Source organism: Actinomycetota bacterium, from assembly GCA_014360645.1.
Lineage (GTDB): Bacteria > Actinomycetota > Geothermincolia > Geothermincolales > RBG-13-55-18 > Solincola_B.
The window spans coordinates 113,493-171,163 of sequence record JACIXD010000001.1 but is presented as its reverse complement, the minus strand read 5'-3'; the positions used below and the strand labels follow the sequence as shown (position 1 = coordinate 171,163).

The window sequence follows — 57,671 nt, the reverse complement described above, 5'->3', positions numbered from 1 at the left end:
AAGTGGGCGGGAGCGGTGGGAGCCGCGCATAGGTCTCCGCGCTCTGCCAAGCCCGGACGACGCGGCGTCGCAGGCGCGACCTGAGCGCGCCGGCGCTCGCTCCCCCCTTTGCCGGGAGGACAGACGGCGCCTCGAGGAGAAGATAGCACGGAGATGGATGTAAGGGACGCGAGAGCAGAAGCGCCGGCGCCGTCCCGGGAGGCGGGGCCCTTGTATCGGAGCGCCCGCCGCCCTGGAGGGCGCGCGATACGGCCGCGCCCGCGTGCCGCCGGGAGGCGGCTGCCCCTCCTGTTCGCCGCCGCGGCGCTCCTCGCATGCCTCGCCGTTCCGGCCGCGGGGTGCGGCGGAAGGTCTGCCGCGGAGGCGAAGGTGCGCGAGGCGGAGCGCCTCATCGCCTCCTCCAAGCCCCTCCTCGAGGACCTTCTCGACCTGGACGCGCGCTTCAACGAGCTGGGAACGCGCTTCTCCGACGTGGAAGACACCATCGCGGAGGGGAAGTCGCTGGCGGAGATGGCCATGCTGGACGTGGACGAGTTGGAGGCGCGCATCTCGCGCGCCGCCTCGCTGCTGCGCGAGGTAGAGGACATGGACAAGGCGGGCGACTACGCCACCTACGCGGGGATGGCGCTCGATGCCCTGGAACCCACCTCCCGGGCCCTGGAGAAAAACCGCGAGCTCCTGGCCGCGGTGTGGGACATGCTCGACGTGCTTCCCGCGGCGGAGAACGCCGGGCAGCTCTCCTGGTACACGGGCGAGATCGACCGCCTGGCCTCCGAGATAGGCTCGCTGCTGCGCGAGGCCTCGAGCGCCGCGGAAGCGGCCGACCGGTACCGAGAGGAGCACGGCCTGTGAGAGCGCCGCGCGCCGCCGTCCTCGTCGCCTTCCTGCTCGCCCTCGGCGCCACGGTCGCAGCGGCGGGATGCGGCTCCAGGGCCGCGCGTTACGCGCAGGAGGCGCGTTCCAGCTATATCAGCGCCCGGGCGGTGCTGGCGGGGCTGCAGGAATTCCCCTCCCGGATGGAAAAGTTGCTGCGCGAGGGGGACTGGCAGGAGCTGGGAAAGAAGGGCCGGGCGGCCATCTCGGACGCCCGCGATCTGGTATCCGCCTCCTTCGCCGCCTTTCGTACCGTGGGCGAGAAGTGTGAGGCGCTCCAGGCGGAGCGGAGCCGCAAGTATGAACCCTACGCCGAGAAGGTCCTCGAACTCGTGGAGCTCAACGAGCTCATCATCAGCGCATACACGGAGTACCTAGGCCTGTGCTCTTCCGCCCTCGATGGTCTCCCCTACCTCGAAGACCCGCGGGCGCTCATGCCCATCCTCCAGGCCATGGACGCCGTGGCCGCGCGCATCCAGGAACAATTCTCGCAATTGGAGGCCCTGGAGGAGGAGGCGGAGTCCCTTTACCGCGAGTTAACCGCTTGACCCCGCGAGCCGGGCGCGGGGCGGGAACCGAGGCGGGAAGACCCCCTGACGGAGCGGCGCGCCGTTCCACGGTCTCACGGCATCTTTTCCCCCGGGCGGCCGGGGTAACCCTGCGCCGCCATGATATGAGTTGGTGCTCCCCTTCCTCAGGGCATGTTGTCGCCGCCGAAGAGCTCGCTCACCGACTCGTCCTTGAAGACGCTGGCGATGGTGTTGGCGAAGATGGAGGCGATGGAGAGGATCTCCACCTTCTCGCTCAGGCGCTCCTCGGGTATGGGGAGGGTGTTGGTGACCACCACCTTCTTGAGCGGGCTGGCGTCCAGACGCTCGCGGGCGGGGCCGGAGAAGATGCCGTGGGTGGCGCAGGCATAGACCTCCGCCGCCCCGGCGTCGATCAGCGCCTGCGCGGAGGCCGCCATGGTCCCCGCGGTGTCGATCATGTCGTCCACCAGCACCGCCGTCTTGCCCTCGACCTCGCCGATGACGTGCAGCACCTCCGCCCGGTTGTGCCCGGGGCGGCGCTTGTGCAGGATGGCCATGGGCACCCCGAGGTGGTCGGTGTACTTGTTGGCCATCTTCACCCTTCCGGCGTCCGGCGATACGATTACCAGGTCCTGGAAGTTCTGCCGCGAGATATAGGAGGCCAGCAGGGGCACCGCGGTGAGGTGGTCCACGGGCCCGGAGAAGAAACCCTGGATCTGGCCGGCGTGCAGGTCCATGGTGAGGATGCGGTCCGCGCCCGCCGCCGCCAGCAGGTCGCACACCAGCCTGGCGCTGATGGGCTCCCTGGCGAGCGTCTTCTTGTCCTGGCGCGAGTAGCCGTAATAGGGGATGACGGCGGAGATGCGCTTGGCGGAGGCCCTCTCCAGGGCGTCGATCATCAGCAGCAGCTCCATGATGTGGTCGTTGATGGGCTCGCTGCAGGTCTGGATGACGAAGGCGTCGGATCCGCGCACGCTCTCCTCGTAACGCACGTACAGCTCGCCGTTGCTGAAGGTCTTCAGCTCCACCTTCCCGAGGCCGGTGCCCAGGTGGCCGGCGATCTGCCTCCCCAGCTCGGGATAGCTCCTCCCGCTGAAGATCATCAACCTCTTGCGCGTTACCTCCTTCAAGGTCCGCCCTCCTCCTTTTCCTTCGCCTTGCGCCTGTAGCCCTCTATGTTCCTCTGGCGGCTGCGTTCCACCCCCAGGGCCCCGTCGGGGACGTCCACGGTGATGGCCGATCCCGCTCCCGTGACCGCCCCCCTGCCGATGCGCACGGGGGCTATGAACATGGTGTCCGACCCGATGAACGCCCCGTCCTCGATGACCGTGGGGTGCTTCTCCCGGCCGTCGTAATTGCAGGTGATGCTGCCCGCTCCCACGTTGACGTCCTCGCCGATGCGGGCGTCGCCCATGTAGCTCAGGTGGGGTATCTTGCTCCCGCGCCCCACCTCCGTCTTCTTGGTCTCCACGAAGGTGCCCGCCTTCGAGCCGGCGCGGAACACGCTCCCGGGACGCAGGCTGGCGAAGGGGCCCACGCTCACCCCCTCCTCCAGCTCGCATTCCCGCACCGTGGCCTGCTCCACCGTCACCCCGTCCCCCAGGCGCGAGTCCGCGATGCGCACGTTAGGCCCCAGCCGGCACCCGCTCCCCACCGACGTCTTCCCCTCCAGGATGACCATGGGACGGAGCAGGGTGTCCGCGCCGATGGTGACCTCCGCGTCGATGTACACCGTGGAAGGGTCTTCCATGGTAACCCCTTCCTCCATCCAGTGGCGGTTGATGCGTTCGCGCATCACCGCTTGGGCCTCCGCCAGATGCGCGCGGGAGTTGACGCCCAGCGCTTCCCGCGCGTCCGGGGTCACGTACACCGCCGCCTTCCCGCCCTCCCCGATCAGCAGTTCCACGGCGTCGGTGAGGAAGAACTCGCCCTTGGTGTTGTCGTTACCGAGGCGCGGCAGCACCTCGCGCAGGTCGGACCAGCGGAAGACGTAGGTGGAGGTGTTGACCTCCTTTATGCTCTTCTGCCCGGGGTCGGCCTCGCTCTCCTCTACGATCCCCGTCACGGCGCCCGCGGCGTCACGGAGGATCCGGCCGTAGCCCGTGGGGTCTTCCAGGACCGCTCCCAGCATGGTCACCGCGGCCCCCACCTCCCCTTGGACCTCGCAGAGCCCGCGCAAGGTGCGGGCGGTCAGGAGCGGCGAATCGGCGGTGAGCACCAGCACCTCGTCGGCGTCATGGGCGTCCACGACCGGCGCCGCCACCATCACCGCATGCCCGGTGCCCAGCCTCTCCTCCTGCACCACGCAGATGCCCCGCTCCCCCACTTCCTCACGCACCCGGTCGGCACCGTTGCCGATGACCACCGCCACGCCGTCCACGTGGCCGGAGCCCTGAAGGTCCTCCAGGGTGTCGAGCACCCAGGAGAGCATGGAGCGCCCGCACACACGGTGCAGGACCTTGGGTGTCGCGGATCGCATGCGCGTTCCCTCGCCGGCTGCGAGGACCAGGGCCAGTCGTCTCAAAGGGCCTCCTTTTCCGTCGCCGGCTTTATTGTAACGGACGCCGCTCCCCGCATGAAACCCCGTCCGGCTCCCCGCCGCATGTGCCGCAGCGCGGACACATGCGCCCCAACCCACCGTCCCCACCCCCCCGCTCCATGCAGACCGTGACCCCTGCGGGCTCCGGCGCCCGGAGCTCCGGCGGGAGACTGATCGAAGGCTTTTCCGCGTAGTGCCCCGTTCGTCCGCGGGCCGGTCTCGGCTCGCTCCCCCGGCGCCCCGCCCGTCGCCTCCCTCCCCCGTTCGCCGCGTCCTGCCCGGCTTCCGCTACTCCGCCGACCCTTTTTCATGCGCATGCGGGATAACCCCTACGGAGGGCCGGGAACAACACCACCGCCTGCGCCGCGCTGGCGTCATAGGATAAATGCGCGACGGGCCACCAAAAAAGACGAGGGCCGGAAGCCCTCGTGGACCATCCTGGCTGGGGCGGTAGGATTCGAACCTACGATCGCGGCTCCAAAGGCCGCTGCCTTACCGCTTGGCCACGCCCCAGAGCAGGACCGTTTCCCGGCCCTATTGTAATACCGTATGGGCATCCTGGAAACGAGCGCTCGAAAACCCGGCTGGACGACGGGTATGCGTGGGCAATGCTTCTGCGATACCGTGAAAGCACCTGGGATTGAATGCTCCTGGAAATGCGGGGCTCCCGAAATGTCCCTTCCGGCCGGTCCTATTCCCCCTGTGGGCGCTCGCCCTGCTCTTTACGCATCTTGAAGAACTCGCGCAGCACCGCCTCTTGGATCTTCTCGCGCGTCTCGGAGTTCAACGGGTGCGCTATATCCTTGAAGTCCCCGTTGGGGAGCTTGCGGGAGGGCATGGCCACGAAATAACCACGGTCGCCGTCCACCACGCGTAGGTCATGCACCACGAAGCAGTCGTCGAGGATGATGCTCGCGATGCCCTTCACCATGTTCATATCGATCTCGCGTACGGTCACCCTTGTTATCTCCACGGCTTTTGTCCCCCTTAGAGAGTCCACGCTCTACCGACAAGAAACTCATAAACATATTATGCCCCCTACGTCTTGTTTTCAAGGACGTTCTGGGCCATGGAGGTGCGGCGAGAGCAGAGCGAGATGCCCGCGGGCGCCTTCCCCCGGAGGCCTCGGGAAACAGCCGCACGGGGCTCATGCCAGGCTGATGCCGGCGGCGCGGAAGCGGGTACGCACCACCACCGGGGCGTGCCTCCTCAATTCCGCCTCCATCTCCGCCGCCCTCCCCTCGTCCCCGGCGAGCGCGAACACCGTGGGGCCGCTGCCGCTCACCAGGGCTCCCTCCGCTCCCGCCCACAGGGCGTGTTCGAGCAGCGCTCCCACCTGCGGCATCAGCGCGCAGGCGGCCGGCTGCAGGGAGTTGAAGAGCAGGGAGGCCACGCGACGCACCTCTCCGCCGCGCAGCGCCTCCCCCATGGCCTCCACCCCGCCCCGGGGAGGCTCCCCTCCCCCCACCTCGTCGAAACGTCGGTAGACCTCGGGGGTGGGCAGCGGCACGCCGGGGTTCGCGAGCACCAGCGGCAGGGGCGGCGCCTGCACGAGGGGGGTGACGCGCTCTCCCCTCCCCTCGCCCAGAGCGGTCCCGCCCACGAGAAAGAAGGGCACGTCCGTTCCCAGGGAGGCGGCAAGGCGCAGCAGCTCCTCCCCCGCCAGGGCCTCTCCCGCGAGGAAGTTGAGCCCGCGCAGCACCGCCGCGGCGTCCGAGCTCCCCCCTCCCAGGCCGGCCGCAAGCGGGATGCGTTTCTCTAGCCTCATCCTCACGTCCCAGCGCACCCCCGCCGCTTCCAGGAACGCCCGGGCCGCGCGGTGACAGAGGTTGTCCTCGCCCGCCGGCGCCTCCCCCTTAACCTCCAGCGCCACGGTCCCCCTGCCTCCCACGACCTCCACCTCCACCCTGTCGCAGAGGTCCACGGCCTGCATCACCGTGCGCACGCCGTGGTATCCGTCCTCCCGCCTCGCCCCCACCTCCAGGTAGAGGTTGATCTTCGCCGGCGCCTCCAAGGTCACCATATCGCGCATCCCGGCCCTCCCCGCGGCTCGAGCGCCGCGTCCTTCTTACCATCTCCTGCCAACGGCCACCCCTGTGCGGGCGGAAGGGAACCGTGCTCTCTCCGGAAATCTGGAGCGCCGCGCCCCTCTTCCCGTCTTCCGGCACCGGATGGATACCCTGCCGCCATGATACGACAAACCACGGTGGCGTTCACTGTCGCCCACGGGCGTCAAGAACGGACTCGCGGTGCCGAGTTGGGGGCGCAACAGCTGACTTCCCGGGGCGGCGCCGCACCCGGACGCCCTCGCACGAGCGGGATGGGCCGCCGCCGTGCCGGGCGCGAGCGGGCCGGCACCCCCTTTTCCCTCTGGGGTGAAGATCGGGCCCGGGCGGCACCCATGACCTCAAGCGCAGCGTCCCCGCCGCCCGGCATGGAGCTGTGAGCAAGAGGATACGCATGAAGATGCGCATATATATCGCGGATGCCGGGAGGCGCAGCGGTCCTGCCGCCCGGCATGGGGCATAATAAGGATATGGGTGAGCTGGCAAGACCAAGCGTGGTGGCAGAGGTCCTGGGAAGGCACGGCATCCGTCTGGCGCGTTCCCTGGGACAGCATTTCCTGGTGGACGGGAACGTGCTCGCGCGCATCCTGGAGGTCGCGTGCCTCAGCGGCGAGGAGACGGTGCTGGAGATCGGACCGGGCATCGGCACCCTCACCGAGGAGCTCTGCCGCCGCGCCAGGCGCGTGGTGGCGGTGGAGGCCGACCGGCGGCTGGCAGCGGTGCTGGAGGAGACCCTGGGCGCGCCGCGAAACCTGGAGCTGGTCTTGGGGGATGCCATGCGCATGGACCTCGCCTCCTTCTTCCATCCCGGGGAAAGGGTGAAGGTGGTCTCCAACCTCCCCTATAACGTGGCGACCCCGCTGCTGATGCGCCTGCTGCGCGAGATATCCCAGGCGGAGCACCTGGTGGTCATGGTGCAGCGCGAGCTGGCCGATCGCTACACCGCGGGACCGAAACACCCCGCCTACGGCGGAGTATCGGTGAAGATACGCTACCTGGCGGAGGCGCGGCGGGCTTTTTCCGTGCCCCCCACGGTATTTCTCCCGCCCCCTCGCGTGGACTCCGCGGTGTTGAGCATCGAGCGCAAGAGTACTGCCCCGGCAGGGCCCGAGGCGGATTCCTTCTTCCTCTTCCTCAACGCCTGTTTTTCCAGCAGGAGGAAGATGCTGGTAAACACCCTGGGAAGCGGGCGCTCGCCGTACTGCACCCGGGCCGAGGTGGAGAAAGCCCTGCATGCCGCCGGCCTCCCGCCCTCCTCCCGCGCCGAGGAGCTCAGCTGCGAGGAGCTCTTTGCCCTCTTCGGCGCCCTTCGCGCTCCGTGACCAAGCGCGGCGAGGTTGGAAAACACTGGCATTAGGGGGCGCGAGGTCCGGGGCAAGACCTCGTCAGGACCCCGGGGGAGCAGACAGTGAGAGGAGACCGCAGCCCGCTAGCGCGTTGAAGGCCTGCTCCCGCAAAGACCCGGGGTCGCAGGCCTGCCCCCCGGGCGCCGAGAGGGATGTGGTATGGAAGGCTCGACCGCATGTCCAAGTAGCCAACCACGCACGCTCTCGTCCCTGCCCCGGGACCGCGCGTCCGCCGGTCCAATCGCCGAGGGGGGCGATATGGGATGCTCGATCGCGCGTCCCCGTACCCGAACCGGCTCGAGACAGGTTCTCCCGCGATGCAAGCCGACGCGAGAGACCGGGCATGCAGAAGGGCGTGCCATGCGGCACGCCCTCGATATCCTGCGGGTACGGCTCTTACTTGCGCTTGAGCTCGTTGATGCACTTCTGGCAGATGCGGTTGCCCTTGAAGGTGCGCACCTTATCGGTATTGCCGCAGAAGCTGCACCCCGGCTGATATTTCATCAGCACGATCTTCTCGCCGTCGACGAATATCTCGATGGGATCGCGCTCCTTGATGTCCAGCGTGCGCCGCAGCTCCATGGGGATCACGATCCTTCCCAACTCGTCGATCTTCCTGACGATTCCGGTCGCCTTCATGTCTCGCCCACCCTTTCTCTCTCACCTGCCCGGTGCTCTCGAGCCCGGGCGCCGTCCGTTCTCCTTGACAACGTCGGGTATCACCAGGGATATAATTATATGTGCATCCCGGAAGGGGTGTCAATATTTTCTTGTAATATTTTACATGGGAAGGAAAAAATGTACAAGAAGGCATACTACGTGACCACACCCATCTATTACGTCAACGACCACCCCCACATCGGCACCGCCTACACCACGGTGGTCGCCGACGTGCTCGCGCGCTACCACCGACTCAAGGGCGAGGAGGTCTTCTTCCTCACCGGCACCGACGAGCACGGCCAGCACGTGGCGCGCGCCGCCGAGCGCAACGGCGTGACCCCCCAGGAATGGGCCGACCGCATGGTGGTGCACTTCACCGAGGTGTGGGAGCGGCTCAACATCAGCAACGATTTCTTCATCCGCACCACCTCGCCCCGCCACGCGGAGGTGGCGCGCCGCTTCATCCAGAAGCTCTATGAACGGGGCGACATCTACCTCGACACCTACGAGGGATGGTACTGCGTGCCCGACGAGTCCTTCTGGCTGCCCTCCCAGCTGGTGGAGGGGAGATGCCCCCAGTGCGGGCGGGAGGTGGAGATGGTGCAGGAGGAGAACTACTTCTTCCGCCTCTCCGCCTACGCCGACCGCCTCCTGCGACACATCGAGGCCCACCCCGAGTTCGTGCAGCCGGAGATGCGGCGCAATGAGGTGGTGAGCTTCATCCGGCAAGGCCTCACCGACCAGAGCATCAGCCGCAAGACCATCACCTGGGGCATCCCGCTCCCCTTCGACGAGAGCCAGGTGATGTACGTGTGGTTCGACGCCCTCCTCAACTACATCAGCGCCATCGACTACGGCATCGACGAGGAGCGCTTCCGCAGCACCTGGCCCGCCGACGTCCATCTCATCGGCAAGGAGATCCTGCGCTTCCACGCCATCATCTGGCCCGCCATGCTCATGGCCGCGGATCTGCCCCTGCCCCGCCAGGTCTTCGCCCACGGATGGCTCACGGTGGAGGGAGAGAAGATGTCCAAGTCGAAGGGGAACGTCATCAGCCCCCACGAGCTCATCGACGCATACGGTACCGACGCCTACCGCTACTATTTCCTGCGGGAGTTCTCCTTCGGATACGACGGCAATTTCTCCCGCGAGAACATGACCGGGCGCTACAACGCCGACCTCGCCAACGCCCTCGGCAACATGGTCAGCCGCGTGCTGGCCATGGTGGAGCGCTATCGCGGAGGGGCGGTCCCGGAGGCCGGCGGGGAGGAAGAAGCGGCGGACGCCGCCCTCAGGGAGGCCGCGTCCCGCGTCTTCGAGGAGTTGGACGCGGCCATGGACGCCCTGGCCTTCAACGAGGCGCTGCAGGCCGTCTGGAACTACCTGGGAGCCGTCAACCGCTACGTGGACGAGACCGCCGCCTGGGACCTGGCCAAGGACCCCGCCAGAGCGGGACGCCTCGACACCGTGCTCTACAACCAGGTGGAGGCGGTGCGCCTCACCGCCCTCCTCGTCCTGCCCTTCATGCCCTGGACGGGAGAGGGCATCTGGCGCCGCCTGGGATTCACGGACTCCATCCACCTGCACCACCTCCCGGCCGCCGGGGCGTGGGGGCTCTTTCCGCCCGGCCAGAAGGTCTCCAAGGGCGACCCCCTCTTCCCCCGCATGGAAACGGGCCGCTAGGCAGGCATGGTCGCCGCCGGGGGCTGCCTGGAAACGCCATCGATGGGGGGACAGCGCATGCGGCTTGTGGACACCCACGCCCACCTCGACCTCCTGGAGGAGGACGTCGGCGCGGTCCTGGAGCGGGCGCGCAACGCCGGGGTGACCGGGGTGGTCACCGTCGGCATCAACCTGGAGTCGAGCCGCCGCGCCGTTGAGCTGGCCCGCACCTTCCCGGAGGTAAGGGCGGTGGTGGGCATGCACCCCCACGACGCGAAGGACCTGGACGCCGCCGCCCTGAGGGAGCTGCGACGCCTGGCCGGAGACCAGCGGGTGGTGGGCATCGGCGAGACCGGCCTCGACTTCTACCGCAACCTCTCCCCCCGCCCCGACCAGGAACGCGCCTTCCGCTCCCTGGTCGAGCTGGCCCGGGAGCTGGACCTGCCGGTGGTGGTGCATGACCGCGAGGCCCATTCCGACACCCTGCGCATACTGGAGGAGTACGCCCCCTTCGACGGCAGGCTGGTCATGCACTGTTTCTCGGGCGACCTCGCCATGGCGCGCGAGGTCATGTACATGGGCGGGTTTATCTCCGTGGCGGGGCCGGTGACCTTCCAAAACGCCGGGCGCCTGCGGGATATCGTTCGCCAGATTCCCCTCGACCGCCTGCTGGTGGAGACCGACTGTCCCTTCCTCTCCCCCCACCCCTACCGCGGCACCCCCAACTCCCCCGAGCGGGTGGTGCTCGTCGCCGCCAAGGTGGCCGAACTCAAGGGCATCCCCCTGGAGGAACTGATGCTGCCCGACCCTTTTTAATGGGGTCAGCCCCGGACATGGGACATCCGAGCCGTCAACGCCAGCCCACGGGGATCCCCTCGCAGACCTCGTACAGGGCGCCGTCGCGCCCGTCCACGACCAGGATCGCACCCGTCTCTCCGTCGCGCCCGTGATCATATCCTCCCAACAGCAGAAAAGGGCTTCCGTCCATGGCGTCGCAGAACCAAACGTCGAAAGCCTTTCCGGAACCGGGTACTCCCATATCTTCCCTGGCGCCCGCCATGCTCAGGCCCTCGCCACGGAAATCGGCGCTCTCCTCCAGCAGCGAGAGAAAGCCTGTCACTAACATCCACGTCATCCGCTCCGCCCTGGAATACCCCCGCGAGGAGGGGCTCCCCCTCTTCAGAGAGCACCATCTCTCCCTGCTCGGTCATCAGGCACCGGTCATGGATCACGAAGCGCAGAAGAGTCAGGGCGGGAAAGTCGTACTCCTGCACCTCCGTCGCGTTCACGGGAACTTCGGGGTTCATCGCCACCCATAGCCTGTCACTCCGGGATGACAGACGCACGGTGTGCGCCGTCTTCATGCCGATCTCCGCCCGGCGCACCATACCGCTCTCGAGATCCGTGACCTTCAGGTAGCACGTCTGCCAGTCGTCTTCCCGCCGTTGCGTGATACCCCACTCCAACTCCCCATCTCCTTCCAACACGCCTTTCCGCCATTCCAGCTCATGGCCCTCAAAGTCATGAGCGAGCAGGGGTCCGCCCACGGTTCGAGCAGGGAAGAAACCCTGCTCGAGACGCCGGTCACCTCCACCGACCCATCCCGGTGCACCATCTTCGACCACCCCGCTTGCTCGACCAGGATGTTCTCTTCCCAGGGCCAGGGCGTCTCATGCCCCACAGAGCACGGCGGTTTTTCCATCCGCGTCTTTCCCGCTGCCGGTCTTCGCTCATGCCCCCAGGGGGATGAGGTCGGCCGAACCGGCCAGCGCGACGACGGTAACGTAGAGGAGTACTTCGGTCATGCCAGGGTTGAGCGAGGATATACGCAGCGGATATACCGGCTCGGGGGCTTCAAAGGTGAAGCGGAGGGGGTCGATCATCCCTTCGGAGAGCTCGTATTCCTGCCACTCCCCCTCTTCCTCCGCCCTGGAGGGACTCAAGCGCATGGCCGCGATAAACCATCCGCGCCGGACATATTCCTCCAGGACCTCCCCGGCCTCCTCGTCATGTGTAAAGCCCCTTTCCTAGAGCCATGACCCGAGGTCTTCAGCGTCATCCGCGCGCACCACCGTGAGGTCGAGGGCGCCCACGCTGCGCTCCTCGATGACCTCCACGCCCTTGTTCTCGCCTTCCGATTCCCAGCCTGAAAGCCTGTTCACACCACGATCCGTCACCGACGGCGAGAAAGCGCTCAGTGCCAGGAAGAGGACCACGTCCGACCCCTCGATCTCCGGCGGCTCAGGCCTCGGCACCAGCCAGGCGAACTCATCCACCGCGCCACGGTAACTCACGGAGAGGAAGAGCTCCTCCATCCCCTGGTGGAAGAATATGGCCGCTATCTGCTCCGGCTCCGCGATGTCGCGTCCCTCCTTGCCCATGAACCCGCCGTCGGCGCATGCCGTCCCGCTGGAGAGAGCCAGGGAGATCAAAACCACGATCGCCATGCATAAGAAGCCGCCGCGCATTCCGAGCCCACTTCGCCTCGATATTTACAGGACAGTCGCCGTCACAAGTACGTGAAGACGATGATGACCTTGGGCGTGGAGAGTATCTTTGGAGTTCCGTCTCCTCCGAGATATCGATCCGCCCGACCCACGCCGCCCCGAAGGGGATGGAATGCCGGACATGATCGGGGCGACCCGCTATCCGTCTTTGCCTTCCAGCCAGGCTGCATATACCCCGCGCTGTGAGACGCCGTGCCTGGACGCCACCGCGCGCACCGCCTCGCGGGGAGCCATCCCTCCGGCGACCAGCTCCGCCACCTCGCCGGCGAGCTGCGGCAGGGGGGGCGCCTCTCCCTCTCTGCCTGGTGCCACCACGATCACGAACTCGCCGCGCCTGCCACCATCCTCCAGCGTGGCCAGCACCTCCGGCGCCTTCCCCCTCAGCACCTCCTCATTGATCTTGGTCAGCTCACGGGCCACCACCACCTGACGCTCCGGCGCCAGCTCGGCAAGGTCGCCCATGGTCTCGAGCATGCGGTGGGGGGCCTCGTAGAACACCAGCGCGTCTCCATCGCGCAGAAGGGAGGAGAGGAATGTTCGCCGCTCGCTCCGCTTGCGCGGCAGGAACCCAAGGAAGTGGAACCTCGCGAGGGGAAAGCCCGACAGCGCCAGCGCCGACGTGAGTGAGCTGGGTCCCGGCACCACCTCCACCTTGAGTCCCCGCCGGGCGCACTCCTCCACTACGCGGAAGCCGGGGTCCGAGATGCCCGGCATGCCGGCGTCGCTGATTACCGCCACTTTTTTTCCGGCGGCGACTTCGCCCGCCACCCACTCCGCCTTCTCGCGCTCGTTGTGCCCGTGGTAGGAGGTGACCGGGGTGCGGATATCGTGGCGCGCCAGAAGTTTACGCGCCCGCCGCGTGTCCTCAGCGGCGATGAGGTCGGCCTCCCGCAGGATGCGTAGAGCCCGTATGGTAATGTCTTCCATATTGCCGATGGGCGTGCCCACCAGGTAGAGCGTCCCCTCACCCATACCTGGATTATAAGCCCTGGGGTCAGCCCCGGACATGGGACATATTCTTCAATCCGTCCGCAACGCCTTCCGCGCTCCGCCGGCCAACACCTGCGGTTTCACGAACCTGTTTCCTCGCTTCCAGACGCCTTTCCATCATGAACGGGATCCGTCGCGCCTCCTGAGGGAAGAGCGGTTCGTCTTTTGGGGTTATGGTTTGTCCCATGTCCGGGGCTGACCCCATTTCCCTGTTCTAGGGCTTGCGGCGCGCCAGGAGAGTGTTCACCAGCTCCAGTTGGGCGGTGTAGTCGAGGTCGGGGGCCAGCTCGGCGATGCGCCTCAGGATCTGGGCCGAGGCGTAATACATGTAGATGGGCACCGGCCGGGAGGATATACGGTAGCAGATCCCGTGCTCGGCGAGTTCCTCCAGCGCCTTCTCCACCTCCTCGCGGTTGCGGCCGAGGCGCTGGCCGATCTTCTCGGCGCAGTCCACGGTGCCGGGGTTGTCCTTGAAGAAGGTGATAAGTTCCAGCTTTATTCTGTCGATGTCCGCGTCGCGGACGATGAAATTCCCTACGCGCGCCAAATCATCACCTCGTATCCCGACCTTTTTGTCGCCGCCGGCTCCCGCTCACCGGAAAACGGGACCTCAAAACCCACCGACTTCGTCCCTACCGGCGTCCGTGCCGCCGGGAACAGACCCCGCTTCAGGGGGGGCGGGCCCCGACCTGGCATGAAACCCTTTTTCCCTGCCTGTACGTATACGCATGCGACAGTATCTAAATCGGCAGCGACGACCGCCTTCTTAACATGCCCCGACATACCCCGGCGGCGTGGCCATACTGCGCGATACGAGGTTCGTGATCTCGCCCCACGGTCCGGCGGCGGACCCGAGGGGGGTCCCGGCCAGCAACCCCGATGAGCATGATGAGCGCCCTTGCTAAATCCCGGGGCCGACCCCATAATTACCACTGTATCGGGAGGCATCACGCTCCCGGGCTCGGGAAGGAAAGCTCTGCGCGGGCAGCGCGCTTTGCCCTGGATGGGAAGACGAAGGATCGCATGCCATCAAAGAGACCCGCTTTGCACGCGGCAGGCAGGCATAAGGCGCTCCGCCTGCCGGCAGCAGCCCTGTTAATATTCCTGATGCTCTTTTCCGCGAGCGCCGTCGGCGCCTCCGCGGTGGGAGGTCCCCTGCCGCCCTCCGATCCCAGGGCCTGGGACCGCCCGGACGATCCGGGCGGCACCATAGACCTGGGTTGGTCCGAAAGCCCCAGCCCCGGTATCGCGGCGTACCGCGTGTACCGCTCGGAAACCCCGGGGGGGCCTTACCAGCTCGTCGGCCAGAGATCGACGGACGTCTTCATCAACTACCTGGGGTACGTCGACACCGGACTCCGGGACGGCGTCACCTATTATTACGTGATAACCTCCGTCGATGAGAGAGGGCGCGAGAGCGCCCCCACGCCCGAGCTCTCCGCAACCCCGGAAGCGCAGGTCTTCACCGCCGCGGTCACGCCTCGGAAGAGCATCGTCATCTCCCTCGCCGAGCAGAAGATGTACTGCCTGGAGAACGGCCGCCCGGTGTACGATTTCCGGGTCTCCACCGGCAAGAGCAGCACCCCGACGCCCACGGGCGATTTCAAGATCCTCTATAAGGACAGGGAACACCCCGTGCCCAAGTACCCAGGTTGTGTCTGCTACTACTGGATGGGGTTCTACGAGGACTATGCCATCCACGCATGGCCCACCTACTACGGGGTCCAGGCCGATTACTCCAGCCTGGGTCACCCGGTCTCCAACGGCTGCGTGAGGCTGGATCCCACCCAGGCTCACATACCGTACGAGTGGGCGCCGGTAGGGACGCCGGTCTCCATCATCCCGGGACCGTTCCAGGCCCCTCCCGCGCCCATACAGGGAGGACATGTCTCCATGGGCACCGCCGCCCCCCATACCGACTGGTATTTCGCCGAGGGATACACAGGGGGAGGTTTCAACGAATACATCCTGGTGTTCAATCCCGGGGACGCCGCCACGGCCTTCGATTTCCGCATGATGCTGCCGGACGGCAGTTCCCAGACCCACACCTTCACTATCGGCCCCCACACCCGCCTCACCCTCAACGTGGACGACTTCCCCGGCATGTCGGACACCGACGTCTCGGTGCACGTGCGCGCCGAAAGGCCGGTGGTCGCGGAGCGCGCCATGTACTTCGACTACCACGGCAAGACGGGGGGACACGTGTCCCTGGGAGTGAATGAGCCGTCCAGGGAGTGGTTTTTCGCCGAGGGATACACCGGGGGAGGTTTCGACGAGTACATCCTGGTACTCAACCCCGGGGACGCCGCCACGGCCTTCGACGTGGACATGGCGCTTCCCGACGGCAGTTCCCAGACCCACACCTTCAACATCGGCCCCCACACCCGCCTCACCCTGCGCGTGGACGACTTCCCCGGCATGTCGGACACCGACGTCTCGGTGCACGTGCGCGCCAGAGGGCCGGTGGTGGTGGAGCGCGCCATGTACTTCGGGTACAACGGCATCGACGGGGGGACGGTGACCTCGGGCACCAACGAGCCGGCCACGGAATGGTTTTTCGCCGAGGGCTACACCGGGGGAGGTTTCGACGAGTACATCCTGGTGTTCAACCCCAACCGGGAAGACGCGACGGTAACGCTGGATTTCATGAAGCCCGACGGCAGCGTGTCCAGCCATGGCTTCCTCGCCTCCGCCCGCAGCAGGATCACCATCATCGTCGACGCCGTCCCGGAGATGGGAGATACCGACGTCTCGGTAAGACTGGACTCCGACCTCCCGGTGGTGGCGGAGCGCGCCATGTACTTCGGGTACGCGGAATGTCCAGGCGGCCACGCGCAGGTGGGCTGCACCGACCCCGGCATCCTGCATCTCTTCGCCGAGGGCTACACCTCGCAGTTCTTCGACGCCTACCTGCTGGTGATGAACCCCAACGAGAACGAGCTCCCGGTAGTGGTGACCTTCTGCCGCCCCGACGGCACCACCGTGGGCCAGCCCATGATGATCGGGCCCCACAGCCGCGCCACCCTCAAGGTCAACCTGGTCCCGGGTCTGTCGAACGGCGAGTTCTCCATTCGCGTGGACACCGGCGGTCCGGCGGTGGTGGAGCGCGCCATGTACTTCAGCTACCCGCGCTAACGGCGTCCCCGCGGACCGCGGGCAACCGCGGCAGCCCATGCATCGTCTATAATCCAGGTAGGAACGGCGGGCCTGAGGAGCAGGCGAGGTGATGTCTTGATCTGTCCGGAATGCGGCAGCTACCAGCCCGAGAGAGCGAGATACTGCGGCATCTGCGGCGCGGCCCTCTCCCAGGAAAGCCTGGTGGAGAGCTTCCTGGGGGAGGATGCCGAGCACGACATCGTCCTCCCCCGCCGGCGCAGCATAGGGTTCTATCTCCTGCTGGTGCTGGTAGTGGCGCTATCCCTGGCCGTCCTCGCCGGGGGCGGCTACCTTGTCTACCGCATGGCCTGGGGAAGCGGGGGAGAGAGGTCGGAGGAGACGGAAGCGGTGGACAACACCCTTTCCTACAGCGACCCCGAGCTGGGGTACAGCATCTCCTATCCCAACAACTGGATACTGGAGAGAGAGGTCATGGAGGAAGACGAGCTGACATCCCTCACCATCTCCCTCACCAGCAGGAAGAGCCTGTCCCTACGCGCCTACCAGCTGGATCCCCTGGTCTCCATCGGCGGGTTGGAGAGCATCAAGGATTTCCTGGTGGACGACGCCCTGAAGCGCATACGCGCCCTGGGGGGCAACCCCGGCAACGCGGGCTCCACTCCTTCCTGGGGACCCTCCACCCCCGAGGGAGGCGGGTACGGCACCGCTCCCGGGGACGCGGCGCGGGGGGAGAGTACGACCGGGAGCGGCGAGACCCCGGGGCATGACCTTTTCACCGCCAGCAGGGTATCGGGACTGCCCGCCTTCTACACCGAGTTCGACGCCAATATCATGGGCGAGGAGGCCCGCTTCCTGCTCTTCTACATCGTGGCCGGAGACAGCCTCTTCCTCTTCCAGGCCCAGGCGCCCTACGGCGAATACAAGGCCGTGCGGCCTCAGTTCTTCTCCATCACCGGCTCCTTCAAGTGGGAGTCACGCAACGGGGAGGAGGTGCCGCGGGAAACGGGGAGCGCGAATTACTGAACGCGGTACCGGCTGCCCGGCTTACGTCGCGTGTCCATATCCTTTTTCCGCCCATCTCGTCGACGTGCCGCTGCCCGCGTCGTGGAGCGCCTTGCGCATACCGTCCCTTTGCCGCCCGTGCCACAGGGGAAGGAGACCCGGGAAGAGGTGCACGCGTCCGGAGCGTGGAATACTGGACCGGGGGATCGCTCCGTATGGTAGTCTTTTACTGATGCCGCCCGGACGGGCGCCGGAGGCCGTACCCGCGAGGAGCGGGCAGGGAACCCCGGGCTCGCGGAAGAAAGGAAGGTGCGCAGGTGCGGATAGTGGTCACGGGAGGAGCGGGATTCATCGGTTCCAACCTCGTCGATACCCTGCTGCAGGAAGGCCACGCGGTGACGGTGGTGGACAACCTCTCCACCGGGAGGTTCGAGAACCTCTACAACGTCAAGGAGGCGGCGAAGGAGAACCGCTTCAATTTCCTGCACGTGGACATAAGGGACGACGCCCTGGTGGCGGCCTTCAGGGGGAAAGAGCAGGACGCCGTGATCCATCTGGCGGCCCAGCCCGACGTACGGGTCTCGGTGAAGGACCCCGTGCTGGACGCGGAGGTGAACGTCCTCGGCACCCTGAACGTCATCCAACTGGCGGTGGAGAACGGCGTCAAGCGCTTCATCAACACCAGTTCCGGGGGCTGCGTCTACGGCGAACCGGAGGCCATCCCCGTATCCGAGGACGCTCCCAGGCGCCCCGACTCCCCCTACGGGGTGAGCAAGAACGTGGCCGAGGAATACATCCGCTACTACGAGCGCACCCGCGGCATCTCCTGCTGTACCCTGGCCCTGGCCAACGTCTACGGCCCGCGCCAGAACGCCTTCGGGGAGGCGGGCGTGGTGGCCATCTTCATCGGGCGCATCCTCTCCGGCGAGGGGTGCGTCATCTACGGGGACGGCGAGCAGACGCGCGATTTCGTCTACGTGGGAGACGTCATCGACGCCTACCGCGCCGCCCTCACCTCCGGGGACGGCGAGTTCCTGAACATCGGGACCGGCGTGGAGACCTCCGTGAACGCGCTCTACCGGGAGCTCGCCTCCATCCTGGACTGCGATCTGTCTCCCGCGTATGCCGAGGCGCGCGAGGGTGAGCTGGACCATATCGCCCTGGACGCCTCCAAGGCCGCCCGCATCCTGGGGTGGAAACCCTCCACCCCCCTGCGCGAGGGCCTGGAGCGCACCGTGGAGTGGTACCGGCAGAACCTGCGGAGGTAGCCCTTGCCCTTCACCGACATACATTCCCATATATTACCAGGATTTGACGACGGAGCACGCGGCGATGACGACTTCCTGGCCATGGCCCGGGCCGCCGTCGCGGGCGGCACGGCGCGCATGGCCGCCACCCCGCATTGCGACCTCGATACCGACCCGGCGGCGGCGGCGCGAGTGGCGCCGGCGGTGGAGAGCTGCCGCGGGTTGTTGATGAGCGAGGGCGTACACCTCGAGCTGCTGCCGGGGGTGGAGGTGCGCGTCAACGCCGGCCTTTTCCGCGCCGCCGGGGAGGGCGACCTGGGGGAACTGCGCCTGGGCGGTCCGGGGGAGGCGGGTTTCATCCTCACCGACCTCCCTCCCATAGATATGCCCACCGCCACCGCCGAGATCCTCTTCCAGGTGCAGCTGCACGGCTTCACCCCCATCCTGGCACATCCCGAACGCAACCGTCACCTCTCCACGCGCCTCGGCCTGGTGAGGGAGATGGCGGACCGCGGCATCGTGCTGCAGGTCAACGCCGGCAGCCTGGAGGGCATCTACGGGAGGGCGGCAGCGCGCTGCGCCTTCGCGCTCCTGGACGAGGGCCTGGCGGGGCTAGTGGCCTCGGACGCCCACGCTCCATCGGGCCGCGGCCCCGACCTCTCGGAGGCGGCGCGCATCATCGCCGCCCGCCTGGGCGAGGAGGCGGCGCGCGTCCTTCTGGAGGACAACCCCGGCCGCGCGCTGGCGGGAGAGCCCCTGCTGAAGGTGGCGGGGAGGGCGCCGCGCCGGGGCTTGAGGTCGCGCTTCTCGCGCGCCGGCCGCGCCTGAGGATGAGGTCGAAGATTCCTTCCCACGCAGCCCGCGCTCGGTGCCCGGTGTGCGGTGATCCGCGCGGCATGAACGGGCCCCGGCGAGGCGCACCGGCCAGGTTCGGCGATAATCCATGGTTGCATCCCGCCCGGAGGTTTCGAGATATAATCGTTTGCGTATCTCATAAGGCGCCGGCGGCGCCGTAAGGGCGCCCGGCGGCGCGGAGGAGAGGCCCCCGGGTAGGGGCCGCGGAGACACCGGGAGGACAGATGAGCCCGCAGTGGGACTGGATGGAGAGATTCCGCCGGGAACCCCGGCGTTCCGGCATCTTTCTCGACTTCGACGGCACCATCAGTGACGTCGCGCCCTCGCCGGGGGAGGCCAGGCTGCATCCCCGCGCCGCCGAGCTGCTCCCCGGCCTGGCCCGGCGCTATCCCTTGTGCGTGATATCCGGGCGGCGGGCGGCCGACGTCGCATCCCTGGTGGGCATGCCGCATATCAACTACGTGGGAGTGCACGGCATGGAATGGATGGAGGAGGAGGCGCGCCTTGACCCCCTGGTGCTCCCGTACCTCCCGACCCTGGAACGCGCCCGCCGCGAACTGGCAGCGGCGATCATCGACCATCCCGGGGTAGAGCTGGAGGACAAGCTGGCCTCCGTCACCGTGCATTTCCGGCAGGCGCCCTCCGAGGAGGACGAGGTGTTGCGCCTGGCCGAGGGGCTTGCCGACACCCTGGGACTCAAAGCCAGGCGGGGGCGCATGAGCGTGGAGCTTAGGCCCCCGGTGGACATCGACAAGGGCACCGTGGTCATCCGTCTCGCCTCGGGATGGAAGCTGAGCCGCGCCCTTTACGCCGGCGATGACCTCACCGATGTGGGCGGTTTCCGGGGGTTGCGCTATCTCATGAAGGAGGGCGGCTTCGAGGGCATAGCCGTCGCCGTCCTCTCGCCGGAGACGCCCGTGGAGCTGGAGGCGGTGGCAGACCTCACGGTGGAGGGCCCCGACGGCCTGCTTGACCTCCTGGCACGCCTCTGACGGGGGGCGCATTTCAAGAACCCGCTCACACGCGATCTCAGGTGCCGGTTCTCCTTATTCCCATCATGCGGCATGAGAGATTGTTGAGACCGGAGAGGTCCGGAGGCCCGTCCCACCGCCTCAAGGCGCTGAACCCTCCGGCTGTCCTATGTCGCGGACCGCGATCAGGAAGCCGGGGGTCCGGAGGCTCGACCCCTTTCGGGAACCAGAAAACGGGAATATGAAAGCCCGGCCACCTTATCTCTGTCTTCTCATCCCCTGCAGGGAGGTGATGATGCGCTCCGCGTCCGCCTCGATGCCCTCCAGCAGCTCGGCCACGGTGGGTATGCCGTCGATGCGACCCGCCACCTCTCCGCCGAAATAGATGGACCATTCCGGGTCTCCGCCCTCTATGGAGAGGGCGATGCCCCTGGTCTCCAGCATCACGCCCTCGTTGTACCCCTGCTCGAAACCTCCCTTGAGAAGCTCGTGCAGCTTCACCGCCACCTCGTTCTTCAGATAGCGTGCCGGCCCGAATATGGAAATCCCTACCAGGGTATCCATCTCGCTGCTCTGCACCACCTTGTTCTTCCACAGGTCGTGGAAGTCGCTCTCGCGGGTGGCGATGAAACGCGTGCCCATCTGCACCCCGATGGCCCCCAGCGCCAGGGCCGCCACCAGGCTCGCGCCGTCGCAGAAGCCCCCCGCCCCCACCACGGGGATGTCCACCGCCCTGACCACCGCGGGGAGGAGCACCATGGTGTGGATGGGCTCGAAGGCGACGTGTCCCCCTCCCTCGCGCCCCGAGGCGACGACCACGTCCGCTCCCGCGCTCTGCGCCTTGAGGGCGTGATAGACGGAGGGGGCCACGTAGAACCACAGCGCCCCGCTCTCCTTGATGGCCTCCCCCCAGGGGGTGGGGTTGCCCGCCGAGGTGATGATCACCTTGAGGCGCGCGGCCACGTCCGCGTCCTCCCCGCGGGCGTCGGCAGCCGCCCTGATCAGCCCCTGGACCTGCTCCTTGAACTCCATGGCCAGGGGGATGTTGGCACCGAAAACCCCTCTGCGCTCCGCCGTCTCCTCCGCCACCCTGGCGATGATGGCGCGGAGGAAATCGTAGGGGGTCCTGGCGGTGCCCTCCTCCGGCCTGGTCCAGAAGTAGCCGATGCCCACGGTGCTGATGATGCCCAGCGCGCCCGCGTTGGCGGCTGCGATGCACAGCCTGTCGGTGTTCCACGGGCCCATGCCCGCCTGGATAACCGGGTAGCGGATGCCCAACATCTCCGTCAGTGGGGTGCTGATCATGCCCGTACCTCCATGGACGGCGGTTTCCCGCTTGCCGACTGCCACGCCCTATTATGCACCAGGCGAGCGTCCGCGGTCATCCCTGGTCTTGGAACCCGGGCATACCTGGACACGCCGGATGCAAACGACCGGCGTTCGACCTCTTATTCCATGGACCCGGGCGTTGGCCGTACATGGTTCCGGGGCGCCGGCTCGGGACATGCCACGGCACGCGGCGATGTTGTATCATGTGGGGACGAATGCCAGGTGAGGGCACGGCAGCGCCGGTCCGACACGCGGGAGGTAGAGGCGCTTGGTGAAGCGCGGTGACAGCGGAAGAGACCTCATCGTCTTCGAGGACGTATGCAAGACCTATCCCATGGGCGAGCTCGAGGTGAGGGCCCTGCGCAACGTCAACCTGAGCATCAAGGAGGGGGAGTTCATCGTCATCCTCGGGCCCAGCGGGTCGGGCAAGACCACCCTCCTCAACCTCATCGGCGGCATGGATACCATCAGCGGGGGCAGGCTGGTGGTGAACGGGCAGGACATCTCCGACCTCGACCCCGGCGGCCTTACCGATTACCGCCGCACCCAGATCGGCTTCATCTTCCAGTTCTTCAACCTCATCCCCACCCTGACGGCGCTGGAGAACGTGGAATTCGCGCTGGAGCTGGTGGAAAGGGACACCCGGGACAAGTCCATGAAGGCGCTGGAGATGGTGGGCCTGGCGGAGCGCGCCCACCACTTCCCCAGCCAGCTCTCGGGAGGGGAGCAGCAGCGCGTGGCCATCGCCAGGGCCATCGTCAAGAGCCCCCCCATCCTGCTCTGCGACGAACCCACCGGCGAGCTGGACTACGAGACGGGGATAAACGTGCTCAAGGTGATGCAGAGGATCAACCGCGAGAACGGACAGACCATCATCCTGGTGACCCACAACTCGGCTATCGCCGAGATGTCCGACCGCACCATCCGCCTCCACAGCGGCGAGGTGGCGGAGATAATCGAGATGGAGAACCCCAGGGACGCCGGGGAGCTGGTCTGGTGAACGGAGCCTCTCCCGACGTCCTCCCGTTCCCCGGCGCCGTTCCGTTCGCCTGAGCCCTCCCGCGCCCGGGCTCCCGCCGGCGCGAGAAGGCACCGCCCCGCGCAGCACGAGGCACGGAGCCCCGCGAGGCACCGGTGAGCATGATGCGCGGCCCTTTTCCGCACGGGCGTCTCCCCCCCGTAAGCGCCGCAAACCCGGAGCGCCGCGAGCCCGGAGAAAGAGGGCCCGCCGGGGCGGCTCCGGCGGCACCTCCGTCCCCGGTGTCCTTGCGAGTCGCCGCAGAGCCGTAAAAAGAAGGCCCGCCGGGGAGGGATCCCGGACTTCAGGCGCGTTCCAGAAGTCGGAAGAAGCGCAGGTAGTCCCTCAGGTGGCGGGTGCAAAGGAAGTTGCGGCGCACCTTGTCGTGGCCGGCCTCGCCCATGCGCTGCGCGGTGGCGGGGCTTTCCAGGAGCAGCCTCACCTTCTCCGCCGCCTCCTCCGTGCTCTCCACCAGGAAGCCGTTCACCCCGTCGTCCACCTGCAGCAGGATGCCCCCCACTCCCCCCGCCACCACCGGCTTCCTCTTCCACATGGCCTCGGTCACCGTGAGGCCGAACCCCTCCCGCAGCGACTTCTGCAACACCACGTCGGCCATGGCCTGGAAGGCGCTCACCTCCACGTTGCCGATGCCCTGATGGTTGGAGAGGAGGAAGATGTCCGGGTCGCCGGCGCTGTAGTCGGAGGTCTTCTCGTAGTAGTGCCAGCCCTCGGGGTCATCGTCGGCCATGCTCGCCAGGTACACCAGCTGCACCTCGCGGTGTCTCTCCTTGACCAGGCGGTAGCAGTCCACCAACCCCAGGGGGTCCTTCCAGGGGTCGAAACGCGAGACCTGCAGCATGATGGGCCGGTTCTCGTCGACGCCGTAGCGGCGCGCGATGTCCGACTGCACCCTCTTCTCGGGGATGATGTTCTTGGCGCTGAGGGGGTCTATGGAGGGAGGGATGAACGCCAGGTAGCTCACCTCGATTGGAGACTTGATGTAGGAGTCCATGGTGAAGATTGCCCCGTCGTACATGTCTATATACGGCTTGATGAAATCCCAGGCGTCTTCCCGGGCGTAGGTGGTGTCGATATGGCAGCGCCATATCCACTTCGCCCTGCGGTAAGGCGAGTCCTGCAGGGAGGCGATCATGGCGCAGGGCTGGGGGTCGTGGACGATGACGTAATCGAACTCGCGGTCGAAGCGCGCGGCGTTCTCCTCGCACACCGAGAGGTATTTCGCCTTCATCTCCCCGGTGATGGGGAGCTCCATGCCCTGGAGGGCATTATGGAAATATTTAGTGATAGTGAAGAAGTCCGCGTCGCCCTCCACGAGGAACCAGTCCGCCTCCAGCCCCGCGCTCCTCATCAGCGGGACCTGGGTATAGAGGAGCTCCGCCACGCCTCCGCCGTGCGCGGTGCTGTTTATGTGGGCCACGCGGGCCCCGGAGAGCTCCCTGCCGAGAGCGAGGATCTCGTCCACCACCTCGTCCCCGGCTATGGGGCGGTACTGCTCGAGGTTACGGGTCTGCACCGGCACCCTGGCCAACATCTCGCCGTTCCCTCCTCTCCCCTGCCGCCGACGATCCCATACAGGGCCATTTTATAATGCCGCACCGCCACGGCATAGTGTCCGATTCCCGGACTTTCGGTCTCCGGGCTCCTCTTCTCCCCGGTGCCGCCAAGGCGCCCCGGAGCTTCTGGCCCCGCATCCCTGCGCCCGGCGGGCCGTCCCCTGGTTTCGCGGACGGGCCGGGCGCGGCCCGGGGGTCCCGGGGACGCGCGCCCGAGGGCACGGCCGCCCCGGCGCACCCGACGCCTGCCGGGCGCCCCCGGGTTGCGCCCGCCGCGCCGATGGGCTTTTACTGGAGGCAGTAAGACGGCGCGCGGCCACACAGACGGCCGGGGTCGCAGATGTCCGAAAGGAGTGGAGCCCATGGTCATGAAGGTCTTGCGGGAGAGGCGGAGCATCCGCCGTTACGGCGACCGGCCTGTGGAGGAGGAGAAGCTGGAGGCGGTGCTGGAGGCCGCACGCCTCGCTCCTTCCTGGGCCAACATGCAGTGCTGGACCTATATCGTGGTCAGGGACCCGGAGGTGAAGGAGGCCATCGCCGCCACCCTGGAGGGAAACCCCATCCAGAAGGCGGTGACCGGGGCCCCGGTGCTCATCGTCGCCTGCGCGGACCCCGAGAGGTCGGGCAACGTCAACGGACAGCCTTATTACATGCTGGACATCGGCATCAGCATGCAGCAGCTCATGCTGGAGGCCTGGAACCAGGGCTTGGGCACCTGCTGGGTGGGCTGGATAAAGGAGGACGAGATACGCTCCATCCTCGGCGTTCCCGAGAACATCCGCGTGGTGGCCCTCACGCCGCTGGGGTACCCCGCCGTGATCCCCGACGCTCCGCCCCGCAGGCCCCTGGGGGAGATCGTGCGCCCCGACCGCTGGTGAGCGGCCGCCAGCGCGGGACGGACCTCCGCATGGGGCGGGGCCCCGATCGCCCGCGCGGCGGGCGGGCCCTCGGCCTTTCCGCGCGTCGGCCACGCACCGGGGGTCCCATTCCTTAGCCGGCATTTATCCTGGTGCCAGCGCATGGATCGTTTAGGAAAAAATTAACCGGAAGCCACCGACTTATCCCATTTCCTGACATAGATATTGTAAGATTTTGTTATAATATCTATATATTCACTCGCGCTTCAGGGTCGGAAATCGCCGCAGGGCACGCAACCACGTCGGGCAGGGGACGCCGGAGCTCACAAAGGAGGGGTACATGGCGGCTCATCGAGATGGGAGTGGAGCAAGGGAAGGGGACGGTGGTGGGCCGGCCGTAACCGACCGGCTCGTGGGGCGTTGCCGGGATTATTCCTCCAGGTACGGCTCCATGCTCCCTTTTCTGGAGGCCGTGATACAGGACCTGTAGGAGACCTTCGGATACGACGCCCTGGGGATCAGGGTGAAGGACGAGCACGGCAACCTCCCCTTCGTGGCACACCGCGGCTATCCCGAGGGGTTTCTGCGAGAGGAGCGGTGGCTGCGCGTGGACGATGACGAATGTCTGTGTACCCGCATGGCCCGGGAGGACATGTGCGCGTGCGACGCCCCGGGGATGACCCGGGGCGGGTCTTTCCACTCAGACGACCTCCCGGCCTTCCTGGACTCGCGGCGCGGGGAGGGGGCGGTACGCTACCGGGACGCCTGTCGAAACGCGGGCTTCCGGTCACTTTCTATCCTGCCCCTCGCCTTCCGCTCCGAGACCATCGGGGTCATGCACCTGGCGAAGAAAAACGGGCGGGGGGGAGGCGAGGGGGAGCTGGAAGGTCTGGAGGCGCTTGCGCCCGTGGTGGCGGAGTCGCTCTACCACTACCGCCTGGAAGAGCGGCTCCGCTGCAACAACGACCTCCTGCGGACCATGAACTCCCTGCTGGAGCTCTCGCTGAGCGGCGCGAGTTTGGAGGAGATCCTCGCGCGGTCACTCGACCTGGTGCTCTCCATCCCCTGGCTGTCATTCGAATCGCAGGGAACGGTGTTCCTGGCGGATGACAGGGAGGGCGTCCTGGAGATGAAGGCGGAAAGGGGCCTCGGCGAGGAGGTGCGGCGGCGGTGCGCGCTGGTGCCCTTCGGCACATGCCTGTGCGGACGGGCGGCGGCGGAGCGGGAGCCGTCCCGTGTCCGGGAGCCGGGCTGGATGATGTCCGGTTTCCGCGGCGGAGGCCGGGTGGAATGCGGGGCTGATCCAAGAGATGTCCCATGTCCGGGGCTGACCCCATGGTGGTATATACTTTAGGCGCGAGGGTTCACGGCGACGGCTGACGACCGACGGGGTGATGCCGCCATGGAGGAGTTCGACGAGCTGGACCTGGAGACCATCACGCCGCGGCAGGTGCGCCAGTACCTCCGGGACAAGTTCGTCATCGTGGCCTCCAACCGGGGCCCGGTGGAGTTCCGTCGCGCCGCGGACGGCACCATCAAGGCCTTCCGCGGCGCGGGGGGCGTGGTCACCGCCATGTCCACCGCCCTCACGGCTACGGACGCGGTGTGGATCTCCACCGCCCGCACCCGCGAGGACGCCGTCATGGCGCGCGACGCCGCCGGCGGACGTATGGCCATGCCCCCGGACAGGCCCCAGTACTGGGTGAAGTTCATCGTCCCCGAGAAGCGCGATTACGACCAGTACTACAACGTCATCAGCAACTCCATCCTCTGGCCCCTGCAGCACTACCTCTTCGACGTCATCCGGCGCCCGGTCATAGACGAGGCGGTGCACGAGGCCTGGAACAACGGCTACCGCAAGGTCAATCGCCTCTTCGCCGAGGAGATCCTCAGAGAGATCCGCGCCAGCGACAAGAAGCCCCTGGTCTTCCTGCAGGACTACCACCTCTACCTCTGCGCGCATTACCTGCGCCGCAGGGAGCCCGAGGTGCTCATCCACCACTTCACCCACAGCCCCTGGGTGCAGCCGGATTATTTCCGCATGCTCCCCCAGGGCATGCGCCGCGAGCTGTTGCAGGGCATGCTGGCCAACGACGTCCTGGGCTTTCACACCCATCACTACGTGAACAACTTCCTGCAGTGCTGCCGGGAGGGGGAGGCGGTGCGCGCGGCGGTGGACGGCAAGCGCCGCGTGGTGCGCTACGGGCAGAGGGACGTCTTCGTGCGCCACTATCCCATCTCCATCGACCACGAGGCCCTGGAGAGGATGGCCGCGAGGAGAGACGTGGCCTCGCACCGCGAGAGGCTGCGCGCCCTGGCGGGGGAGCGCCGCCTCCTGGTGCGCGTGGACCGGGTGGAGCCCTCCAAGAACATCCTCCGTGGCCTGCTCGCCTACAGGGATTTTCTGGCAGGCCATCCCCGATGGCACGAACGGGTGGTCTTCGCCAACCTCCTCTACCCCTCCCGGGAGAACCTGCGGGAATACCGAGACCTCAGGAGGGAGATCGAGGAGACGGCGGCGGCCATCAACCGGGAGTTCTCCACCCTGGAATGGGACCCCGTCATCCTGGACATCGAGGACAACTACCCCCGCTCCCTGGCCGCGCTCATGGAGTTCGACGTGCTGCTGGTGAACCCGGTCATCGACGGCATGAACCTGGTGTGCAAGGAGGGAGCGGTGCTCAACCGCCGCGACGGGGTCATCGTGCTCTCGGTGGGCGCCGGCGCCTATCACGAGCTGCGCGGCGCGGTCATCCCCGTCAATCCCCTGGACGTGGCGGAGACGGCGCTGGGGATAAGGAGAGGGCTGGAGCTGGGCGACCGGAAACGCAGGGCCATGGCCAGGGCGGCGCGGGAGGTGGTGAAACAGAACACCTCTTTCCTGTGGTTCCTGCAGCAGATGCGCGCCCTGCGCAGGGTGGAACGCCAGCGCGCCGCCGAGAAGGCCTCCTCCGAACCCCTGCTCGAGCTCCCCCGCTATGAGCGCTTCGACTGACGCCCGCGGCCGAGGACCCGTGCGTATCCCCACCTCTCCTCGGCGGTCGTCCTCGGCCTTGATGCTCCCCTTGTTTCCGTGCTCCGATTCTTTTACATGGAATCCCGCGCTTAACTTTCCGCGGGGCAGACGGCCCGGCTTTCTCCACCCCGACTTCGACAGCCCCCGGCCAAGCGCGCCGTGAGGAGGTTTTCCGACATCAAAAGCTAATGGTGGGTAACCTTTTTTCCGATATATTGCTAGGCAACGCGGTTTCGACCATGGACCCGGGAGGGATGACCATGCTGGGCGCCTGCAGGGCATGCGGCCTCCCCCGCGCATTGAGCCTGACCCAGGCTTGGCGGGACGGATGTATCGTGGACATCACCAGCGGCACGGCGAGCCTCTGCGTTTACGAGGCCGCGTACCCCTCGCTGCTGGTGGCGGAGCTCGAGGGAAAGCTGGGGATCCCCCTCGGCCGCATTGTCTATCACGCGGGCACGCACGCCGCCGTCAAGGTGCTGGGGGTGCTCTACGAGTCCCATCCCCATATCGGGAGGGTGCTGTTCAGCGCGCCCCTCCACACCTTCACCGAGCGCATGCTGGTGGGCTTCGGAAAGGCCATCGGAGTCGCGGAGGTGAGGATAGTCGAACGACGGAGGGGGGACGGCGCCACGGTGGACATCAAGGATCCCTTCGACCTCTCCAACTGCCTGGCCATCATCTCCGGCATCCTCCAGATCGCCGACGGATGCCGCATCGCCTATGACATCCTGGAAAAAAACGCCTCCTACCTCGTCGATTTCAGGCGTGCCGAGGGCGAAGACGGGGAGGAGGAGACGTACCGCCGCCTTTTCGCCGAGAACCTCGTCCCCGAGCGCAGGGGCGAGGGGGCGTCCCTGGCGCGGTGCGGAAGGTGCGGGGCGCCCCGCGGCGTGGGCGCGCTGCTGTCCTTCGACCTGGAGAGAGGGCTCATAATCGACCGCTCCGACGGCACGCGGACGATCTTCATGGGCGTGCACGGCCTGAACTCCATCCTCAGGGAGCTGGGCCGCGAGCTGGGAAGCTGCGTGGACGACATACTCATCGCTTTCGAGCGGCGCGGGCTGGCGGAGAGGCTGGCCGCCAACGGGGACGCTTTCCCGCCCTGGGAGGAGGGGGCGCTGCGGGAATATCTCGCCCTGAGGGGCCTCGGGCTGTTGGAGGAGATGCGCGAGCGTGAGGGTGCCTGGGAGGTGGTGGTGAAAAACGCCTTCCTCGCCCCCGTGGTGGCGGGGCGGCTGCTGGCGCTCCGGGATCATCGGAGCGGAGGTCGGGTTTCGCTTGAATACGAGGTCGAGGGCAGCACCCTCCGGCTGGTCCTCTCCTGAAGGTCCGCGGGCGCGCTCGTAGAAGCCGCCTTTGTCCTCATGGTTCTCATCCGGCCAGGGCTCCCTGTCTTAAGATATATGGCGCCGCATGACGGCCTTCTCTCCACCATGCCTCTTCCCATGCCTCTGTGACCGTTTCCGTTCAGGCATATCCGTCACGTTCGGCCACGGCCTTCCTCATGGTTCGATTGCTCCCCTTGCATGGGGAAGGCTGTCTTTTATGCCTCCAGGAGCCTGGACGCAGGTCCTTATACGCTATCTTCCGGCGGCGCGCAGGGCGTTCCTGGTATCCACCACCGGTATTCCGGAGCGTGAGAGCAACCCGTAATCCACGTCCTGGTGGGCGGTCACCACCACCGCGCAATCGAACGACCCCAGGGTATCCTCGTCCAGAGCGACGCCGTGCAGGTTCACGCCCCCCACCTCGAACTCCGGCACGAAGGGGTCGTGGTAGGACACCTCCGCCCCCTCGCGCATGAGCAGCTCCATGAGCTTGGCCGCCGGCGTCTCGCGCGTGTCCCCCACCCCGGGCTTGTAGGCAACCCCCAGCACCAGTACCCGCGAGCCCGCCAGGCTCTTGCCCGCGCGGTTGAGCTCGCGCGTGACCAAGCCCGCCACGAAATAGGGCATGTTCACGTTGACCTTTCCCGCCAGCTCGATGAACTCGGTCTGGAAATCGTATTCCCTCGCCTTCCAGGACAGGTAGAAGGGGTCCACGGGGATGCAGTGGCCTCCCAGCCCCGGCCCCGGCCAGAAGGGCATGAACCCGAAGGGCTTGGTGGCGGCGGCCTCGATGACCTCCCAGACGTCGATGCCCATGCGGTCGCAGAGCATCCACAGCTCGTTCACCAGCGCGATGTTGACGCCGCGGAAGATGTTCTCCAGGAGCTTGGCCATCTCCGCCACCTCAGGGGAGCTCACGCGCACCATCTCGCCCACGAAGGCCCCGTAGAAGGCCTCCGCCAGCTCGGCGCAGCAGTCGCGCATGCCTCCCACCAGTTTGGGGGTGTTGGCTATGTTCCACCTGCGGTTGCCGGGATCGACGCGCTCCGGCGAATAGGCGAGGTGAAAATCGCCGCAGGGCGCCAGGCCGTTCTCCGTCATGATGGGCCCTACCACCTCGCGCGTGGTCCCTGGATAGGAGGTGGATTCCACCGCCACCAGCTTCGGGCGCCCGCCTTCGCGGACGAGCTGCTCGCACTGCCTCGCCGCATCCCTCACGAATCCGAGGTCCGGGTCCCTCGTGGCGGACAGGGGGGTGGGCACGCACACGCAGACGACCCCGCAGTCGAGGAGGTCGGCGGCCTCTCCGCTCACGCGCAGCCTGCCCTCCCCGACAAGGCGCTTTATCCTTCCGCCGTCTAGCCCCTCGTAAATGGCCTCGCCCGCCGCGATGCGCTCTCTCTTTTTCCCGTCTTTTTCCAGGCCCACCACGCAGAAGCCCGCGTCCGCCGCCTCCAGCGCCAGGGGGAGCCCCACGTAACCCAGGCCTATCACTCCCACCAGGGCCTCGCGCTCCCTGATCCTCTCCAGGAGACCCATCACGCACCCCTTTCCGTAATCTCCTTGCCGCTCGCGCCCGTCCATGAATTTACCATGAACCGGGCATCGTGGTCAGGCTACCGGGGCGCGTTGCAGCAGCGGGCACGGAAGAGGGCGCAGCCCCGGCACGAAAAACGGCGTCCCCTTATGGGCAATGCGCGCATCCCCGCGGGGAAGGTATCCCTATACGCGCATCCCTGCGGGGAAGGTATCCCTTTACGCGCATCCCCGTGGGGAAGGTAAAATGATGGGCGGGGTCCATGCAAAAAGGACCCCGCCGTGAACGGCAGGACAACGGTCGGTAGAGCAGAGCGAGCTACATGGCGGCGAGACGAGGGCGGGCCGGGGACCGCCTATCGCGGGCCCGGCTCGCCAGACGGGAGGTGCGTCACGGGTGGACGTTCCCAGGATAGAGCCCGAGGAGACACTGGAAAGGATCGTCGCCTTCATGGGGGAGAGGATGGAGGAGGCGGGCAAGTCGCGCCTGGTGGTCGGGCTTTCGGGCGGCCTGGATTCCGCCACTTCTTCCTACCTGGCCGTGCGTGCCCTGGGCAGGGAGGCGCTCACCGCCTTTCTCCTTCCCTACAGGACCACCAGCCCCTCGAGCATCGAGGACGCGCTCCTGGTCGCGGGCGAGCTGGGCATAGAGCACCGGACCATCGACATCACCCCCATGGTGGACGCCTATTTCGAGCGCTTCCCGGACGCGGACAACAAGAGGCGGGGCAACTTCATGGCGCGCACGCGCATGGCCGTTCTCTACGACCAGTCGGCGGCCCTTGACGCCCTGGTGCTGGGCACCGGCAACCGCACCGAGGCGCTTCTGGGCTACACCACCCTTTGGGGGGACATGGCCTGCGCCTTCACCCCCCTCGGCGGGCTCTACAAGTCCCAGGTGAGGCAGCTCGCCGCCTACCTCGGCGTGCCGGCACGCATCATCGAGAAACCGCCCACCGCGGACCTGTGGCAGGGTCAGACCGACGAGGGGGAGATGGGAATCACCTACGAGGAAGCGGACCGCGTCCTCCACGCCGTCTTCGACCTAGGCCGCAACGACGAGGACCTTGCGGCGGAGGGTTTCGACCCCGAGCTGGTGGCGCGCGTGCGCCGCATGGTGAGGGCCTCCTCCTTCAAAAGACGCCTTCCCGCTGCCTGCCCTCCCTGACCCGCGAGGCGGAGAGCGGTCGCCCCGCCCCGCCCGCATCCTCGCTCTCGCGAGCCCGGCCGGAGGGAGACGCGCCCGTCTCCAGGCCGGTCAGCGGCGGCGGGACGATGCGCGCGCCGTCTCCCAGCGCCCTTAGCGCCGGGCGTCTTCCCCCCTTTCGGCCTACGGCCTCGGTCCCATCCCGCAAAGACGGTCGCGGGAGCATATAATGTACCCATGTCCGACAAGCTGCGCGTGCTCGAGGTTTGCAACCTGGACCGCTTCGCCGCCTCTCCCTACATGTTGCCGTTTTTCCGGGAGCTGGCGGAGCGGGGACATGAGGTGCACGTCGCCTGCCGGGTGACCTCCTTCAGGGAGACGCTGGAGGGCGCGGGGCTTGCCGTGCACGACATCCCCATCACCCGCAGCGTAACCCCCCTGGCGGACCTCGGTGCCTACCGCCGCCTCAAGGCCCTGATACGGGAGGGCGGTTTCGACCTCGTGCATACCCATAACCCCAAGGACGGCGTGCTGGGACGTCTTGCGGCTTGGAAGCTCGGGGTACGGGCGGTGGTCCATACCTGCAACGGCTTCTATTTCTCCCACCGCTCCGGCAGGCTCAGGAAAAACCTGGTGCTCGCGGCGGAGCGCTTCGCCGGAAAGCGCTGCCACCTCATCATCTTCGTCAACGCCGAGGACCTCGCCCTGGCGGCGGCGAAAAAGGTCGTCGCCCCCACCCGGGCCAGGCTCATCCACAACGGCGTGGACCTGGAGCGTTTCCGGCCTGGGGACGACGGCGGGTTGAGGGAAGAGCTGGGGATCCCCGCCGACGCCACCGTCATCGGTTACATAGGGGAGATCCGGCGGGAGAAGAACCTCGATACCCTGGTGGAGGCGGCGGCACGTCTCCTTCCCGCGCATCCCCGCCTCTGGTTGGTGCTGGTGGGAGACCATTTTCTGGAGCCGCGGGAGCACGAACGCCTGGCGGAGCTCGCCGCAGGGACCTCGCCGCCCCTGCCCCTCGTCTTCACCGGTTATCGTTTCGACCCCGAGCGCTTCTACCGCGCCTTCGACATCTACGTCCTCCCCTCCTCGCGCGAGGGCTTCGGGGTCACCCTCATCGAGGCCATGGCCTCGGGAGTGCCGGTGATCGCCTGCGACGTGCGGGGGCCGCGGGAGATCGTGGAGGACGGACGCGACGGCATTCTGGTGAGGGACCGGGATCCCGCAGCCCTGGCCGAGGCCCTGGAGTTCTACCTGCAGGCCCCGCGGGCGGTGGAGAACTACACGCGGCGCGCGCGCCGCAAGGTAGAGCGGGATTTCGACCACGCCCGCATGCGCGCCCGGCTCTTCGAGGAATACCGCCGCCTCACGGGGAACCACGCCCCGCCCCGCTGAGGAAGATCTTGACCGCCGCGGTGCGGGAGTTCACCCCCAGTTTATGGAATATGTTGGAAACCGCCTTCTCCACCGTCTTGGGAGAGATGAACAGCCGGGCGCCGATCTCCTTGTTGCTCATCCCCTCGCTCATGAGCTCCAGCACCTCGCGCTCCCGGGAGGTCAGGGCGTGCAGCGGCGAACTGTCCGGAACCTCCCCTCTCTCCTCCTTGAAGGAGGACACGATCATGTCCAGCACCTGGGGGCTGAAGACCTTCTCCCCCCGCCGCGCCTTGCGGATGGCGTTCACCAGCTCGGCGCTGGCCACCTTCTTCAGCAGGTAGCCATCCGCTCCCACCCGCAGCGCCCGGTTGACGTATTCATAGTCCTCGTACATGGAGAGCATGATCACCTTGACCAGGGGGTAGCTCTCCTTGAGGCGGCGGCACACCTCGATGCCCGACATGTCCGCCAGCTTTATGTCCAGCACCACCACGTCGGGGAGGAGGGTCTCCGCCTTCTGCAGTGAGGCCGCGCCGTCCTCCGCCTCCCCCACCACGGTGATGTCGTCCTGCTTCTCGATGAGGGATGCCAGGCCCTCCCGCAGTATGGCGTGGTCGTCCACCAACAGGACGCGTATCCTCCCCGACCTGTCCTCCATCCTCACCCCTCCAGGTCAACCCCGGCCGCCGGCGCGCTCCCGGCGGAGGCCACAATCTCCGCCCTGACCCGTTCGCGGCCGCCTCACAGCGACGCAGGGGTTGAGGCCGCTCCGGCGTCTCGCTCGCTCCCCCGCGACATCATATCCCTCATCCCCTGCTCTGCTCCCACCGTTCCAGCGGAAAGCTCGCCTTGAAGACTGACCCCCCGCCCTCCCGATGTTCGTGCCACAGCCCGCCCCCATGGGCCTCCGCTATATGGCGGGCGATGTAGAGCCCGATCCCCAGCCCCTGTGAGGAACGGTTGAGGTCCTTCTCTACCTGGAAGAACCGTTCGAATATCTTCTCCCTGAGGGGTTCCGGGATACCCCTGCCGCGGTCCAGCACCTCAAACAACAGGCTGCCCCCCTCGCGGGTGATCCTCAGCTCAATATCGGTATCGGCCTCGGAATATCTGGCGGCGTTGTCCAGGAGGATGATCAGGAGGCGCCGCAATCGCTCGGGGTCCGCCTCTAAAAGGACGGGCTCCGGAGGCGCCTCCAGGATATAACTCCTGCCGGGATAGAGGATGCCCATCTCCTCGATCACCTCCCGTCCCAGCGGTCCCACGGCTACCTTCTCCCTTTCCAGCACCAGCCTGCCCTGCTCGATGCGCGATATGTCCAGGAGTTGCTCCACCAGTTTCATCAACCTGTCGCTGCCCTTCTCGACGGCGGAGGCCGCTTCCTCGACCAAGGCCTGGTCCAGCGACCGCGAGCTCCTCCTCAACAGCGCCGCATACCCCTTGAGCAGGGTGGCGGGGTGGCGCAGCTCGTGCGCGGCGATCTCCAGGAATCCCTTGAGCTGGCCATCTCGCACCTTCAACTCGCCGGCGAGCTCCTCCGCCTCGCGCAGCGCCCTGGCGAGTGCTGTACGGTGGTAGCTGAGGTTCGAGATCATGTTCGCGAGCCGGGCGCAGAAGCGCATGGTCTTCTCCGCCTCCCCGCGGCTTACCCTCGGCACGCGCTCCAGCGCCGCCAGGTACTCCTCCACGTCGAAACCGTAACGGGAAGCCTGCTCGCGGTAGAGCTCCGTGTCGACGGGTTCGTCGTCGAAGAGGAACTGCCCTAGGAAGATATTTCCTACATGTACGTCTCTTACCATTATGGGGGTGGCCATGTCCCAGAGGTTGTTCCTGCACCTGTAGAGCTTGAACGCGCCCGGCTCCAAGCCGGCGGCCATCTCCAGGTCGCTCTCCCGGCAGGCCCTTGCGGACTCCGGATGGGCGCGGTGGAAGCGCATGCACATCTCCTGCCCCGAGGTGGAGATGACCGCCCTGCCCTCGAGATCGAGGATCCCCACCGCCAAGCCGGTCATGGCGCGCAGCTCGTCCAGGAGCGGTTGCAATTGCTCCGCGTCCACGATGCTCCTCAACGGCAGGTCCTTCAACTCGCCCTCCGGCTCCAGCACGGCGTCCAGCCTCTTCCTCAGCCGCTCCCGCGACTCCTCCAGCACCAGCTCCCTGTGCTTCTGCTCCGTGATGTCCAGGAGGTTCCCCACCACCCGCACCACCTTGCCGTCCAAGCGTACGGCCTTCGCCGCGGTCCTGATCCACTTGCGCCGGCCCCGCAGGTCGGTGAAGGGGAATTCCAGGTCATAGGGGACGCCCTGCGAGGCACAGCGCTCGAAGGCCTCCAAGATCACGGGTCGGTCATCGGGGTCGTAGCACTGCAGGCTGAGCCGGATATGCTCCTCGGAGCCCGGGGCGAGGGCGCCCGGCTCCATGCCGTGCAGACGGTAAAGCTCGTCTGTCCAGTACATGCGGCGGTTCAAAACGTCCCAATCCCAGCCCCCCAACCCGGTTAGCCTCTGCGCCTCTTCCAGGAGGGCGTTCCTGGCGCGCAGCGAACAGATCATGCTCTCCACCTCGCGCACCGCCTGCACCCTCCGGGCCAGGACAAGGGAAAGATGATCGCTGCTCGCAGCCTCCTCGGGGGGCAGGAAGAAATGGTTCCTGGTCAACCTCCCGTCCATGAGCAGGAGGGGATGGGTGTCCAGCACGTCGAGGAGGAAGCGGGGCTCGAAGAGTCGCATATCGTACATGCACAACCCAGCGCAGGCCTTGCCGTCAAAGAGTCTTTTCACCTCCGCCTCGTAGCGGAGCAGCTCCTCCAAGGGGGTGTCCTCGGCATGGATAAAGCTCATCTCCCCCGCGACCCACAGGGAGGAAAAGCCCTCCGCGAGGGCGCCGGCCACCTCGTGCTCGAGAAAGGCGACCATCCTATAGGCCTCGAACTTCTCCCCGCCGCGGTAAACGTTCTCCGTAGCATATATGACCAGCGCGTCCATGCTCCCGCCCGCCACACCCCGCGCGAGACCGCGGAGCTCCTTCTCCGCCTTCGACAGGCCCTTACTGTCGAGCAAACAGACGGTCTTCGCCCCTGCTTCCAAGCCCGCGCGCGCGAACTCCAGGAGCGCCTCGTCCCGCTCCTTTTCCTGTGCGTAGAAAAGGCAGATGTGCGCCCCGGCACGGATGTCGCGCGACCAGTCCGATCCCATCTCAACCGTTCCGACCCACTATCTCCGGCCCGGATGCCACGCCTGCCCGGGCCGAGATCGACATCTTCCCTTTATCTGCGAAGCCGCCCGCAGGCGCGTCGCCGCTTCCTCCGTGCCGGATAACAGAACGTCCGTAACACGAAACGACAACCTTCATTATTCCCCACACAGCCTGCCGCGAGAGGAGCGGGGCACTAGTCGCGGTGCGGATCCCGGGCCATTGCCGCAAGCCCCCAACGCGACCCTCACGCGTCTCCGGTGCCGCATTCCTTCCGGCGTGTCAATGATAACAGCTTCCCCCTCCCGCATGGTTGACGGCGCCTGCACCCCGGGCATCCCACATAGCCCCGGGAACAGAAGGAGGCAGGCGCACGCGGCGCGGACGTCATGGCGCCGCCGGTATGCGCACCGCCACCGTCACTCCCCTCTCGCGGGGGGGAAACTCGAGGGTGGCGCCGATGCGCTCCGCCCGCTCGCGCATGTTCACGAGGCCCAGGTGGATGGCGTTCTCGCCCTCGCATGAGGAAGGCCTATCTCTCCCCGCGCGCCCCGCGTCCGCGAAACCGCGGCCGTCATCGCTGATCACCAGCTCCAGGCCTTTCTCGTCGCGCCTGAGCTCCACCCTGGCCCTGCGCGCGCCGGAATGCCTCACCACGTTGTTGAGGGCCTCCTGGGCGATACGGTAGAGGTTTATCTTGACCTCGCCCGACAGCGCGCCCTCCTCTCCCTCCGTGTGCAGGGAGAACTCGATGGGGTAATCGGCGTTCATCCTGCGCACCAGGTTGCGCAGGGCTTCGGCAAGCCCCAGGTCGTCCAGCACGGGTGGGTGGAGAGACGCCGAGAGGTCGTGCACCTGCTTGAGCACCTGGGATATGGAGGAAGAGGCCGACTCGATATGCGCCCGCGTCCCCTCCGGCACCCCCTCCTCGCTCAGTGCCAGCTCCAGGTTGACCAGAGCGTTGCTGAGATCCTGGCCCGTGTGGTCATGGAGATCCCGCGCCACCGACGACCTCTCCCGCTCCTGTATCTCCAGGATGGACTGGAAAAGGGCCTTGAGCTCCATATTGGCGCGCCTCAGCTCCCGCGTCAGCTCCGCGTTCTCCTTCATCTGTCGCGTGAGCAGGTACTGCTTAAAGCTCATCTCCGTCACCACCTGGGCGATGGCGTTGACCACCGAGAGCAAGAACTCCACCTCCTCGATGTTCACGCTCCTCACATGCTCGAGGGAGGCGAGCAGCGGCTCGGGGTCCACGCTCAGCTCCTCCGCCAGCCGGCGGTACTTCTCCAGGTCCGGCGTCTCCATGAGCGAGGCGTCGCCGCTGATCATGCCCACGATCTCCCCGCCCAGGATGAGGGGGGCGTCGAAGCACACGAAGCCCGCGTGGCATATCCGCACCTTCGGTCCCATGCTCTTCTTGAGTTCCGCCAGGGCACCGATGGCGGACCGGTAGCAGCGCATCACGCCCTCGAGGGAGTCGATGATCAGCTTGCAGTGCTCGCCCCCGGTGGCGCTTACCACCACCGGCATGCAGTTCATGTCCAGCACCCATAGCCTGACCCCGGTGATGCGCGCCAGCTCGTCCACCAGCTCCTGGAGATACCTCACATCCAGGATCTCGGTGAAGGCGATGTCCCTGAGCTGAAGGCTCCCGATGAGATCCTGGTAATCGTGGGGCGGGGAGAGGATGCCGATCTCCTCCAGGAAATATCCCACCCCCAGGGACCAGAGGTCGATGAAAGGCCTCAGCATGTCGAGCTTGAGCCTGCCCTCGCGCACCAGGGTCAAGAAGCGGTCGCCGAAGTCGCGCGCGTCCTTCACCTCGCGGAAGGTCTCCAGGTCGCGGGGATCCTCGAAGACGAGCTCGAAGAGGGACCTTTTCTCCGTACTCTCGCCGTAGACGAAGCGCCCCCCCACCTTCTCCACGCATATGGAGCCCCCCGGGGCGTGGACCTTGAGCACCGCGCCGTCTCCAAGGGGGTCGATGGCTTTCTTGATGGGGCTGTCCTCGGAGGTGAAAAGCTCCGCCAACTCTAACAGCAGCTCCCGCACCGACTCCATACCCCGATTATATCCAATGGGGTCAGCCCCGGACATGGGACATTATCTCGACCAGCTCTCCCCTGAACCCCGTTTCGCTCGACCCCCCCTCATCCAGACACCCCTTTATCCTCGAATAGCGTCGAGAAACAGCGTTCGGCGAGACATCACTCAGCATGCCCGCGATCTCTCCATTCGTCGCTGGCGTGTATTCTCTGGCAAGATAGATGAAGGCTTTCCTCGCCCTCTGCAACGCGGACGGCTTTCGTCCATCCTCTCCTTCAAGGTCGCTCAGGCCATAATGCCGGCACACGGCATCATAGAGCTCCCGGAGCGAAAGCTCTCTTACGAGGTATTTCAGTCCCGTGGTCTCGTTAGGTTTTATCTTATCCTTGATCATCACCTTGATCATGTCCACGAACTTCTCGCTCCCCAGTATCGCCTGGGCGACTACCTTCTCCTTCGGGTATTGGGGCGGGTCATCGCACGCGCTCTCCACGAATTCACAGTAGAGACGTCTGGCCTCCCTATCTTCATCGCCAAAATACTCCTTTAGCCAGTCCTGTCTGAGCCATTCCGGAGCATCGCTTCCTCCGGCGTAATGGCGATAGCTCGACCATCGATAATCCTGCGGCTTGACGACCAGCCCTGCCTTGACGGGATTCAGGTGGATGTAACGGCTCACGGTGAGGAAATATTCCTCTTTCTCGATGCAGATGGATTTATAGCGCCCCGCGAAGACATGGCCCTTCCAGCCCATGTAGGCAGCATAGTTCGCATATGAGGAGCCGAGGTAATGCATGAACCCGGAGAGATTCGCCTTCAGGGTCTGGATCAAGAGATGATAATGGGTCCCGAGCACACAGTATGCGTAGACCTCTACCTCATACCTTTCGGCGCCTTTTCCCAGAAGCTCGATGAAGTGCTCTTTCTCCTTATCGGACCTGTAGAGGAAACTCCCGCCGTTCCCTCTGGAGATCACGTGGTAGAAAGCGCCTTCGTACTGTATGCGCAACGGCCTAGCCATGTAACGCATTATATATGACTTTTATATGTTTGTCAACTTATGCGTCGGCAGCTCACGAAATCCATAGAATAAAACGATTGGTCCGTTAGCTCGGGAAGGGATGGCGCCAGCACAACTTGAGGTTGCATCATGGGCTTAAAACACCTAGATTTAGCGTGTTTCTGAGCAGAGGTCATAATCGCTTAGAATAATCAATGGCTGCGCCGGCAGCTCACCTATTTCCGGACCCGGAAAATGTCCCATGTCCGGGGCTGACCCCATTGGTCAGCCGACGCGGCGGGCGGTGGTGGTGCGCTTTCGTTTCAACACCGTGGCCACGAACTCGTCGATCTGCTCGTCCAGCGCGCTCATGGGGGTCATGCGGCGTATCCAGGCGTCGCCCTGCAGCATGAGGGTGGGGAGCTTGGTGCGCTTCATGATCTCCCCCCGCACGAGAGAGAAGACGCTCCAGGTCTGCTTGCAGGAATGGTGGCCGCAGTAGATGCAGGCGTCGGCGTCGAGCTGGGAGGTCCAGTAGGCGATATCGTCCACCCATTGCGCGGACATGGACTCCGCCCCCACCTGGCGGGTCATGGCGTAATCCCAGCAGGTGTCCGCCAGCCCGTCGATCATGGCCTCCCTGGTGGAGGTGTCCACCGGCTGGAAGAAGAAGGACCCCAGCAGGTCGCCGAGGACGGTGATGCCCCGTTCTTCCATGCGGTTGAAGAAACCGTACCAGTCCCAGTAGTAGAAGGTATAGATCCAGAAGCAGCGCGCCACCTCTTCCTCGGCCGGGTACATCCCCTCGGCCATCCTTTCCCTCACCGTGTCGAGCATCGCCTGCAGCACCCTCACCGCGATGTCCGTCCCCCAAAGGGTATAGCGGATGCCGTAGGCGTAGAGGGTGAAGATGTTGGGACATGGGTTGGGCCGCGCCTTGCGCATCTCCCACAGGTCATAGTAGAGGCGCGTGGCCTGGTTGGCACGGTTGAGCACCTCGCGCATCCTCTCCTCCTTGAGCTCCTCGCCCAGGAACTCCTCCAGATCCCTGACCAGGGAGCGGAAATAGGTGCGGTAGGCGCGGCGCCCGCGCGGCGAGTCGTCCACAGGCTTGTCCAGCAGGAACTGGGGCACCCCCAGATAGCGCGCCACGAACTCGTGGATCTTGGAATTGGCGTCGCAGCTCCCCGGGGCCGCGGAGATGATGGCGTCGGGCTCGAAATCCGCCCCCGTGAGGGCGGAGCCGAGCTCTATGGTGTTGGACGAGCACAGGTAATCGGGAAGCCCCAGACCCATGGCGAAGTCCCAGTACCTCTCCCCCTGGCCCTCCAGGGAGGCCACTCCGGAGACGGTGAGGACCTCGCTGGTCAGCGGATAGGCGTTCTCGAAACAGTACACGAACTCGGGCGGGAAGTTGAAGGGCACGAGGATGATCTTCTTGCCCTGTGCCTTGGCCGCCCTCGCCCCGTCGAACCACTGCTGGATGCCCTTGAGAAAGGCCAGGCTCGCCCTGCGGATGCGCGGCGCCATCACCGCCCCGATGGTGGTGGCCATGTCCTTCGGCAGGACGTGGAGGACGCCCTCCACCTCCTCGTCGCTCAGCTCATCGGGGAAATACTTCAGCAGCCCAAAGATCCCGGAAACCCTGTTGACAAGCCCCTCGTAATCCCTGAATTCCTTCTGTGCCATGTCTCTCAAGCTCCTTTGCTCGCGACTCTCCCGTGTCCGCGCAGGTTCCCTTGCGATCCCTGCCCCACCCGACCGTTGCCCCGCCGCTAGAGGGCGGCAGCGCTCGTCTCTCCTCTGTTCAGTCCCCTTACCCGCGACTCCCCGCGTCCGCGCGCTCCTCGCTTCCCTGTCCTTCTTCCTATTCCTTCCAGCGGTCCCTTCAGTCCGGATCAGAGCGGAACGCTAACCTCCAAGTCCGTCTCGTCCCAACGCCCTCGACCGGGTCGCGCCGCGTCCGACGTCTCCGACCTCATTCCTCCTCCGCCAGGAAGGCTGCCCCGATGGCGCAGGCCAGCTGAGGGTCGCAGGGAAAGTCCCGGTACTCGCCGCGTATCTTCTCCCGTGCGGGACCCACCACCGAGCGCAGCTTGGCCACTCCCCCGGTGACGGTGTATTCGTCCTGGAACCCGAACTTCAGCGCCTGGGAGATGAGGATCTTGGCCACCGACTCGCATATCCCTGCCATGATGTCCGCGGGGTCCACGCCGTCGTTGACGTGGGTGATGAGCTCGCTCTCCACGAATACCCCGCACTGCGAGCTCACCGGTACCCTGTTGCGAGAGCGCGCTGCCACCTCATCGAGCTCCTCCACGCCGTAGCCCAAGGCGGCGGCCATGACGGTGAGGAATTTTCCCGACCCCGAGGCGCACTTGTCGTTGCGCATGAAGTCCACCACGCACCCATCGCCATCGATGAGGATGGAGGTGACGCTCTGTCCCCCCACGTCCAGCACCAGGTTGGCGTCCGGCACCAGGCGGCTCACCGCCATGGCAAGACAGGATACGTCGTCGCGCCTGACGTCGCCTATCTCCACCAGCTCGGCCCCGCGTCCCGTGACCCCGATCCCTCCCAGGTCCGCACGGGATGCGCCCGCCGCGCTCAGCACCTCATCCAACAGCACCCGGGCCTCGTCGGACACGTTGCCCGTGGTCTCGATCACCCGTGAGGCCACCAGGGCATCGCCGTCCATCACCACCGCCTTGGTGTAGAGGCTCCCCACGTCCAGGCCGAGGTACATCATGACCCACCTCCCATCTTGCGCGCCATGAGCGCCGCTCCCAGCGCTCCCACGATCTGGGAATCGGTGTCGTACTTGATCAGGCGCACGTTGAGCATGCGCTCCAGCTCCGCGCGCACCGCGGCGTTCTTTGCCACCCCACCGCTCATGGTCACCTCCTTCTCCAGGCCCACGCGGCGCACTAGGGCGGCCACCCTCTCGGCCATGGCGCGGTTGACGCCCGCCGCGATGTCCGCCTTGGTGTGGCCGCGCTGGAGGTAATGCAGCACCTCCGTCTCGCAGAAGATGCTGCAGCGGCTGGAGAGCTCCAGGGCGCGCTCGGCCTGGAAGGATACCGTCCCCAGCTCGTCCAGGGAGAGCCCCAGGGTGCGCGCCTGAACCTCCAAGAAACGGCCGGTGCCGGCGGCGCACTTGTCGTTCATCACGAAATCCACTAGCTCACCGCCCTTGCCCACCCGGATGACCTTGGCGTCCTGACCGCCGATGTCGATGACCGTGCGCACCTCGGGCACCAGCCACGAGGCGCCCATGCCGTGGCAGCTTATCTCGCTCACGTTGTCCTGGGAGAGTCCTTCCGCCTGCACCTGCTCCCTCCCATAGCCGGTACTGACGCAGAACCTGATCTCGCTCCAGTCGATGCCCTCCTCCTTGACCAGCATGTCTACCACCGCCCGGGCGGACTGCACTGGGTGCGGCTTGACGCCTATGCTCTTGTAGGCCACGATCCCTTTGGCGTTGATCACTACCGCCTGCGCGGTGAGCGACCCGACGTCGATTCCCGCGAAGTACATCTCATACCTCCGAACATCTCCTCACTTTCCTTGACCTCCCTGCCGTGTAAAGAATAAGAGCACGTCGGAGCCCGGTCCTTCTGCGGCCATGCATTAGCGCTAGCCGGCGCCCGCCGACGCATAGCGCCGCTCTCCTGACCCCGTCTTCGCCTCCATGCCCGCGCGTCTCTTTTCGTGCCTCTGTTTTCATCTCCCGGGCGATCCTGCCTCCGACCCTGTCGCATGTCCCATGTCCGGGGCTGACCCCATGTTCAGCCGATGGCGCGGGCGGGGGCCTCGCGTCTCTTCACCACGTTGTTCACGAACTCGTCTATGGTCTCCTGCAGCACGGTGATGGGGGTCATGCGCTTGATCCAGGAGTCGCCCTGCAGGATGAGGGTGGGTATCCTGGAGCGCTTCATGAGCTCGGCGCGCACCACCGAAGCGCCGCTCCAGGTCTGCTTGCAGGAGTGGTGCCCGCAGTAGATGCAGCAGTCGGCATCCAGCTCGCGGGAGGCCCAGGAGATGTCGTCCAGCCACTGCACGGACATGGAGCTCGCCCCCATCTGCCGGGTCATGGGCATGTTGCGCGCTATCTCCGCCATCCCCGTGAGCATGCTCTCCCGCGAGGTGGGATCGATGGCCTGGGGGAAGATGAGGTCCAGGCCGTCTCCCAGGTGGGTGATGCCGTTCTCCTCCATCCAGTTGAAGAGTCCTCCCATGTCGAAGTAGTAGCTGGTGTAGGTCCAGAGGCTGCGCGCCACCTCCGCCTCGGCGGGATAGAGCCCTCTGGCAAGCCTTTCCTTGGAAAGGTCCACCATGGCCTGCATGACCTCCACCGCGTCCTCCGTACCCCACATGGTGTAGCGCACCCCGTAGGTGACGAGGGAGAAGACGTTGGGCACGGGGCAGGGCGAGAACTTGTGCATGTCCCACAGCTCCCAGAAGAGCTCCGAGGCGCGGTTGGCGTTCTCCACCACCATGCGCATGCGCTCCTCGTCGAGCTTCTCGCCCAGGAAATCCTCCATGTCCTCGACGAGGCGGAAAAAGTACTTGTAGTACTGCCTGACCCCGCGCTCGCTGTTGTCCACCGTCTTCTCCAGGAAGAGGAGGGGGATGTCCAGGTAGCGCGCCAGGAACTCATGGGTCTTGGAGTTGATGTCGCAGGATGCGAAGCAGTCGGAGATGACGGCGTCCGGGATGAAGTCTGATTCCGTGAGCGCCGAGCCCACCTCGATCATGTTCGCCGAGCAGGCGAAGTCGGGGAGCCCCAACCCCATGGCGTAGTCCCAGTACCTCTCACCCTGTCCCTCCAGGGCCACCACCCCCAGGGTGGAGAGCACCTCGCTGGTGATGGGCCAGGCGCCCTCGAAGCAGTGCACGATCTCGGGCGGGAAGTTGAAGGGGACCAGGAACACCTTCTTTCCCGTGCGCTTGGCCTCGTGCGCCCCGTCCAGCCATCTCTTGACCAGGCGGAGGAATTTGAGGCTTACGCCGCGGATGCGCGGCACCATGAAGGCCCGCATGGTCCCGGCGAGCTCCGAGGGGAGGACGTGCATCATCCCCTCGACCTCCAGGTCGCTCATTTTGTCGGGCAGCTTGTCCACGATGGAGAAGATCTCGTAGACGCGGTTGATGAGCCCCTCGTACGGCCTGATCTCCACCTGCGCCATCGCCGTCACCCCCTTACTTCCCCAGCCTCTCCAGGAAGGCCTGGACGCGGGTCTTGATGCGGCCGGTGTCGGCTTTGGACCCGTAGTCCTTCTCCAGCACCAGCACCGGGACGCCCGCCTTCTCCAGGTCCATGCGCAAAGAGACGGATTCCACCCCGTGCAGGTCGCAGAACTTGTTGTAGGTGACGATGGCGCCGTCCACACCGGCGCGTTTTGCGGTCTCCAGGATATAGTCGCGCCGCTTTTCGTACTCGGTGAACATGCGCGGGCAGAACAGGTTGGCGAGGTAGCGCTCGGCCAGCAGTCGCGCGGGGTCTCCGCTCTCCCCCTCCCGCCTCCAGAAGGAGCGCGATCCGTAGCACAGGGCATCGGCGGCGATGAGCGCGCCTGTGGACTCGATGTCCTCGATGAGGTCAACCTCGTCGGTGGCGCTGCCCAGGATCATCAGGCGGGCCTTGTAGGGAAGAGGCGCGGCGTTCTCCTTTTCCGCCAGCACCTCGTCCAGCAGGGCCGAGAAGTCCCCCGCCATCATGGAGGAGCCGGTGCAGACGAGGCGCATGACCTCCGCGCCGGAGACCGCAGGGGGCACCTTCTCCCGCAGGGCGTAGAGGCGCTTGAGCCTCGCGAAGACCTCGTCGTAGGCGTCGATGGCCTTGCGGATCCTCTCGTCGGTGACCTGCGCCCCGAAACGCTCCTCCAGCGCCTGGCGCAGGAGCCCTATCTCCTCGGTGAAGTATTCCAGGGAGTCCTCGCGCAGGAAGTGGGGCACCTTCAGGTAGTGGAAGAACTCGTACTTCTTCACGTACTGCCAGTTCTCGAACATGCCGCGCAGGTGGTCGCAGCCGTTGGTCTCGATGAGGCCGTCCAGGAAATCGTAGGTCCCGTCCAGGCCGAGCTGCAGGCAGGAGCGGCAGAAGCGGCAGTTGAAGCGCGCCAGATAAGCGTCGCCCAGCTCGGTGTCGGGATGCCCGAAGGCCTTGATGCGGTAGGGCAGGACTCCCGCCGCCTCGATTAGCTCCACGGGGGTGGCCACGCAGGCGTACCCCAGCACCTTCCCTCCCTTTTCCTTCCAGTCCCGCACGTAATCCGTATAGATGTCCGTCGACTGGCTCTGCAAGGTCCTCATCTCAACCCCCTATCGTCGTTTTCCGGGGATACTCCTCTTATACTTCCTCCTACCCGCCCAATTGCCGCCGCCGTTAAGGCGTTATGTCCCATGTCCGGGGCTGACCCCATCCCATCATCTGCGGCGGCGGACGAGGAGGACGGCAGCGGCGGCGACACCCAGGGCCGCGGCTGCGGCTGCCGCCGGTTTCGCGGCTTTGGTCAGCAGGGGCTTCGCCACCTTGCCGATCACCTCGGGGTGCCTGCGCAGGGCCGCGAAGCCCGCCGCAGCCACCTCCGAGGCCGCCAGCACCAGGTCGTCCACGTTTATGGCTCCCAGCACCCGCGCCGCCTTATCCGCCATCAACCCGGGGTTTCTCCACGCGAAGGCGTTGAAGGCCGCCAGGACGGCGTTTATCCTCTCCGCCACCGCCTCCGGCTCCAGCGCCGCCCGCACCGCGGGGTCTGCCAGCGCCGCCTCCTTCACCTGCAGGGCCGCCTTCTTCCCCGCCTCCGCCAGCGCCTCGGTGTCCAGACCCGCCAGCAGCTTTCCCGCGAAACCCGCCAGGAGGTCAGGCCGGGCGTCGAAAGCCTTGTTGAGCAGCACCGCGTTGTAGTTGATCACCCGGGCCAGCTCCCGCGGGTCCACGGCCTCCTCGAAGTAGGCGTCCATGGCCGCCACCGCCTCGGGGGGCAGCTCTGAGAACCGCCGCAGGTGCTCCGCCGCCGCGCGCAGCGCCGCCCCCACCGCCAGATAGAGGGCCCGCGCCGCCTGCACTGTGCTGTCGGGAGTGGCGTAGATGTACCCCGAGAGCACCTGTCCGATGACCGCCCCGTCCTCCTTGAGGGCCACGAGCATCTCGCGGAAGGCCTCTCCGTCCACGCTGTCCACAAGGTCGCGGCTGACCCGCTCCAGCACCGCCTTGAAACGGGGCTCGTCGCGCCCCAGCACCAGGTTGCCGCGGTGCAGAGCGGTCACCAGGCCGGCGAGGGCGTTCACCAGACCGCCCATCTCCGCCATGTCGATGTCTTCCAGGAGCTGGAAGACGGCGTTGGCGAGGATCTCCGCCGGCAGACTGAGGGCCTGCAGGGCGCGGGTCATCACCCGCAGCAGGTAGTTGGCCAGGGGAGGCACCACGCCCAGGAGGTTGGAGATGGCCACGGGGTTGAAGAGGCCCGGCTCTCCCTCCAGTTCCGCCCGGCGCCCCTCGAGATGGGCGGTCAGACCCACGCGCACCTTTCCGAAGTCCGCGGTGTTCCAGACCTTGCGCCAGGTGCGTTCCCCCGCCTGCAGCATGCGCTCCGCCACCGCCCCGATGCCGGCGATAAGGGCGTCGAGGGCCTCGCGGTCCTCCAGCAGGAGCTGGTTGACCAGGGGAGCGTAGGCGGAAGGGATCTCCTTCAGCCTCTCGGTGTCCAGGTCCTTCCCCAGGCGCGCGATGAAGTCCTTGAGGATGTCCAGGGTGAAGTTGTTGAGCTGCTTTCCCAGCTCCAACAGGAGCTCCACCACCCAGTTGACAAGGGAGGGAGACGCCCCCAGCACGCTCATGGAGAAGGCCACGTCCTCCCACAGGAAGGCACGCACCAGTTCCGCGGCGTTTGCAGGATTGACGTCGCGCAGGTGGATGAGGAGCAGTTCCTTGAAGCCCGGGGTGCGGATGAGCTCCCTCACCAGCCCCGGGAGGGCGCTGTATCCCATGCCCGCGCCCGCGCCGCCGCCGTCGTCCCCCGCGGCCCGCGCCGCCTCCCGGGCCTCCCTCACCAGGTCCTCCAGGTTCGTCTTTTCCGCCATCCTCACCACCTCACTCCCCCACCTGGGCCAGCAATCCCGCGGAGGACTCCTTGAGCCTCTCCACCACCGGGGCCAGCTTGCCCAGGACCGTCTTGAACTCCTTCACCGCCTCCTCCACCGCCGCGAAGTCCACCTTCTCCACCAGCTGCATGAGGAAGGCCGCCAGGATATCCGGCGGGAAGGAGTTGAGCTGCTCCGCTATGCCCCTGGCCAGGGCCACCTGGAAGTTGATGATCCCCGGCAGGAGCGAGACCGTCCCCATGAAAGTCTCCGCGTCCTCCCACAGCAGGGTCCTCGCCAAGCCGGACGCCGTGGCGGGGTCGATGTTGGCGGTGAGCACCCTGAGCGAGGCCTTGAACTTGGGGCTGCGGATGAGCTCGCGCAGCAGGCGCTCCGCCGCCCCGTGCTTCCCGGTCGCCGTCTCCTGCATGGCTTTCCCCCCCGTCTCTCCTAGACCGTCTCCAGGTCGAAGAACCAGCGCGCCACCTCCGCCTGGCAGAGCTGCTTGCCGCCCATCCAGAGCTGGACTATCTTCAGGTCGCGCCAGTGCTTCTCGACGTCCCAGTCGCGGTCCGCCCCGTAGGAGCTCATGAGGTTCATGGCCTTGCCCACCGCCGCCATGCCCTGATCGCAGGCCCAGTACTTGAGGGCGCGGCCCTTGGCCACGATCTCGTCGTTCCAGCGCGGGCCGTAGAGGTCGGGGCGGTCGAGCATGCGCGCGTACTGATAACCGCAGATGCGCACGATCTCGGTGTCCCGCGCGAAATCGGCCAGCACCCCCGCCACCGCGTCGTGCTCCTTGAGGGGTTGTCCCTTGTAGGTCTGGGTGCTCACGAACTCGTAGAGGCGCTCGAAGACGTTGAGCATGACCCCGCCCACGAAGGAGATGGAGCCCATGTTCCCGAAGGAGATGACCTCCTTGAAGTACATGAGGTCGAGCCCCGGCCCGTGGGCGCGGTAGGACTTGGGCACGCGCACGTTCTCGAACCAGATGTCGCCGTTCTTGTCCGCCGCCATGCCCGCCTTCTGATAGGGCGGCCCCTGGGTCACGCCGGGGGTGTCGGCGGGGACGAAGATGAATGCGAAGTCGTTGGGGTCGTGTGAGCCGGGGTTGGTGGTGCACACCACCCCGAATAGGTTGCACACCCCGCCGGAATTGGTGGGCCACAGCTTATGCCCGTTGATCACCCACTCGTCGCCGTCCAGCACCGCCGTGGTCTGGATGGTGGACCCGCCCACGATCTCCATGTTCTCGATGTCCGCGCCGCCCTGGGGCTCGGTCATGGCGTTGGCGGCAAAGCGCGGCTCGGTTGTGTTGCAGAAGATGGGGGCGAACTCCTCGCACAGCTCGCGGTTGACGTGGGGCTCCATGGCGATCATCACCATGGGCCAGTAGACCACCCCGAAGGCCACCGCCATGCCGGAATCGGCGCGCGCCACCTCCTCCATGAGGCGGTAGGAGGCGGTGCCCACGTAGTTGGAGCGCCCCAGTCCCCATCCCCCCAGGTCCTCGGGGAAGAGCACGCGCTGCATGCCCAGCTCGCCCATGAGCTTCTTGAAGGCGGGCTCGATGAGGGCGTGCTCCTTCCAGTCCTCGTCGAACTTGCGTCGGTGGGGGATGACGTAGGTCTCCGCCCAGTCGCGCACGATCTTCCCCAGGGGGTCGTCCAGCGGCGAGAGATATTCCAGGGGTCGGGTGAAATCGTCTATGGTCCTCATCTACATGCACCTCCCGTTCTCGGCCCCGTGGGAGGGGGCGAGCTTCAAGCGGTTCCCGCGGCTTTCCTTACCCGTCATCACCGCTTCCTCCCCTCAACGCGCATTGGACTGGTAGAAGTAGCGCGCCACGTCCATCTTGGCCAGCTCATAGGGACCCAGGCAGAGCTGCATGGCCTTGGTGTCCCGCCAGTAGCGCTCCAGGTTCCACTCCGTGGCGTACCCCGCCGAGGCCATCATCTCCATGGCGTTGCCGATGGCCTTCTCTGTGGACTGCGTCACCTGGTGCGCCACCATGGAGGCGGTGACGTAGTTCGCCTCCGACCCCGCCGGTCCGTAGATGGCCGGCTCCGCCAGCACGCGGGCGAGGTCGCAGGTGAGCAGGCGGTTCACGCTGATCTCCTTGGCCACCTCGGCCATCACCGCGGCGGTGAGGGGGTTGTCCTTGAAGATGTTGCCCTTGCCCTTGATGACGCGGTTGTCCCCCCACTCCTTGAGGATCTCGTAGCAGGCGAAGAGGGCGCCCACGTTGCTGGCGGACACTCCCAGGTAGAACCAGGCCAGGGCGGCGCGGCAGGCCTCCGTTCCCCTGGCCACGCACATGGCCTCCGGCGCCTTCACCTTGGCGAACTCCACCTCGGCGTTGCGGTCGGCCGCCAGGCCGGTTTTAAGGAAGGCGTCCCCGCGCTTGACGCCCTTGGCGTCGCCCGGGACGGCGATGATCCCCACCGCGTCCTCCCCGTCCGTGCCCTCGAGGGCGCAGAGCACCGCGAACACCGCGGCATCCGCCCCGGAGGAAGCGGGGCGTGCCTTTTCCGCCTCCACCGACCACGCGCCGCGGGAGAGTCTGGCCCTGGCCTGTGGTACGTCCCGGAAGAGGGGCAGGACCAGGGCGGCTTTGGCCGGGGTGTCCTGCGAGGTCACCACGGGCGCGAGGGCCGCGCAGGCCTCGTCGTTCACCCTGCCCTCGGTGGCCACGCAGGTCTGCAGAGCCCAGAGGGAGGATAGCAGCAGCGCGATCCCGGTGTCGCCTCGCGATACCTGCTCCAAGGCCGCCACCATGGTGTAGGCCGCGGAGGGGGTGTTGTGACCGTCGCCCCCGTGCGCCTCGGGCCAGAAGAGGCGCTGCAGTCCGATGTCGCAGAAGAGCTTGCGCATGGCGGGGGCCAGCAGGGCGGCGTAGTCCTCCTTGAGCTCCAGACGCTTCTCCATGAGCTCGCTCTCGGCCCAGCGGCGGAGGTTGCCCGCCAGCGACACGTCCATGTCGCTCATCCATTCGTACATGCAGGGAAAGACATCGCTTGAACTCATACCAAACCTCCCCTTGGTCCACTTCCCTCTCGCGTACCCGTATACCCGTATATGCGGACGGGTCCCGTTGTCCCCGTGAGCATAAGATCGCGATGGACCGGCATGGTGGACGGATTCCCTCCCCGGGATGGCCGAAAGACCGCCATAGAGCAACCGCCAGCCGAAACTATATGAAACTATATAAAAGACCTATCATTATTCGTAATACCTGTACAAGGGGGGAACCCCTAACTCTTCCATAGGGAAATCCCCCGCAGCCCGTGCGCCGGGCGGGCGCCCGGTCTCGAGCAGGTTTTTCACATTCCGCTTTTATGAGAAGATCCCCCCGCAGCCCGTGCGCCGGGCGGGCGCCCGGTCTCGAGCAGGTTTTTGGATCTCGCTCACATGAGAGGATCGTCCGCGCAAGTGCCCCGGGCCGCGGTGCCGGCATGCGGGGCGGGCGCCCGTATCCCGGCGTCCCGGATCATGGGGCCGGTTTCCCGGATGCCGGGGAACAGGGGGTCAGAACCATCCAAGCATCTCTCCGAGGGGCGATTTGACGCTGCGCCGGCGGTCTGCAAGAATCCTTGCGGGAACCGGACGGAGCATGCCGCGGTCAAAGTCCCGGGGGATGACCCTCGAGAGCGGCAGCCTCCCGCGAGGTCGACTCCCCTCACGGGATGGCCGGAGTCCGCGTCTCAAGCGCCCGCCGGTGCGAAGTATACGCGCGCGTGGCCGAGGAGGCCGTTCCTCCTCGGCATGCCCCCTGGATGTCCGTGAAAAAGCTTGAAAGCGGGCCGGGGGCGGTCGTGCGGCGATGAAGGGAGCGGCGGCGTGAAGGGCGCTCGCGACATGAGGAGAAAAAGAACGATGTGGGATCTCTTACGAGTGGGGGGCTTCCCTCGGTTCTCCTGGCCCGTGATCGGAGAATGAGGAGAAAAAAAGCGAGATGAGTCTGCTGCGGACCCCCTGGAGACGGATCACCGCCTTCAAGGAGACGCATCCCCGCCTCACCGCCTGGATGCGAAGCTACGGCATCTATCTGGCGGTGCTCTTCTTCATCCTCCTCTACAGCATGATCTCCCTGCTCAAACACATGAACTTCCAGTCCCACGGCTGGGACCTGGGCATCTTCGACCAACACGTCTGGCAGCTTTCGCGCTTCGAGTTCGGGTTCAACACCGTGCGCATGGTGCCTTCCCTGTGGGGCGACCACTTTCACCCCATCTTCTTCCTGGTGGTGCCCGCGTACTGGATATGGTCCGACGCGCGCATGCTCCTCATCTACCAGGCGGTGGTGGTGGCCTTGGGCGCCATCCCTGTTTATTACGTGGTGAGGCGCAACTTCCACAGCTCCTTCTGCGCCATGTGCCTCGCCCTCACCTATCTTCTCTTCTGGGGGACCATGGAGCTCATCTTCTTCGACTTCCATACCGAGGCCTTCCTGGGGCCCCTGCTCGCCCTCGCCTATTTCTTCATCGACCGCGACAACTGGGTGGGCTACCTGTTGACCCTGCCCTTCCTGCTATGGGTCAAGGAGACCACCGCCTTTCTGGTCTTTTTCCTGGGCCTGTACGTGATCCTCTTCCGGCGCAGGTGGTTCGCAGGCGTCGCCACCTGCGTCATCTCGGCGGGATGGTTCTACGCCGTGACCAGGCAGATCATGCCGCCCCTGGCGGCGAGCGGGAATTATTTCTATTTTAAATATTACTCCCACATGGGCGACAACTGGATCGAGGTCTTCAAGTACCTGGTGACGCACCCCTGGGACGGGGTCAAACAGATGTTCGTTCCCTACCACAAAGCAAAGCTCTTGCTGTTCATCCTCATGCCTTTCCTTTTTCTTCCACTCCTGGGGGGGTTCAGCATCGTCGCCGTCCCCGCCCTGCTGGAGCGTCTGCTCTCAAACTACTATCCCCACTGGGAGATCCTGCGCCATTACAACGCCGTCTTCGCGCCCATCTTCATCTTCGCCCTGCTGGACGCCGTGCCGCGCCTCCACCGCTGGCTGGCGCGCCGCGGGAGGTACTACGATTACCGCCGGATGGTCCTGGCCGTCTGCGTCCTCGTCCTGGTAGCGCAGATCCCCTTTACCTTTTCCCGCTCCGCAAAAACCCTCTTCAATCCCTGGTTCTACCACCTCGACCCGCGCATGGAGCGCACGGGGTACGAGATCATCTCCATGATCCCGCGCGACGCCTCGGTGTGCGCGCAGGATCCCATCGTGCCCCACATGTCCCAGCGCGAGCTTATCTACCAGTACGACGGCAACACCTACGGCGCCGAATACGTCATCCTCAACAAGTTCCTGGACTGCTACCCCCTCACCAACCGCACCTTGGTGTGGGAGATCGCCAAGCTCTACCGCGACCCCCGTTACGAGGCCCACCGTTTCGGTTACGGGTGGGTGCTCTTCACCATCAAGCCCGAGTACGACCTGGAGGGCAAACTGCAGCCGCTCCCGATATGAGCCCCGATCACCATCGGTTTGCATCCCGGCTTTTCTTATCTCGTTGTTGGCCGCTTCGGATCTTGGGCCCGGCTTTTCACGCCACGGCTCCCTCCGCCTCCGATCTTCGCCCCTACTCTTCCTCGCCCGTTTTTTCCCGCTTTCGGCACTGGCCCCGGCTTTTCACGCCACGGCTCCCTCCGCCTCCGATCTTCGCCCCCACTCTTCCTCGCCCGTTTTTTCCCGCTTTCGGCACCGGGCATGGCCTTGTCGGCGGGGCGCGAATAGCTCCCTGTCGCATCCCCGACCCTTTTTTCCGGGCCTCGGTGGACCGTAGCCCATGCCTGTACCTCTCCGCGCCCAGACCCCCCATGGCCACACGGATCCTCCCTCCCATCGATCCTCTCTCCCATCATGGAGCGATCCTCAGGCCAGCCCCTGGATCCCCGTCCGTGTTATAATCCCGACGATCATGACGAGCCGTCATGAAAGTGGGAGGGACTAGCATGAACCTGCTCATACTGTACGAATCCTGCACCGGCAACACCGCGCTGGGGGTGGAGATCATCCGCCAGGCCCTGGAAAAGGACGGACACCGCTGCGAGGTGAGGCGGTTCCGCGACGCCGACCCCGCCGAGCTCGAGGGCTTCGACCTCTACTGCTTCGCCACCCCCGTCCAGAGCTTCGCCCCCCTGGCGAGCGTTCACCGTTTCATCAGGGAAATGCCGAAGCTCCGGGGGCGCCCCGCCTTCATCTTCACCACCTGCGCGGGCTGGCCTGGCGCCGCGCACCGTTTGATGGCCGCAGCCATGCGCCGCAAGGGCATGATCGTGCTGGGAGCGCGCACGCTGGCGTGTCCCGACAGCTGGCCCATCGGGCGGAGGATCGACCGCTTCTTCTACGACCACGTGTCCTTTCCACGCCGCAGGTCCGCGAAGAAAGCCTGCGCCTTCGCACTGGAGATGGTGAACAGGGCTTACCGCCACCGCGACGGCATCAGGGTGAGGCAGGCTCCCCACCTCCTCTGGCCGACCCCCACCCTTCCCCTGGGCCTCGCCGCCGTGCGCGGAATGTTATCCCGGGGTTTCGGAAAACGGTCGGTGGACGCGGAGGCGTGCACCCGCTGCGGGGTCTGCGTGGAGGCCTGTCCCGTGGGGGCGGTCAGCCTCGACGGGGAGAGCGGCCTGCCGGCGTTCTCCCGGGACTGCATCGGCTGTTGGGCCTGTTTCAACAACTGCCCGGAGCGCGCCATCCTCTCCTCTGCCTGCCGCCCCGAGCATTACTACGGCGGGATCAGGAAAAAGCGCGGCGCGATATCGGGCCTGGACAGGGTTCCGACCTTTAGGGGCCGGTAGGAGATCGTCCGTACCGCAGGGAGGTTGCTTTTCAGGATCTTCATGTGGCCCGTCACAGCCAGCGCGGCTTATATCACGGCGCGGCTCGCTGGCTTTTCCTGGTATATGTAGCTATATGTAGGCCGGCACGTAAAACATCGCCTGTCACATCAGCTGAAATGCTGACCTCGCAACAACAGTTCTGTCCTCCATATGTGGCCCGTCACAGCCAGCGCGGCTTATTTTGTGTGACCTGACAAGAGGCTTGGCCGGATATCCGGCATCACGGCCTCAAGAAAACCGGGACGAGGAAGATCCGCTTGGGAGGTTATTCGCCGTCAGGGCACGACGGCGGCGATCTCGAGCTCGCGATGGAACCCAAGCGCTTTATATGGAAGGCCCTCATCTCCATCGGGGCGACGGCGGCCGTCTGCGTCTCCTTTCTCGAGGCCCCCCATCCATCGGGACTCTTCCTCGAGATCTTCCTCCCGGTGTACCTCCTGACCATGCCCTCTTTCGCCTCGGCCTCGTTTCGGTTCGGGCGGCTCCTGGGATACGAGACGGAGCGGAGATCTCTCCTGGTGCTCGCCGGTTACGCGACCGCCGACGCCGTGCCGGCGATCCTCCTGGTGCGAGCCGCCAGGAAAAACGCGCTGGCCGGATCCGCGTCGGGGCAGGTCCGGGAATGACGGAAAACCTGAGTGATGCGACACGGGCGACGCGAGGGGCAGGCATACCATCCCTACGGCGCGTATCCCACCACGTCGTGGCCGCCGTCCCACAAACCGTTAAAGAGGAAATACATGGGCCGCTCGACCACTATGGGCGCCCCGGACACCACGGTCACGCGCGTGGAGAGCTGGTATCCCGGACCCGCATGCTCGTTCACCATGATTGTGCTGCGGGTGTTCCCAGGCACCGCGACCGCCTTGACATCGAGGGGCCCGGCCTCCTGCGAAAAGTAGCGTATCTCCACCAGGGCGCCCTCGTTTTCCGGGTTCTGCAGGCACAGCCACTGGTTGAAGCCGCCGCCAGGGCCCCTATCACGCAGTGGCCTCCCCTGGCGTTGAGCCCCATGTAGGAATAATCGAAATACATGGGCCTCTCGGCCAGGAACTCGCGCTCGCTGGTGAGCAGCACGGAAACGTCCACATCCTTCACCACCAGTGGCACGAAGATGGTGGCGCGCGATCTGGGCGGCACGTGGTAGGACTCCTCGATGGGATCCCCCTGCCCCACGCCCAGCTGGTATAACGCATCCACGCGGACGGTCTCGTCATGGGGGTTCTGCAGCGTCAGCCACTGTTCGAAGTTGAACCGCGTGGTGCCCTCGGCGAAGAAGTAGCGGTCGCTGAGCTCGGTGGCTCCCATGACGCAGTGGTCTCCCTGCCAGTTCCAGCTGTTCATGCCCTGATAGGAGAAGTACATGGGGCGCTCGGCGATGATGGCGGCGTCCGACTCGACCTTGAGCGACACGTCGCCGGAATACCCCCACCGGCTCAGCAGCTCGGCGTTGACGTTGACGGTGTTGCGGCTGCTGCCGGGGATGGCGTATTGCACGGGGTCCTTCGCGCCGTCCGGCAGCATGTAGGTCACCATAGCCACGGCTTCCTCGGGGTTGGGGTTGCCCGGTGCCAGGTACCCCTGGAATCCCTCGCCAGTGTAGCCTTCGGCGAAGTAGTAGGTCGAGGGCTGCGTCCGGGTGCCCATGAGGATGGTGCCTTCGCTACCGATGGCCCAGGCATGATCGCCGGGCACGCAGGCGACCCATACGTCGTTGGATGCCAGGGCGGACACATCCCGCATGTCCGCCTCGTCCTCGGAATGGAACACTTCCCATTCCTTCCCGTCGAAGCGGAGGACCACCGCGCTCCCGCCTTCCGGCACGTATCCCGGCTTCAGACCAACCGCCCATACTTCATCGGGGGCCACGGCGGACACGCCCATGAGGCAGTGATCGGTGGGGGCTTTCTGCTCGACCCATCTGTTGCCGTCATCATAGTAGAGGATCACGCCGCGCGTCGAAAGCTCGCCATCATCCTGGGAGGCCATGGCCGGCTCGGGGAGGTACCCACCCACCGCCCACACGTTGTTCCGGTCGTAGGCCGACACCCCATAGAGGGTCAGGGCCGTCCCCGATACCTGGGGCGACCATACCCAGTTCGGGGTTCCCGCCTCCGCTCTCGCCCCAGGCGGTGAGACCGCAAGGGGGGCCATCGTGGCGAGGGCGAGTGTCAGGGCCGCGGCGATAGCAACCGCGCCGAGTCTCTCTCTTCATGATACAGGCATTACGAGCTGGAATTTTGGGGCCAGGTCTCCATGCCGTGTCCGTGGCTGACTCCGTCGGCATGATATTATCGGTTTGTTTTTCGGGAGGGCGAACAGGCTGGGCGGTAATCTCTGTAGGGAAAGGAAGGCGGATCATGAAAAGGGAAGCTTTCCGAGGGGCGGAATGTTCGTCCGCCGTTTTCTGGGAAATAATGTAAGATTCGACGCATGCTCCACATCCCGTGACCATCAGCTCGTCATCCCGGGAATAGGCGGCTGCGGAGGAGGCGGTAAGGCATTTTCCTCCCGGAAGAAGAGGGCGGTGAGGGGACGAGGCCTCGGGCTTGCGGGCTCTTGCAGGGTCGCCCTGGCATGCGCGGTGGTGTTTATTCCTTTTATTGCCATTCCCGTGCGCTACCTCATACGCGGCGCCCGGGGACATCCGGCGCTGCTCGAGCACGGCCTCGGAAACGCCTGCTTATAACTGGAGTTACAGGCCGGCCATCTCCGCCGACGGCAGGTACGTGGTCTTCTACTCAGATACATCCAACCTGGTGGTGGGCGACACCAACGGAAAGCGGGACGTCTGCAGGTCCTTGCGGAAAAAGGGCTTCAACACGAGGAGGGCCGGCCCGATGCCTATCACGTACTGCCCCCCAGGCCAAGGCCTGCCCGAAGGAGACCTGCGGGCCCGCCATCCTCCATATCCTCCTTACGCCCGGGATCTCCTTTCCCAAA

50 protein-coding genes and 1 tRNA gene (1 of these 51 only partly in view) are annotated in these 57,671 nt (G+C 66.0%); 21 read left to right on the top strand and 30 right to left on the bottom strand.

What is annotated here, in order from left to right; translation table 11 throughout:
* The first annotated feature begins 369 nt into the window (after nt 1-369).
* On the top strand, nt 370-852 hold the full coding sequence (locus tag H5T74_00790) for a hypothetical protein (protein MBC7228915.1): 483 nt from the start codon (nt 370-372) through the stop codon (nt 850-852).
* Nucleotides 849-1,421 (top strand): hypothetical protein, encoded by a 573-nt coding sequence (locus tag H5T74_00785; protein ID MBC7228914.1) that lies wholly within the window; start codon nt 849-851, stop codon nt 1,419-1,421. Before H5T74_00790 ends, H5T74_00785 begins: the two co-directional genes overlap by 4 nt.
* A 146-nt stretch (nt 1,422-1,567) precedes the next feature.
* Here the strand turns inward: H5T74_00785 and H5T74_00780 are convergent, their stop codons facing one another.
* From H5T74_00780 to H5T74_00760, 5 genes are all read right to left on the bottom strand, one after another.
* Nucleotides 1,568-2,533 carry a ribose-phosphate diphosphokinase gene (locus tag H5T74_00780; protein MBC7228913.1) on the bottom strand — a complete coding sequence of 322 codons (966 nt, stop codon included), beginning with the start codon at nt 2,531-2,533 and terminating at the stop codon, nt 1,568-1,570.
* Nucleotides 2,530-3,882 (bottom strand): bifunctional UDP-N-acetylglucosamine diphosphorylase/glucosamine-1-phosphate N-acetyltransferase GlmU, encoded by a 1,353-nt coding sequence (gene glmU, locus H5T74_00775; protein MBC7228912.1) that lies wholly within the window; start codon nt 3,880-3,882, stop codon nt 2,530-2,532. Before glmU ends, H5T74_00780 begins: the two co-directional genes overlap by 4 nt.
* A gap of 499 nt (nt 3,883-4,381) precedes the next feature.
* Nucleotides 4,382-4,455 (bottom strand) — tRNA-Gln (locus tag H5T74_00770).
* Nucleotides 4,456-4,633: 178 nt separating this feature from the next.
* Complete coding sequence (gene spoVG, locus H5T74_00765) at nt 4,634-4,915, bottom strand: septation regulator SpoVG (GenBank protein MBC7228911.1); 282 nt, start codon at nt 4,913-4,915, stop codon at nt 4,634-4,636.
* Nucleotides 4,916-5,089: 174 nt separating this feature from the next.
* Complete coding sequence (locus tag H5T74_00760; protein ID MBC7228910.1) at nt 5,090-5,974, bottom strand: 4-(cytidine 5'-diphospho)-2-C-methyl-D-erythritol kinase; 885 nt, start codon at nt 5,972-5,974, stop codon at nt 5,090-5,092.
* 504 nt (nt 5,975-6,478) lie between these two features.
* On the opposite strand from H5T74_00760, the gene rsmA reads away from it, so the two are divergent.
* Nucleotides 6,479-7,330, top strand: coding sequence for a 16S rRNA (adenine(1518)-N(6)/adenine(1519)-N(6))-dimethyltransferase RsmA (gene rsmA, locus H5T74_00755; GenBank protein MBC7228909.1), 852 nt, complete (start codon nt 6,479-6,481; stop codon nt 7,328-7,330).
* 420 nt (nt 7,331-7,750) lie between these two features.
* Here the strand turns inward: rsmA and H5T74_00750 are convergent, their stop codons facing one another.
* Nucleotides 7,751-7,993: an AbrB/MazE/SpoVT family DNA-binding domain-containing protein gene (locus H5T74_00750; protein MBC7228908.1), complete on the bottom strand. Its 243-nt coding sequence runs from the start codon at nt 7,991-7,993 to the stop codon at nt 7,751-7,753.
* Between the two features lie 159 nt (nt 7,994-8,152).
* Between H5T74_00750 and metG the strand changes: the two genes are divergently transcribed.
* Both metG and H5T74_00740 read left to right on the top strand, forming a co-directional pair.
* Nucleotides 8,153-9,697 carry a methionine--tRNA ligase gene (gene metG, locus H5T74_00745; GenBank protein ID MBC7228907.1) on the top strand — a complete coding sequence of 515 codons (1,545 nt, stop codon included), beginning with the start codon at nt 8,153-8,155 and terminating at the stop codon, nt 9,695-9,697.
* A 57-nt stretch (nt 9,698-9,754) separates the two neighbouring features.
* Complete coding sequence (locus H5T74_00740) at nt 9,755-10,492, top strand: TatD family hydrolase (protein ID MBC7228906.1); 738 nt, start codon at nt 9,755-9,757, stop codon at nt 10,490-10,492.
* A 34-nt stretch (nt 10,493-10,526) separates the two neighbouring features.
* Here the strand turns inward: H5T74_00740 and H5T74_00735 are convergent, their stop codons facing one another.
* From H5T74_00735 to H5T74_00715, 5 genes are all read right to left on the bottom strand, one after another.
* Nucleotides 10,527-10,802, bottom strand: a complete 276-nt coding sequence (locus tag H5T74_00735; GenBank protein ID MBC7228905.1) for a hypothetical protein — start codon at nt 10,800-10,802, stop codon at nt 10,527-10,529.
* Nucleotides 10,803-11,406: 604 nt separating this feature from the next.
* Nucleotides 11,407-11,664 carry a DUF2330 domain-containing protein gene (locus H5T74_00730; GenBank protein ID MBC7228904.1) on the bottom strand — a complete coding sequence of 86 codons (258 nt, stop codon included), beginning with the start codon at nt 11,662-11,664 and terminating at the stop codon, nt 11,407-11,409.
* Between the two features lie 39 nt (nt 11,665-11,703).
* The gene (locus H5T74_00725; protein MBC7228903.1) at nt 11,704-12,123 is read right to left on the bottom strand and encodes a DUF2330 domain-containing protein; all 420 of its coding nucleotides are present in this window, start codon (nt 12,121-12,123) and stop codon (nt 11,704-11,706) included.
* A gap of 198 nt (nt 12,124-12,321) precedes the next feature.
* Entirely contained in the window at nt 12,322-13,155 is an 834-nt protein-coding gene (gene rsmI / locus H5T74_00720; protein MBC7228902.1) for a 16S rRNA (cytidine(1402)-2'-O)-methyltransferase, read from the bottom strand.
* Between the two features lie 232 nt (nt 13,156-13,387).
* Nucleotides 13,388-13,720 (bottom strand): hypothetical protein, encoded by a 333-nt coding sequence (locus tag H5T74_00715; protein ID MBC7228901.1) that lies wholly within the window; start codon nt 13,718-13,720, stop codon nt 13,388-13,390.
* Nucleotides 13,721-14,280: 560 nt separating this feature from the next.
* Here H5T74_00715 and H5T74_00710 point away from each other — a divergent pair.
* The 5 genes from H5T74_00710 to otsB all read left to right on the top strand — a co-directional run bounded on the left by H5T74_00710 (nt 14,281) and on the right by otsB (nt 20,386).
* Nucleotides 14,281-16,308 carry a L,D-transpeptidase family protein gene (locus H5T74_00710; GenBank protein ID MBC7228900.1) on the top strand — a complete coding sequence of 676 codons (2,028 nt, stop codon included), beginning with the start codon at nt 14,281-14,283 and terminating at the stop codon, nt 16,306-16,308.
* A 96-nt stretch (nt 16,309-16,404) separates the two neighbouring features.
* The gene (locus H5T74_00705) at nt 16,405-17,313 is read left to right on the top strand and encodes a zinc ribbon domain-containing protein (protein ID MBC7228899.1); all 909 of its coding nucleotides are present in this window, start codon (nt 16,405-16,407) and stop codon (nt 17,311-17,313) included.
* Between the two features lie 296 nt (nt 17,314-17,609).
* Nucleotides 17,610-18,560 carry a GDP-mannose 4,6-dehydratase gene (locus H5T74_00700; protein MBC7228898.1) on the top strand — a complete coding sequence of 317 codons (951 nt, stop codon included), beginning with the start codon at nt 17,610-17,612 and terminating at the stop codon, nt 18,558-18,560.
* Nucleotides 18,561-18,563: 3 nt separating this feature from the next.
* Nucleotides 18,564-19,367 (top strand): hypothetical protein, encoded by an 804-nt coding sequence (locus tag H5T74_00695; GenBank protein MBC7228897.1) that lies wholly within the window; start codon nt 18,564-18,566, stop codon nt 19,365-19,367.
* 251 nt (nt 19,368-19,618) lie between these two features.
* Nucleotides 19,619-20,386 (top strand): trehalose-phosphatase, encoded by a 768-nt coding sequence (otsB, locus tag H5T74_00690; GenBank protein MBC7228896.1) that lies wholly within the window; start codon nt 19,619-19,621, stop codon nt 20,384-20,386.
* Between the two features lie 237 nt (nt 20,387-20,623).
* Here the strand turns inward: otsB and H5T74_00685 are convergent, their stop codons facing one another.
* Nucleotides 20,624-21,670: a nitronate monooxygenase gene (locus H5T74_00685; protein ID MBC7228895.1), complete on the bottom strand. Its 1,047-nt coding sequence runs from the start codon at nt 21,668-21,670 to the stop codon at nt 20,624-20,626.
* A gap of 358 nt (nt 21,671-22,028) precedes the next feature.
* On the opposite strand from H5T74_00685, the gene H5T74_00680 reads away from it, so the two are divergent.
* Nucleotides 22,029-22,694 (top strand): ABC transporter ATP-binding protein, encoded by a 666-nt coding sequence (locus H5T74_00680; GenBank protein MBC7228894.1) that lies wholly within the window; start codon nt 22,029-22,031, stop codon nt 22,692-22,694.
* Between the two features lie 322 nt (nt 22,695-23,016).
* Here H5T74_00680 and H5T74_00675 read toward each other — a convergent pair whose 3' ends face one another.
* A complete protein-coding gene (locus H5T74_00675; GenBank protein MBC7228893.1) occupies nt 23,017-24,264 on the bottom strand; it encodes a glycosyltransferase in 1,248 nt (415 codons plus the stop codon).
* A gap of 384 nt (nt 24,265-24,648) precedes the next feature.
* Here H5T74_00675 and H5T74_00670 point away from each other — a divergent pair, with 384 nt between their 5' ends.
* The 5 genes from H5T74_00670 (at nt 24,649) to H5T74_00650 (ending at nt 29,487) form a co-directional block, all read left to right on the top strand.
* Nucleotides 24,649-25,164, top strand: coding sequence for a nitroreductase family protein (locus H5T74_00670; protein MBC7228892.1), 516 nt, complete (start codon nt 24,649-24,651; stop codon nt 25,162-25,164).
* 319 nt (nt 25,165-25,483) lie between these two features.
* On the top strand, nt 25,484-25,633 hold the full coding sequence (locus H5T74_00665) for a hypothetical protein (GenBank protein MBC7228891.1): 150 nt from the start codon (nt 25,484-25,486) through the stop codon (nt 25,631-25,633).
* 33 nt (nt 25,634-25,666) lie between these two features.
* On the top strand, nt 25,667-26,497 hold the full coding sequence (locus tag H5T74_00660) for a hypothetical protein (protein MBC7228890.1): 831 nt from the start codon (nt 25,667-25,669) through the stop codon (nt 26,495-26,497).
* Between the two features lie 48 nt (nt 26,498-26,545).
* Nucleotides 26,546-28,138, top strand: a complete 1,593-nt coding sequence (locus H5T74_00655; GenBank protein MBC7228889.1) for a trehalose-6-phosphate synthase — start codon at nt 26,546-26,548, stop codon at nt 28,136-28,138.
* 275 nt (nt 28,139-28,413) lie between these two features.
* A complete protein-coding gene (locus H5T74_00650; protein ID MBC7228888.1) occupies nt 28,414-29,487 on the top strand; it encodes a hypothetical protein in 1,074 nt (357 codons plus the stop codon).
* Nucleotides 29,488-29,742: 255 nt separating this feature from the next.
* Here the strand turns inward: H5T74_00650 and H5T74_00645 are convergent, their stop codons facing one another.
* Complete coding sequence (locus tag H5T74_00645) at nt 29,743-31,074, bottom strand: nucleotide sugar dehydrogenase (protein MBC7228887.1); 1,332 nt, start codon at nt 31,072-31,074, stop codon at nt 29,743-29,745.
* Nucleotides 31,075-31,477: 403 nt separating this feature from the next.
* Here H5T74_00645 and H5T74_00640 point away from each other — a divergent pair, with 403 nt between their 5' ends.
* Nucleotides 31,478-32,194: an NAD+ synthase gene (locus H5T74_00640; GenBank protein ID MBC7228886.1), complete on the top strand. Its 717-nt coding sequence runs from the start codon at nt 31,478-31,480 to the stop codon at nt 32,192-32,194.
* A gap of 216 nt (nt 32,195-32,410) precedes the next feature.
* Nucleotides 32,411-33,571 carry a glycosyltransferase family 4 protein gene (locus H5T74_00635; protein MBC7228885.1) on the top strand — a complete coding sequence of 387 codons (1,161 nt, stop codon included), beginning with the start codon at nt 32,411-32,413 and terminating at the stop codon, nt 33,569-33,571.
* On the opposite strand, the gene H5T74_00630 is transcribed toward H5T74_00635, so the two are convergent.
* From H5T74_00630 to H5T74_00570, 13 genes are all read right to left on the bottom strand, one after another.
* Nucleotides 33,543-34,211 (bottom strand): response regulator transcription factor, encoded by a 669-nt coding sequence (locus H5T74_00630; protein MBC7228884.1) that lies wholly within the window; start codon nt 34,209-34,211, stop codon nt 33,543-33,545. The two genes, H5T74_00635 and H5T74_00630, sit on opposite strands and share 29 nt — an antisense overlap.
* A gap of 148 nt (nt 34,212-34,359) precedes the next feature.
* A complete protein-coding gene (locus H5T74_00625) occupies nt 34,360-36,747 on the bottom strand; it encodes a PocR ligand-binding domain-containing protein (protein MBC7228883.1) in 2,388 nt (795 codons plus the stop codon).
* A gap of 385 nt (nt 36,748-37,132) precedes the next feature.
* The gene (locus tag H5T74_00620) at nt 37,133-38,842 is read right to left on the bottom strand and encodes a PocR ligand-binding domain-containing protein (GenBank protein ID MBC7228882.1); all 1,710 of its coding nucleotides are present in this window, start codon (nt 38,840-38,842) and stop codon (nt 37,133-37,135) included.
* Nucleotides 38,829-39,812 carry a transposase gene (locus H5T74_00615; GenBank protein ID MBC7228881.1) on the bottom strand — a complete coding sequence of 328 codons (984 nt, stop codon included), beginning with the start codon at nt 39,810-39,812 and terminating at the stop codon, nt 38,829-38,831. The genes H5T74_00620 and H5T74_00615 overlap by 14 nt, the downstream gene beginning before the upstream one ends.
* A 264-nt stretch (nt 39,813-40,076) precedes the next feature.
* Complete coding sequence (locus H5T74_00610) at nt 40,077-41,480, bottom strand: 2-hydroxyacyl-CoA dehydratase (GenBank protein MBC7228880.1); 1,404 nt, start codon at nt 41,478-41,480, stop codon at nt 40,077-40,079.
* Nucleotides 41,481-41,769: 289 nt separating this feature from the next.
* Entirely contained in the window at nt 41,770-42,540 is a 771-nt protein-coding gene (locus H5T74_00605) for a 2-hydroxyglutaryl-CoA dehydratase (protein MBC7228879.1), read from the bottom strand.
* Complete coding sequence (locus tag H5T74_00600) at nt 42,537-43,328, bottom strand: 2-hydroxyglutaryl-CoA dehydratase (GenBank protein ID MBC7228878.1); 792 nt, start codon at nt 43,326-43,328, stop codon at nt 42,537-42,539. Before H5T74_00600 ends, H5T74_00605 begins: the two co-directional genes overlap by 4 nt.
* 251 nt (nt 43,329-43,579) lie before the next feature.
* Nucleotides 43,580-44,989, bottom strand: a complete 1,410-nt coding sequence (locus tag H5T74_00595; protein MBC7228877.1) for a 2-hydroxyacyl-CoA dehydratase — start codon at nt 44,987-44,989, stop codon at nt 43,580-43,582.
* A 4-nt stretch (nt 44,990-44,993) separates the two neighbouring features.
* Nucleotides 44,994-46,106, bottom strand: a complete 1,113-nt coding sequence (locus H5T74_00590; GenBank protein ID MBC7228876.1) for a 2-hydroxyacyl-CoA dehydratase — start codon at nt 46,104-46,106, stop codon at nt 44,994-44,996.
* A 114-nt stretch (nt 46,107-46,220) separates the two neighbouring features.
* Nucleotides 46,221-47,876 (bottom strand): hypothetical protein, encoded by a 1,656-nt coding sequence (locus H5T74_00585; protein ID MBC7228875.1) that lies wholly within the window; start codon nt 47,874-47,876, stop codon nt 46,221-46,223.
* Between the two features lie 10 nt (nt 47,877-47,886).
* Entirely contained in the window at nt 47,887-48,306 is a 420-nt protein-coding gene (locus H5T74_00580; protein ID MBC7228874.1) for a hypothetical protein, read from the bottom strand.
* Nucleotides 48,307-48,326: 20 nt separating this feature from the next.
* Nucleotides 48,327-49,595 (bottom strand): acyl-CoA/acyl-ACP dehydrogenase, encoded by a 1,269-nt coding sequence (locus tag H5T74_00575; protein MBC7228873.1) that lies wholly within the window; start codon nt 49,593-49,595, stop codon nt 48,327-48,329.
* A 93-nt stretch (nt 49,596-49,688) separates the two neighbouring features.
* Nucleotides 49,689-50,903, bottom strand: coding sequence for an acyl-CoA/acyl-ACP dehydrogenase (locus H5T74_00570; GenBank protein MBC7228872.1), 1,215 nt, complete (start codon nt 50,901-50,903; stop codon nt 49,689-49,691).
* Nucleotides 50,904-51,831: 928 nt separating this feature from the next.
* Between H5T74_00570 and H5T74_00565 the strand changes: the two genes are divergently transcribed.
* The 3 genes from H5T74_00565 (at nt 51,832) to H5T74_00555 (ending at nt 55,354) form a co-directional block, all read left to right on the top strand.
* Complete coding sequence (locus tag H5T74_00565) at nt 51,832-53,352, top strand: DUF2079 domain-containing protein (GenBank protein ID MBC7228871.1); 1,521 nt, start codon at nt 51,832-51,834, stop codon at nt 53,350-53,352.
* Between the two features lie 485 nt (nt 53,353-53,837).
* On the top strand, nt 53,838-54,686 hold the full coding sequence (locus H5T74_00560) for a 4Fe-4S binding protein (GenBank protein ID MBC7228870.1): 849 nt from the start codon (nt 53,838-53,840) through the stop codon (nt 54,684-54,686).
* Between the two features lie 299 nt (nt 54,687-54,985).
* Entirely contained in the window at nt 54,986-55,354 is a 369-nt protein-coding gene (locus tag H5T74_00555) for a hypothetical protein (GenBank protein ID MBC7228869.1), read from the top strand.
* Between the two features lie 53 nt (nt 55,355-55,407).
* On the opposite strand, the gene H5T74_00550 is transcribed toward H5T74_00555, so the two are convergent.
* The 3 genes from H5T74_00550 to H5T74_00540 form a co-directional block, all read right to left on the bottom strand.
* Nucleotides 55,408-55,557, bottom strand: a complete 150-nt coding sequence (locus H5T74_00550; GenBank protein MBC7228868.1) for a hypothetical protein — start codon at nt 55,555-55,557, stop codon at nt 55,408-55,410.
* On the bottom strand, nt 55,551-56,777 hold the full coding sequence (locus H5T74_00545) for a hypothetical protein (GenBank protein ID MBC7228867.1): 1,227 nt from the start codon (nt 56,775-56,777) through the stop codon (nt 55,551-55,553). The genes H5T74_00550 and H5T74_00545 overlap by 7 nt, the downstream gene beginning before the upstream one ends.
* An 868-nt stretch (nt 56,778-57,645) precedes the next feature.
* Nucleotides 57,646-57,671 carry the 3' portion of a hypothetical protein gene (locus H5T74_00540; GenBank protein MBC7228866.1) on the bottom strand. Its footprint extends 184 nt past the window's final position, so only the last 26 of its 210 coding nucleotides appear in the window; the start codon falls outside the window, past its right edge — the gene reads right to left on this strand; the stop codon is at nt 57,646-57,648.

Excerpts from the sequence above, each read along its gene's own strand:
- glmU (MBC7228912.1), bottom strand. The coding sequence starts at position 3,882 with ATGCGATCCGCGACACCCAAGGTCCTGCACCGTGTGTGCGGGCGCTCC.
- H5T74_00760 (MBC7228910.1), bottom strand. The coding sequence starts at position 5,974 with ATGCGCGATATGGTGACCTTGGAGGCGCCGGCGAAGATCAACCTCTAC.
- rsmA (MBC7228909.1), top strand. The coding sequence starts at position 6,479 with ATGGGTGAGCTGGCAAGACCAAGCGTGGTGGCAGAGGTCCTGGGAAGG.
- H5T74_00750 (MBC7228908.1), bottom strand. The coding sequence starts at position 7,993 with ATGAAGGCGACCGGAATCGTCAGGAAGATCGACGAGTTGGGAAGGATC.
- metG (MBC7228907.1), top strand. The coding sequence starts at position 8,153 with ATGTACAAGAAGGCATACTACGTGACCACACCCATCTATTACGTCAAC.
- H5T74_00740 (MBC7228906.1), top strand. The coding sequence starts at position 9,755 with ATGCGGCTTGTGGACACCCACGCCCACCTCGACCTCCTGGAGGAGGAC.
- H5T74_00735 (MBC7228905.1), bottom strand. The coding sequence starts at position 10,802 with ATGTTAGTGACAGGCTTTCTCTCGCTGCTGGAGGAGAGCGCCGATTTC.
- H5T74_00725 (MBC7228903.1), bottom strand. The coding sequence starts at position 12,123 with ATGGCGATCGTGGTTTTGATCTCCCTGGCTCTCTCCAGCGGGACGGCA.
- rsmI (MBC7228902.1), bottom strand. The coding sequence starts at position 13,155 with ATGGGTGAGGGGACGCTCTACCTGGTGGGCACGCCCATCGGCAATATG.
- H5T74_00710 (MBC7228900.1), top strand. The coding sequence starts at position 14,281 with ATGCTCTTTTCCGCGAGCGCCGTCGGCGCCTCCGCGGTGGGAGGTCCC.
- otsB (MBC7228896.1), top strand. The coding sequence starts at position 19,619 with ATGAGCCCGCAGTGGGACTGGATGGAGAGATTCCGCCGGGAACCCCGG.
- H5T74_00685 (MBC7228895.1), bottom strand. The coding sequence starts at position 21,670 with ATGATCAGCACCCCACTGACGGAGATGTTGGGCATCCGCTACCCGGTT.
- H5T74_00680 (MBC7228894.1), top strand. The coding sequence starts at position 22,029 with ATGGGCGAGCTCGAGGTGAGGGCCCTGCGCAACGTCAACCTGAGCATC.
- H5T74_00675 (MBC7228893.1), bottom strand. The coding sequence starts at position 24,264 with ATGTTGGCCAGGGTGCCGGTGCAGACCCGTAACCTCGAGCAGTACCGC.
- H5T74_00670 (MBC7228892.1), top strand. The coding sequence starts at position 24,649 with ATGGTCATGAAGGTCTTGCGGGAGAGGCGGAGCATCCGCCGTTACGGC.
- H5T74_00665 (MBC7228891.1), top strand. The coding sequence starts at position 25,484 with ATGGCGGCTCATCGAGATGGGAGTGGAGCAAGGGAAGGGGACGGTGGT.
- H5T74_00655 (MBC7228889.1), top strand. The coding sequence starts at position 26,546 with ATGGAGGAGTTCGACGAGCTGGACCTGGAGACCATCACGCCGCGGCAG.
- H5T74_00650 (MBC7228888.1), top strand. The coding sequence starts at position 28,414 with ATGACCATGCTGGGCGCCTGCAGGGCATGCGGCCTCCCCCGCGCATTG.
- H5T74_00645 (MBC7228887.1), bottom strand. The coding sequence starts at position 31,074 with ATGGACGGGCGCGAGCGGCAAGGAGATTACGGAAAGGGGTGCGTGATG.
- H5T74_00640 (MBC7228886.1), top strand. The coding sequence starts at position 31,478 with ATGGGGGAGAGGATGGAGGAGGCGGGCAAGTCGCGCCTGGTGGTCGGG.
- H5T74_00635 (MBC7228885.1), top strand. The coding sequence starts at position 32,411 with ATGTCCGACAAGCTGCGCGTGCTCGAGGTTTGCAACCTGGACCGCTTC.
- H5T74_00630 (MBC7228884.1), bottom strand. The coding sequence starts at position 34,211 with ATGGAGGACAGGTCGGGGAGGATACGCGTCCTGTTGGTGGACGACCAC.
- H5T74_00625 (MBC7228883.1), bottom strand. The coding sequence starts at position 36,747 with ATGGGATCGGACTGGTCGCGCGACATCCGTGCCGGGGCGCACATCTGC.
- H5T74_00620 (MBC7228882.1), bottom strand. The coding sequence starts at position 38,842 with ATGTCCGGGGCTGACCCCATTGGATATAATCGGGGTATGGAGTCGGTG.
- H5T74_00615 (MBC7228881.1), bottom strand. The coding sequence starts at position 39,812 with ATGGCTAGGCCGTTGCGCATACAGTACGAAGGCGCTTTCTACCACGTG.
- H5T74_00610 (MBC7228880.1), bottom strand. The coding sequence starts at position 41,480 with ATGGCACAGAAGGAATTCAGGGATTACGAGGGGCTTGTCAACAGGGTT.
- H5T74_00605 (MBC7228879.1), bottom strand. The coding sequence starts at position 42,540 with ATGATGTACCTCGGCCTGGACGTGGGGAGCCTCTACACCAAGGCGGTG.
- H5T74_00600 (MBC7228878.1), bottom strand. The coding sequence starts at position 43,328 with ATGTACTTCGCGGGAATCGACGTCGGGTCGCTCACCGCGCAGGCGGTA.
- H5T74_00590 (MBC7228876.1), bottom strand. The coding sequence starts at position 46,106 with ATGAGGACCTTGCAGAGCCAGTCGACGGACATCTATACGGATTACGTG.
- H5T74_00585 (MBC7228875.1), bottom strand. The coding sequence starts at position 47,876 with ATGGCGGAAAAGACGAACCTGGAGGACCTGGTGAGGGAGGCCCGGGAG.
- H5T74_00580 (MBC7228874.1), bottom strand. The coding sequence starts at position 48,306 with ATGCAGGAGACGGCGACCGGGAAGCACGGGGCGGCGGAGCGCCTGCTG.
- H5T74_00575 (MBC7228873.1), bottom strand. The coding sequence starts at position 49,595 with ATGAGGACCATAGACGATTTCACCCGACCCCTGGAATATCTCTCGCCG.
- H5T74_00570 (MBC7228872.1), bottom strand. The coding sequence starts at position 50,903 with ATGAGTTCAAGCGATGTCTTTCCCTGCATGTACGAATGGATGAGCGAC.
- H5T74_00565 (MBC7228871.1), top strand. The coding sequence starts at position 51,832 with ATGAGTCTGCTGCGGACCCCCTGGAGACGGATCACCGCCTTCAAGGAG.
- H5T74_00560 (MBC7228870.1), top strand. The coding sequence starts at position 53,838 with ATGAACCTGCTCATACTGTACGAATCCTGCACCGGCAACACCGCGCTG.
- H5T74_00550 (MBC7228868.1), bottom strand. The coding sequence starts at position 55,557 with ATGGTGAACGAGCATGCGGGTCCGGGATACCAGCTCTCCACGCGCGTG.